66 protein-coding genes, 5 tRNA genes and 1 pseudogene (2 of these 72 only partly in view) are annotated in these 53,956 nt (G+C 41.2%); 46 read left to right on the top strand and 26 right to left on the bottom strand.

Annotation, left to right across the window (positions count from 1 at the left end):
* Positions 1-1,070, bottom strand: the 5' portion of a protein-coding gene (locus GWK48_RS01740; protein ID WP_174629039.1) for a hypothetical protein. It extends 556 nt beyond the left edge of the window; only the first 1,070 of its 1,626 coding nucleotides appear in the window; it begins with the start codon at positions 1,068-1,070; its stop codon lies beyond the left edge, outside the window.
* 192 nt (positions 1,071-1,262) lie between these two features.
* On the opposite strand from GWK48_RS01740, the gene GWK48_RS01735 reads away from it, so the two are divergent.
* Positions 1,263-2,261: a DUF711 family protein gene (locus tag GWK48_RS01735; RefSeq protein WP_174629038.1), complete on the top strand. Its 999-nt coding sequence runs from the start codon at positions 1,263-1,265 to the stop codon at positions 2,259-2,261.
* A gap of 49 nt (positions 2,262-2,310) precedes the next feature.
* Positions 2,311-3,360, top strand: coding sequence for a phosphate signaling complex PhoU family protein (locus GWK48_RS01730; protein WP_174629036.1), 1,050 nt, complete (start codon positions 2,311-2,313; stop codon positions 3,358-3,360).
* Between the two features lie 29 nt (positions 3,361-3,389).
* On the opposite strand, the gene GWK48_RS01725 is transcribed toward GWK48_RS01730, so the two are convergent.
* On the bottom strand, positions 3,390-4,568 hold the full coding sequence (locus tag GWK48_RS01725; protein ID WP_174629034.1) for a nicotinate phosphoribosyltransferase: 1,179 nt from the start codon (positions 4,566-4,568) through the stop codon (positions 3,390-3,392).
* Positions 4,569-4,627: 59 nt separating this feature from the next.
* On the opposite strand from GWK48_RS01725, the gene GWK48_RS01720 reads away from it, so the two are divergent.
* The 17 genes from GWK48_RS01720 to GWK48_RS01640 all read left to right on the top strand — a co-directional run bounded on the left by GWK48_RS01720 (position 4,628) and on the right by GWK48_RS01640 (position 15,260).
* Positions 4,628-5,098 carry a 30S ribosomal protein S19e gene (locus tag GWK48_RS01720; RefSeq protein WP_174629032.1) on the top strand — a complete coding sequence of 157 codons (471 nt, stop codon included), beginning with the start codon at positions 4,628-4,630 and terminating at the stop codon, positions 5,096-5,098.
* A 6-nt stretch (positions 5,099-5,104) separates the two neighbouring features.
* Positions 5,105-5,458 carry a DNA-binding protein gene (locus GWK48_RS01715; RefSeq protein ID WP_174629030.1) on the top strand — a complete coding sequence of 118 codons (354 nt, stop codon included), beginning with the start codon at positions 5,105-5,107 and terminating at the stop codon, positions 5,456-5,458.
* Positions 5,455-5,610: a 50S ribosomal protein L39e gene (locus tag GWK48_RS01710; RefSeq protein ID WP_174629027.1), complete on the top strand. Its 156-nt coding sequence runs from the start codon at positions 5,455-5,457 to the stop codon at positions 5,608-5,610. The genes GWK48_RS01715 and GWK48_RS01710 overlap by 4 nt, the downstream gene beginning before the upstream one ends.
* Positions 5,611-5,612: 2 nt before the next feature.
* Positions 5,613-5,879 carry a 50S ribosomal protein L31e gene (locus GWK48_RS01705; RefSeq protein ID WP_174629025.1) on the top strand — a complete coding sequence of 89 codons (267 nt, stop codon included), beginning with the start codon at positions 5,613-5,615 and terminating at the stop codon, positions 5,877-5,879.
* Positions 5,876-6,547, top strand: coding sequence for a translation initiation factor IF-6 (locus GWK48_RS01700; RefSeq protein WP_174629023.1), 672 nt, complete (start codon positions 5,876-5,878; stop codon positions 6,545-6,547). The genes GWK48_RS01705 and GWK48_RS01700 overlap by 4 nt, the downstream gene beginning before the upstream one ends.
* 1 nt (position 6,548) lies before the next feature.
* Positions 6,549-6,809, top strand: coding sequence for a 50S ribosomal protein L18Ae (rpl18a, locus tag GWK48_RS01695; RefSeq protein WP_174629022.1), 261 nt, complete (start codon positions 6,549-6,551; stop codon positions 6,807-6,809).
* Positions 6,809-7,258, top strand: a complete 450-nt coding sequence (pfdA, locus tag GWK48_RS01690) for a prefoldin subunit alpha (RefSeq protein WP_246263962.1) — start codon at positions 6,809-6,811, stop codon at positions 7,256-7,258. Before rpl18a ends, pfdA begins: the two co-directional genes overlap by 1 nt.
* Positions 7,259-7,506: 248 nt before the next feature.
* Positions 7,507-8,382: a signal recognition particle-docking protein FtsY gene (ftsY, locus tag GWK48_RS01685; protein WP_246263961.1), complete on the top strand. Its 876-nt coding sequence runs from the start codon at positions 7,507-7,509 to the stop codon at positions 8,380-8,382.
* 31 nt (positions 8,383-8,413) lie between these two features.
* A complete protein-coding gene (locus GWK48_RS01680) occupies positions 8,414-8,593 on the top strand; it encodes a preprotein translocase subunit SecE (RefSeq protein ID WP_174629017.1) in 180 nt (59 codons plus the stop codon).
* A 13-nt stretch (positions 8,594-8,606) separates the two neighbouring features.
* Entirely contained in the window at positions 8,607-9,068 is a 462-nt protein-coding gene (locus GWK48_RS01675; protein WP_174629015.1) for a transcription elongation factor Spt5, read from the top strand.
* 10 nt (positions 9,069-9,078) lie between these two features.
* Positions 9,079-9,585 carry a 50S ribosomal protein L11 gene (locus GWK48_RS01670; RefSeq protein WP_174629014.1) on the top strand — a complete coding sequence of 169 codons (507 nt, stop codon included), beginning with the start codon at positions 9,079-9,081 and terminating at the stop codon, positions 9,583-9,585.
* An 11-nt stretch (positions 9,586-9,596) separates the two neighbouring features.
* Positions 9,597-10,253, top strand: coding sequence for a 50S ribosomal protein L1 (locus tag GWK48_RS01665; RefSeq protein WP_174629012.1), 657 nt, complete (start codon positions 9,597-9,599; stop codon positions 10,251-10,253).
* The gene (locus tag GWK48_RS01660; protein ID WP_174629010.1) at positions 10,250-11,251 is read left to right on the top strand and encodes a 50S ribosomal protein L10; all 1,002 of its coding nucleotides are present in this window, start codon (positions 10,250-10,252) and stop codon (positions 11,249-11,251) included. Before GWK48_RS01665 ends, GWK48_RS01660 begins: the two co-directional genes overlap by 4 nt.
* A gap of 43 nt (positions 11,252-11,294) precedes the next feature.
* Positions 11,295-11,603 (top strand): 50S ribosomal protein P1, encoded by a 309-nt coding sequence (gene rpl12p / locus GWK48_RS01655; RefSeq protein ID WP_174629008.1) that lies wholly within the window; start codon positions 11,295-11,297, stop codon positions 11,601-11,603.
* A 50-nt stretch (positions 11,604-11,653) separates the two neighbouring features.
* Positions 11,654-14,368, top strand: a complete 2,715-nt coding sequence (gene alaS, locus GWK48_RS01650; RefSeq protein WP_174632418.1) for an alanine--tRNA ligase — start codon at positions 11,654-11,656, stop codon at positions 14,366-14,368.
* Entirely contained in the window at positions 14,328-14,954 is a 627-nt protein-coding gene (locus GWK48_RS01645) for a DUF434 domain-containing protein (protein ID WP_174629006.1), read from the top strand. The genes alaS and GWK48_RS01645 overlap by 41 nt, the downstream gene beginning before the upstream one ends.
* A 217-nt stretch (positions 14,955-15,171) precedes the next feature.
* Positions 15,172-15,260: transfer RNA gene (locus GWK48_RS01640), tRNA-Arg, on the top strand.
* 220 nt (positions 15,261-15,480) lie between these two features.
* On the opposite strand, the gene GWK48_RS01635 is transcribed toward GWK48_RS01640, so the two are convergent.
* The 5 genes from GWK48_RS01635 to GWK48_RS01615 are packed head-to-tail and all read right to left on the bottom strand — an operon-like array spanning position 15,481 to position 21,704.
* Positions 15,481-16,539: a nucleotidyltransferase family protein gene (locus GWK48_RS01635; RefSeq protein ID WP_174629004.1), complete on the bottom strand. Its 1,059-nt coding sequence runs from the start codon at positions 16,537-16,539 to the stop codon at positions 15,481-15,483.
* Complete coding sequence (gene glmS, locus GWK48_RS01630; protein ID WP_174629002.1) at positions 16,536-18,323, bottom strand: glutamine--fructose-6-phosphate transaminase (isomerizing); 1,788 nt, start codon at positions 18,321-18,323, stop codon at positions 16,536-16,538. Before glmS ends, GWK48_RS01635 begins: the two co-directional genes overlap by 4 nt.
* 15 nt (positions 18,324-18,338) lie before the next feature.
* Complete coding sequence (gene mvk, locus GWK48_RS01625; protein ID WP_174629000.1) at positions 18,339-19,289, bottom strand: mevalonate kinase; 951 nt, start codon at positions 19,287-19,289, stop codon at positions 18,339-18,341.
* On the bottom strand, positions 19,276-20,442 hold the full coding sequence (locus GWK48_RS01620; protein WP_174628998.1) for a threonyl-tRNA synthetase editing domain-containing protein: 1,167 nt from the start codon (positions 20,440-20,442) through the stop codon (positions 19,276-19,278). Before GWK48_RS01620 ends, mvk begins: the two co-directional genes overlap by 14 nt.
* The gene (locus tag GWK48_RS01615; RefSeq protein WP_174628996.1) at positions 20,439-21,704 is read right to left on the bottom strand and encodes an MBL fold metallo-hydrolase; all 1,266 of its coding nucleotides are present in this window, start codon (positions 21,702-21,704) and stop codon (positions 20,439-20,441) included. Before GWK48_RS01615 ends, GWK48_RS01620 begins: the two co-directional genes overlap by 4 nt.
* Positions 21,705-21,763: 59 nt before the next feature.
* On the opposite strand from GWK48_RS01615, the gene GWK48_RS01610 reads away from it, so the two are divergent.
* Positions 21,764-22,111, top strand: coding sequence for a nascent polypeptide-associated complex protein (locus GWK48_RS01610; protein ID WP_174628994.1), 348 nt, complete (start codon positions 21,764-21,766; stop codon positions 22,109-22,111).
* Here the strand turns inward: GWK48_RS01610 and GWK48_RS01605 are convergent.
* Positions 22,077-22,796: a helix-turn-helix domain-containing protein gene (locus GWK48_RS01605; protein WP_174628992.1), complete on the bottom strand. Its 720-nt coding sequence runs from the start codon at positions 22,794-22,796 to the stop codon at positions 22,077-22,079. The genes GWK48_RS01610 and GWK48_RS01605 overlap by 35 nt on opposite strands.
* Before the next feature lie 46 nt (positions 22,797-22,842).
* Between GWK48_RS01605 and GWK48_RS01600 the strand changes: the two genes are divergently transcribed.
* The 3 genes from GWK48_RS01600 (at position 22,843) to GWK48_RS01590 (ending at position 25,554) form a co-directional block, all read left to right on the top strand.
* Positions 22,843-22,918: transfer RNA gene (locus GWK48_RS01600), tRNA-Pro, on the top strand.
* Positions 22,919-23,167: 249 nt separating this feature from the next.
* On the top strand, positions 23,168-24,985 hold the full coding sequence (locus GWK48_RS01595) for a thiamine pyrophosphate-dependent enzyme (RefSeq protein ID WP_425487507.1): 1,818 nt from the start codon (positions 23,168-23,170) through the stop codon (positions 24,983-24,985).
* Positions 24,973-25,554: a 2-oxoacid:acceptor oxidoreductase family protein gene (locus GWK48_RS01590; RefSeq protein ID WP_174628989.1), complete on the top strand. Its 582-nt coding sequence runs from the start codon at positions 24,973-24,975 to the stop codon at positions 25,552-25,554. The genes GWK48_RS01595 and GWK48_RS01590 overlap by 13 nt, the downstream gene beginning before the upstream one ends.
* Positions 25,555-25,593: 39 nt before the next feature.
* Here the strand turns inward: GWK48_RS01590 and GWK48_RS01585 are convergent.
* Positions 25,594-25,683: transfer RNA gene (locus GWK48_RS01585), tRNA-Ala, on the bottom strand.
* Positions 25,684-26,003: 320 nt separating this feature from the next.
* Between GWK48_RS01585 and GWK48_RS01580 the strand changes: the two genes are divergently transcribed.
* Entirely contained in the window at positions 26,004-26,279 is a 276-nt protein-coding gene (locus GWK48_RS01580) for a hypothetical protein (RefSeq protein WP_174628979.1), read from the top strand.
* Between the two features lie 337 nt (positions 26,280-26,616).
* Here GWK48_RS01580 and GWK48_RS01575 read toward each other — a convergent pair whose 3' ends face one another.
* On the bottom strand, positions 26,617-27,153 hold the full coding sequence (locus tag GWK48_RS01575) for a cob(I)yrinic acid a,c-diamide adenosyltransferase (RefSeq protein ID WP_174628977.1): 537 nt from the start codon (positions 27,151-27,153) through the stop codon (positions 26,617-26,619).
* A 220-nt stretch (positions 27,154-27,373) separates the two neighbouring features.
* Here GWK48_RS01575 and GWK48_RS01570 point away from each other — a divergent pair, with 220 nt between their 5' ends.
* Both GWK48_RS01570 and GWK48_RS01565 read left to right on the top strand, forming a co-directional pair.
* Positions 27,374-27,916: a hypothetical protein gene (locus GWK48_RS01570; RefSeq protein WP_174628975.1), complete on the top strand. Its 543-nt coding sequence runs from the start codon at positions 27,374-27,376 to the stop codon at positions 27,914-27,916.
* A 77-nt stretch (positions 27,917-27,993) separates the two neighbouring features.
* Positions 27,994-28,191, top strand: coding sequence for a hypothetical protein (locus tag GWK48_RS01565; RefSeq protein ID WP_174628973.1), 198 nt, complete (start codon positions 27,994-27,996; stop codon positions 28,189-28,191).
* Positions 28,192-28,195: 4 nt separating this feature from the next.
* Here the strand turns inward: GWK48_RS01565 and sucD are convergent, their stop codons facing one another.
* Genes sucD through GWK48_RS01545 form a run of 4 tightly spaced genes read right to left on the bottom strand, consistent with a single transcriptional unit; the run spans position 28,196 to position 31,677 of the window.
* Entirely contained in the window at positions 28,196-29,035 is an 840-nt protein-coding gene (sucD, locus tag GWK48_RS01560) for a succinate--CoA ligase subunit alpha (protein ID WP_281360032.1), read from the bottom strand.
* 17 nt (positions 29,036-29,052) lie between these two features.
* Complete coding sequence (locus GWK48_RS01555; protein ID WP_174628971.1) at positions 29,053-30,063, bottom strand: succinate--CoA ligase subunit beta; 1,011 nt, start codon at positions 30,061-30,063, stop codon at positions 29,053-29,055.
* A 2-nt stretch (positions 30,064-30,065) separates the two neighbouring features.
* On the bottom strand, positions 30,066-30,737 hold the full coding sequence (locus GWK48_RS01550; protein ID WP_246263868.1) for an endonuclease III domain-containing protein: 672 nt from the start codon (positions 30,735-30,737) through the stop codon (positions 30,066-30,068).
* Positions 30,724-31,677 carry a UDP-N-acetylglucosamine--N-acetylmuramyl-(pentapeptide) pyrophosphoryl-undecaprenol N-acetylglucosamine transferase gene (locus GWK48_RS01545; RefSeq protein WP_174628969.1) on the bottom strand — a complete coding sequence of 318 codons (954 nt, stop codon included), beginning with the start codon at positions 31,675-31,677 and terminating at the stop codon, positions 30,724-30,726. Before GWK48_RS01545 ends, GWK48_RS01550 begins: the two co-directional genes overlap by 14 nt.
* 46 nt (positions 31,678-31,723) lie before the next feature.
* On the opposite strand from GWK48_RS01545, the gene thrS reads away from it, so the two are divergent.
* Positions 31,724-33,352: a threonine--tRNA ligase gene (gene thrS, locus GWK48_RS01540; RefSeq protein WP_174628967.1), complete on the top strand. Its 1,629-nt coding sequence runs from the start codon at positions 31,724-31,726 to the stop codon at positions 33,350-33,352.
* Entirely contained in the window at positions 33,349-33,801 is a 453-nt protein-coding gene (locus tag GWK48_RS01535) for a methylated-DNA--[protein]-cysteine S-methyltransferase (RefSeq protein WP_174628965.1), read from the top strand. The genes thrS and GWK48_RS01535 overlap by 4 nt, the downstream gene beginning before the upstream one ends.
* A 2-nt stretch (positions 33,802-33,803) precedes the next feature.
* Here GWK48_RS01535 and GWK48_RS01530 read toward each other — a convergent pair whose 3' ends face one another.
* Entirely contained in the window at positions 33,804-33,995 is a 192-nt protein-coding gene (locus GWK48_RS01530) for a hypothetical protein (protein WP_174628963.1), read from the bottom strand.
* 226 nt (positions 33,996-34,221) lie between these two features.
* Between GWK48_RS01530 and GWK48_RS01525 the strand changes: the two genes are divergently transcribed.
* Positions 34,222-34,308, top strand: a tRNA-Thr gene (locus GWK48_RS01525).
* Positions 34,309-34,310: 2 nt separating this feature from the next.
* On the opposite strand, the gene GWK48_RS01520 is transcribed toward GWK48_RS01525, so the two are convergent.
* The 3 genes from GWK48_RS01520 to GWK48_RS01510 all read right to left on the bottom strand — a co-directional run bounded on the left by GWK48_RS01520 (position 34,311) and on the right by GWK48_RS01510 (position 37,010).
* Complete coding sequence (locus GWK48_RS01520; protein WP_174628961.1) at positions 34,311-34,664, bottom strand: hypothetical protein; 354 nt, start codon at positions 34,662-34,664, stop codon at positions 34,311-34,313.
* A 67-nt stretch (positions 34,665-34,731) separates the two neighbouring features.
* The gene (locus tag GWK48_RS01515; protein WP_174628959.1) at positions 34,732-36,060 is read right to left on the bottom strand and encodes a glycosyltransferase family 4 protein; all 1,329 of its coding nucleotides are present in this window, start codon (positions 36,058-36,060) and stop codon (positions 34,732-34,734) included.
* Between the two features lie 263 nt (positions 36,061-36,323).
* Entirely contained in the window at positions 36,324-37,010 is a 687-nt protein-coding gene (locus GWK48_RS01510) for a nucleotide-binding protein (RefSeq protein ID WP_174628957.1), read from the bottom strand.
* Positions 37,011-37,273: 263 nt separating this feature from the next.
* Between GWK48_RS01510 and GWK48_RS01505 the strand changes: the two are divergent.
* The 3 genes and pseudogenes from GWK48_RS01505 (at position 37,274) to GWK48_RS01495 (ending at position 40,460) form a co-directional block, all read left to right on the top strand.
* Positions 37,274-38,418: pseudogene (locus tag GWK48_RS01505) on the top strand (RNA-guided endonuclease TnpB family protein).
* 96 nt (positions 38,419-38,514) lie between these two features.
* Positions 38,515-39,234 (top strand): purine-nucleoside phosphorylase, encoded by a 720-nt coding sequence (locus GWK48_RS01500; protein WP_174628956.1) that lies wholly within the window; start codon positions 38,515-38,517, stop codon positions 39,232-39,234.
* Positions 39,231-40,460 carry an HD domain-containing protein gene (locus GWK48_RS01495; protein ID WP_174628954.1) on the top strand — a complete coding sequence of 410 codons (1,230 nt, stop codon included), beginning with the start codon at positions 39,231-39,233 and terminating at the stop codon, positions 40,458-40,460. Before GWK48_RS01500 ends, GWK48_RS01495 begins: the two co-directional genes overlap by 4 nt.
* A 5-nt stretch (positions 40,461-40,465) precedes the next feature.
* Here the strand turns inward: GWK48_RS01495 and mvaD are convergent, their stop codons facing one another.
* Together mvaD and GWK48_RS01485 are read right to left on the bottom strand one after the other, a co-directional pair.
* A complete protein-coding gene (mvaD, locus tag GWK48_RS01490; RefSeq protein WP_174628952.1) occupies positions 40,466-41,440 on the bottom strand; it encodes a diphosphomevalonate decarboxylase in 975 nt (324 codons plus the stop codon).
* On the bottom strand, positions 41,430-42,383 hold the full coding sequence (locus tag GWK48_RS01485) for a phosphomevalonate kinase (protein ID WP_174628951.1): 954 nt from the start codon (positions 42,381-42,383) through the stop codon (positions 41,430-41,432). The genes mvaD and GWK48_RS01485 overlap by 11 nt, the downstream gene beginning before the upstream one ends.
* Before the next feature lie 197 nt (positions 42,384-42,580).
* On the opposite strand from GWK48_RS01485, the gene GWK48_RS01480 reads away from it, so the two are divergent.
* The 5 genes from GWK48_RS01480 to GWK48_RS01460 all read left to right on the top strand — a co-directional run bounded on the left by GWK48_RS01480 (position 42,581) and on the right by GWK48_RS01460 (position 45,170).
* On the top strand, positions 42,581-43,195 hold the full coding sequence (locus GWK48_RS01480; protein ID WP_174628949.1) for a hypothetical protein: 615 nt from the start codon (positions 42,581-42,583) through the stop codon (positions 43,193-43,195).
* A gap of 212 nt (positions 43,196-43,407) precedes the next feature.
* Positions 43,408-43,481, top strand: a tRNA-Ala gene (locus GWK48_RS01475).
* 87 nt (positions 43,482-43,568) lie between these two features.
* The gene (locus tag GWK48_RS01470) at positions 43,569-43,994 is read left to right on the top strand and encodes a phosphate-starvation-inducible PsiE family protein (RefSeq protein ID WP_174628947.1); all 426 of its coding nucleotides are present in this window, start codon (positions 43,569-43,571) and stop codon (positions 43,992-43,994) included.
* 334 nt (positions 43,995-44,328) lie between these two features.
* Complete coding sequence (locus GWK48_RS01465) at positions 44,329-44,613, top strand: winged helix-turn-helix domain-containing protein (RefSeq protein WP_174628945.1); 285 nt, start codon at positions 44,329-44,331, stop codon at positions 44,611-44,613.
* Complete coding sequence (locus GWK48_RS01460) at positions 44,613-45,170, top strand: hypothetical protein (RefSeq protein WP_174628943.1); 558 nt, start codon at positions 44,613-44,615, stop codon at positions 45,168-45,170. The genes GWK48_RS01465 and GWK48_RS01460 overlap by 1 nt, the downstream gene beginning before the upstream one ends.
* On the opposite strand, the gene GWK48_RS01455 is transcribed toward GWK48_RS01460, so the two are convergent.
* The gene (locus tag GWK48_RS01455; RefSeq protein WP_246263867.1) at positions 45,134-45,475 is read right to left on the bottom strand and encodes a hypothetical protein; all 342 of its coding nucleotides are present in this window, start codon (positions 45,473-45,475) and stop codon (positions 45,134-45,136) included. The genes GWK48_RS01460 and GWK48_RS01455 overlap by 37 nt on opposite strands.
* Positions 45,444-45,857 carry a glycine cleavage system protein H gene (locus GWK48_RS01450; RefSeq protein WP_174628941.1) on the bottom strand — a complete coding sequence of 138 codons (414 nt, stop codon included), beginning with the start codon at positions 45,855-45,857 and terminating at the stop codon, positions 45,444-45,446. Before GWK48_RS01450 ends, GWK48_RS01455 begins: the two co-directional genes overlap by 32 nt.
* 50 nt (positions 45,858-45,907) lie before the next feature.
* Here GWK48_RS01450 and GWK48_RS01445 point away from each other — a divergent pair, with 50 nt between their 5' ends.
* Positions 45,908-46,399 (top strand): HAD family hydrolase, encoded by a 492-nt coding sequence (locus GWK48_RS01445; protein WP_174628939.1) that lies wholly within the window; start codon positions 45,908-45,910, stop codon positions 46,397-46,399.
* Here the strand turns inward: GWK48_RS01445 and GWK48_RS01440 are convergent.
* Positions 46,394-46,990 (bottom strand): 7-cyano-7-deazaguanine synthase, encoded by a 597-nt coding sequence (locus tag GWK48_RS01440; protein WP_174628937.1) that lies wholly within the window; start codon positions 46,988-46,990, stop codon positions 46,394-46,396. The two genes, GWK48_RS01445 and GWK48_RS01440, sit on opposite strands and share 6 nt — an antisense overlap.
* Before the next feature lie 35 nt (positions 46,991-47,025).
* Between GWK48_RS01440 and GWK48_RS01435 the strand changes: the two genes are divergently transcribed.
* The 3 genes from GWK48_RS01435 to GWK48_RS01425 all read left to right on the top strand — a co-directional run bounded on the left by GWK48_RS01435 (position 47,026) and on the right by GWK48_RS01425 (position 48,377).
* Positions 47,026-47,379, top strand: a complete 354-nt coding sequence (locus tag GWK48_RS01435; protein WP_174628928.1) for a hypothetical protein — start codon at positions 47,026-47,028, stop codon at positions 47,377-47,379.
* A 147-nt stretch (positions 47,380-47,526) separates the two neighbouring features.
* Positions 47,527-47,913: an Lrs14 family HTH-type transcriptional regulator gene (gene lrs14, locus GWK48_RS01430; RefSeq protein ID WP_174628926.1), complete on the top strand. Its 387-nt coding sequence runs from the start codon at positions 47,527-47,529 to the stop codon at positions 47,911-47,913.
* Between the two features lie 206 nt (positions 47,914-48,119).
* Positions 48,120-48,377 carry a sulfurtransferase TusA family protein gene (locus GWK48_RS01425; RefSeq protein WP_174628924.1) on the top strand — a complete coding sequence of 86 codons (258 nt, stop codon included), beginning with the start codon at positions 48,120-48,122 and terminating at the stop codon, positions 48,375-48,377.
* Here the strand turns inward: GWK48_RS01425 and lrs14 (GWK48_RS01420) are convergent.
* From lrs14 (GWK48_RS01420) to GWK48_RS01410, 3 genes are all read right to left on the bottom strand, one after another.
* Complete coding sequence (lrs14, locus tag GWK48_RS01420; RefSeq protein ID WP_174628922.1) at positions 48,363-48,698, bottom strand: Lrs14 family HTH-type transcriptional regulator; 336 nt, start codon at positions 48,696-48,698, stop codon at positions 48,363-48,365. The genes GWK48_RS01425 and lrs14 (GWK48_RS01420) overlap by 15 nt on opposite strands.
* A 61-nt stretch (positions 48,699-48,759) precedes the next feature.
* Entirely contained in the window at positions 48,760-49,188 is a 429-nt protein-coding gene (locus tag GWK48_RS01415) for a CoA-binding protein (RefSeq protein ID WP_174628920.1), read from the bottom strand.
* A 128-nt stretch (positions 49,189-49,316) separates the two neighbouring features.
* Entirely contained in the window at positions 49,317-49,871 is a 555-nt protein-coding gene (locus GWK48_RS01410) for a hypothetical protein (protein WP_174628918.1), read from the bottom strand.
* 161 nt (positions 49,872-50,032) lie between these two features.
* On the opposite strand from GWK48_RS01410, the gene GWK48_RS01405 reads away from it, so the two are divergent.
* The 5 genes in view from GWK48_RS01405 to GWK48_RS01385 are tightly spaced (at most 1 nt apart) and all read left to right on the top strand, a layout consistent with a single transcriptional unit that may run on beyond the window.
* Positions 50,033-51,067, top strand: a complete 1,035-nt coding sequence (locus GWK48_RS01405; RefSeq protein WP_174632411.1) for a lipoate--protein ligase family protein — start codon at positions 50,033-50,035, stop codon at positions 51,065-51,067.
* Positions 51,064-51,963 (top strand): radical SAM protein, encoded by a 900-nt coding sequence (locus GWK48_RS01400; protein WP_174628916.1) that lies wholly within the window; start codon positions 51,064-51,066, stop codon positions 51,961-51,963. The genes GWK48_RS01405 and GWK48_RS01400 overlap by 4 nt, the downstream gene beginning before the upstream one ends.
* Positions 51,960-53,027: a radical SAM protein gene (locus GWK48_RS01395; RefSeq protein WP_174628914.1), complete on the top strand. Its 1,068-nt coding sequence runs from the start codon at positions 51,960-51,962 to the stop codon at positions 53,025-53,027. Before GWK48_RS01400 ends, GWK48_RS01395 begins: the two co-directional genes overlap by 4 nt.
* A 1-nt stretch (position 53,028) precedes the next feature.
* Positions 53,029-53,856, top strand: a complete 828-nt coding sequence (locus GWK48_RS01390) for a DUF8155 domain-containing protein (protein ID WP_174628912.1) — start codon at positions 53,029-53,031, stop codon at positions 53,854-53,856.
* Positions 53,813-53,956 carry the 5' end (the start) of a histone deacetylase family protein gene (locus GWK48_RS01385; protein WP_174628910.1) on the top strand. It continues 879 nt past the right edge of the window, so only the first 144 of its 1,023 coding nucleotides appear in the window; the start codon lies at positions 53,813-53,815; its stop codon lies beyond the right edge, outside the window. The genes GWK48_RS01390 and GWK48_RS01385 overlap by 44 nt, the downstream gene beginning before the upstream one ends.

The raw sequence follows: 53,956 nt of genomic DNA, 5'->3' as shown, positions 1-53,956 counted from the left end.
AGAATGGGTTTTCCGTTGGCTAGAAATTCTATTCCTTTGGGCGTATCTAGGATAGTGAGTGTGATTCCATTGGGGAAAATCTGAGACTCTGCTCTCCCTACATAACCATTTACGTTTACAACGAAGTACCCGATATCAGGATTATCCATTAAATTGCTTGCGCCATATATATTTAAAAATCTATCATAAAAGAGAGTACTATATGAGTAACTGTGGTATTCAATCCAAATGTACTCATTACCTTGAGGAGAAAGTATATTTAAAGAGAGAGGTAGGGAGAAATATCCCATATCCATGTAATTTTCTAGAGGAACAGAACAGAACGTTGCGTACGGCGTCACTGCTGTGAATGTTAAACCCTTTTCCTGCAAGTCCCCCAAGATCCACGTAATTCCGAAAGTTAGCGATGAACCGTTATAGAACGGAAACAGAATTGAGGAGTTGAACAGAGCCCCATATAGAAATTGATGAGAATAGGTATAGCTTAACCCTGTAGATACAGTATTTGTAGGGTCAAAATTTGTAAACTGTGAACTAACGTAACTTTGTAATGAACTTGGGATTTCATCTCCAGCTTGATACTGACCAGGTATATAATAAAATAAATTGCCGTTGTAATCAATTGAATATCCTCCTATCATAGAACCCGGAGGAAGGTTTAAACCAAAATAAGCAGAGTTTGCATCCGATAGCAACTTAATATTAGAAATATTGAAAGATTGTCCGTCACTGGTTACTAGCAAAGCCCACCCAAATCCGCCCAAAACCCCTGATATATCCATCGGTGTCGATGTTATCTTAAGATTTTCCTCCTGAATCTGTCCGTTAGGATAAATGACGTACTTAATGGAAACAGGTCTATTTGAATAAACCTGATCTCCGGGAAGCTCAATTAACGTGCTTGGGGTATTTAATAATTGTTTGGAAACTGTATTCAGTCCGTTAAATGTCTGATTCTCGATATACAGGGTGACGGTTACTGTGGATATGAAGACTATGACAAGAACCAGACTTGCTATTATCCCCGATATACCTTTTTTCCTATTTTTCCCAATGTATATTAGCTTCATCTAAATAACTGAACGCTAATAAGAGTCCGGACTCGATTGAAACTTAAATTCTCTAAGGTCAGAACCAACATGATTAGTGACTGATCTTGACAAGGGAAACACAGCGCTCTCTAGGGCTGAGAGGAGTTAGCAGTATTGAAAGTAGATTTAGGACATTTAATCTCGACATCCAATTTCAAGTGGTCATAAGAAATGAGAATAAGGGCAGTAACGGTTTTCTCTAACTCACTTAATCAAGACACGATCCATCAGCTTCATCAAAAGTTGATGGATATTGATATGGATCTGTTCTCAAGGAGGATAAGCCTTCCACCATCTACTAATGTTAACTTGGGGAGGATACTGGATATACTACCTGACGATAAATCTGTTCTCTTTAGTTTAGGAGGGTTATTTGATCATGACCCAAGAATTGTGGATATACCAGATGTACTCCGAAGTGGAGATAACATCTTTGTTCATATTCTGCTAAGAGATAACCGTAACATGGACAACGCAGTTAAAGTCCTATCTAAGTTGGAGCCTGACGAAGCTTCAAGATTTGCAATACTGTTAAATGAGGAGTTCCTTACAACTCCCTACTACCCTGCCTCATCTGGGGATAACTTTCATTTAGGGTTCGGACTTTCTCTCATTTACGTAAAAGAGGTCTTGGGGAATCTCATGGAAGAGGCTCTTATGGAGGCAAAGCGAAAAGGTCAAGAAATAGAAGAGAAGATAGGACTGAAGTTTTTAGGAATAGATCCATCCGTTTCCCCGTGGATGGAAGAGAGTGTAGGACATCTATTGGAAACAAAGCTAGGCAAGAAAATTTATTCCCCAGGAGTTTTATCTGTAATTAGTAATATGAATAATAATATTATGAGGGCGTCAATTAATACGGATGTAAATGCAATGGGATTTTCTGAGCTCATGATACCAGTAGCAGAGGATAACATATTAAAGGAAAGGGTATTGGAAGGGAGAGTAACGCTCTCCCATCTACTAAATATGAGTTCAGCCTGTTTAGCAGGTTTGGATATGGTTGGAGTAAATTATGAGCAGGGTTTGTACTTTAATATAATAAGCGACCTTATCATCATACAAAGGTTGAAAAAAAGACCATATGGAATAAGAATTATACCTTCCTATGGTGAAGAAAAAATAGACACTAAAAATTTCGGCACTGTTCCAGTAGTCAAAACAATATAGACTAGATTTAAATTACTTTTATATACTCTTGAAGTATATAGAGAGTTATATGGAAGTTAGAAGAGTACAAAAATTTGGGAAATCTACCCTGATGGTTTCCTTACCTGCTGATTGGGTCAAAGAAGTAAGTCTGAGTCCAGGAGAAAGTATTTATCTTGAAGTAGATGAGGACGGCAGTCTAAAGGTCTATCCTCCAAATCTCAAGACCGATAACGCTCCGAAGGAGATGAAGGTTAGGATTTCAGTATCGACTTCTCCAGACCTCGTTACTAGGATCGTTCACAGTCTTTACATACTAGGGTTTGATAGAATATCCATAGAAACAACCAACGGTGTGTTCACAGAGGAACTCTTAAGGAAAATCAAGGAGACTGCGAGGAGCCTTATAGGTCTAGAGATAGTGTCTCAGGATATAACCAGCATACAGATACAGTCCTTCTTGGACCCTACTAAATATAACTTAGGAAGCCTTGTAAACCGACTAACAAACACCTTAAAACAGATGTTGCATTATCTTAATTTGGGTATCAGGGAGGCTAGCAGGACTTTCCTTCAGGAAGTTGTAGAGTTAGAGAAGGAAGTCGATAGGTTGTACTATCTATCCCTTAGACAGCTTTTGCTAGCCCAGGTAAACAGGAGCCTCGCCTATATGATAGGAGTTAAGAGAATACAAATAGTTGGCAATCGTATTTTAGTGAAGGCAGCCGAAGAGGCTGCAGACGAGATCAGTGAAGCCGCCAATGATCTACTCAGTTTGCACCCAGATGACTTAGCTCTTCTTAAAATGTCTTGGGACAAAATGGATATGCTGATAGACCAAACCGCTGTAGTTATAGACCATGTAGTCAAAGTCCTAAGTAAGGAGGACATTAAACTGGTAAATGAGGCATTGGATGAGCTAAGGACTTTAAGGAGAGTGCTCCTCTCCGACGCTCTTCTGCTGGAGGAGAGAATACAAAAGATGAATGCGCCTAAAGTGGCTACAGCGATAAGAACGTTAAACCTGAGATTATATAACGCAATTAGGAGGATGGAGCCAATAGCAGAAATAGCGTTCAATAGAAGTATAGAAGGAATTAAGGAAATAGTTGTTGAATAACTGTAGTTAAGGGAAGCAGGGTATACGGCTTACATTGCTGAGGTTAGCTTCTCATCGTTGGGCAAGTCTTTAAGTTGGGATATCACTCTCTCTCTAATTTCTTGTGGGGAAGGAAGATCCCTAACCAGTTTACCGTGTTCCATAAACTTGTGAAGCAGGGGCTCACATCCCTCCATTTGCTTCCCCCAAGGGACAATAACGTCGTCAAATCTTTTGCAACGAAAGACCTGCTTAGCGCCTGGCCACTTTCCTCTTTTGGTCAGTGGTACCCATTGGTTATTTACCCACTTCTCTACAATGTCCGCACTAAAGTCTACACTCTCAGGGAAAGCCACACTAGTACCTACGCCAAACCCATCTACGTAATCTCTTAGCTCTAAAATCTGAGGCTCGTCCAACCCACCACTAACTATTATCTTCACGTTATGAAACCCGTGAAGGTTTAGGGTCCATCTAACTTCTTGTATAATCTTTCTGAAGTTTCCTCTCCTACTTGAAGGCGTATCCAATCTAATTCCGCTTAATCTTTCTCCTAAAAGTTTTGCAGCTTTAATTGCTTCAGTCCTTTCGTCCTCAAACGTGTCAGCCAGGACAATCCTAGGCACATCTGGTTCTACTCCGGCATCGAATATCTTCCATGCCTCTACGTTATCCCCTACCACTAGCATTAGGGCATGTGGCATGGTTCCAGATGGTTTTACGCCCAATAACTCCTCGCTGAAGGCACCAGATACACCGTCCATCCCACCTATATAAGCAGATCTATCTGTCATAGGTGCTATTGCTGGATGTACAGATCTCAGACCGAAGAATATAACCTGTTTATCAAAGGCCAACCTCTTTATTCTTGCTGCTTTTGTAGCAATACTACTAGAATGTCTTAAGATTCCTAGTAAAGCTGTTTCCAATACTCCAAAGTCCAGGTAGTTGCCCTCTATTGTGATAACAGGCTCTACTTCTTTAAACAGTGTTCCCTCTTCCATCGCATATACGTTCACATCCTTTCCTTCCAATAGGTACAGAGCCTCCTCTAATCCAGCGAAAACTGCCCATTCGTATTCCTTTGGAAGTCCATAAGAGTGAAACTCCATCCTCACCTTTACGTTCGTTATTCCTGCCTTTTCCAGGGCTTTAGATGTCCTTTCAAAATATATGTCGGTAATTTTTCCATCCTTTATTTCCTTGGAAGAAGCTATGTATAACCTCACAGCATGATATTGATGAGGTTAATTTTTAAACTTTCGGTGAGACCTAATATCGAATCGGAATGATTACAGCCAATATGGTACCGCCTGAAACATTGGTGAAAAGATTATCCGAATACATTAAGAGTAACATTAAGGAAGTTCAACCTCCAGAGTGGTCACTAATTACTAAAACTGCTTCATTTAAGGAGAGGATACCCGATGAGCCTGAGATTTGGTGGTATATGAGAGCGGCATCGATATTGAGAAAGTTGTATGTTAGTGGTCCTTTTGGAGTATCTAAGTCAAGAAGAGTCTACGGTGGACTGAAGAGAAGGGGAACCAAGCCGCCCGTTGCTGCTAGGTCTCCTGGTCATTCCACGAGATTACTCTTCCAGCAATTGGAGAAAGCAGGGCTGGTTGCCAAGACGAAAGGAATAAGGAGAGGCAGGACGCTTACCCCAAAGGGGAAGGCTCTATTAGACAAAGTTTCTCACGAAATCTTTATAGAGTTAGCAAACAATAAGTCATCTCTGAAGAAGTATTTGGAGTGATCTGTTATGTCGGAGGATAATTACTCGGATCCGGAACTAGAGGAGTTGTTAAGACGTAGGGCTCAGACGGAAAGTAGGAGAGCTGCTGAAGAGAGGCAAAAGAAGGCCGAGTTGGAGGCTAGAAAGGAGGCGCTTCTCCGTAGCATATTAACCCAAGAAGCTAGACAAAGGCTGAATAATGTAAAGCTCATTAAACCTGAACTTGCGGAGTCAATTGAAAATCAGCTAATTACTTTAGCTCAGAGTGGAAGAATAAGGATCCCTATATCTGATGAGGAATTAAAGCAGATTCTGGCACAGATAGCAGGTCAGACCAAAAGGGATTTCAATATTCAAATTAGGGAGAGGGGCTGGAAATGAGTAGAAGTAAGCCTTCTGGAGTTAAAAGAAGGTTAGCTAGGGCGTTAAAGGAGAACTCGGCGGTTCCAGCATGGGTAATCCTGAAGACCAACGGAAAATTCAGATTCAATCCCAAGAAGAGGAACTGGAGAAGGAATGATCTGAAGGTGTAATTATGAAACAAAAAGATAACTTTGAGCTCGTAATAAACCTGAGGAGCGCGCATAATTCTAAAAGGACAATGAAGTTCAAAAGGGCTATTAATGAGGTTAAAGAAGAAGTAGCGAGGCATTTCGGTGCAAATAAAGTAATCTTGGATCCGTTATTAGTAAGCGCCATTTCCAATAACTCTAAGGATAAGTTGGCTAGAAAAGTAAGAGTTGTTGTCTTAAAAATAGGCGAAAAAACTTTTCTTGTCAGATTAGCAGTGAAGCCTGAATGAATATTCAGAGGTTCAGTGTTTTTGGGACTGATAATATAGGGGTTTACATTTTTACTAATGATAAGTATACAATAATTCCTAAGAACTTAGATAAAGGTTCGAAGGAGATAATCCAGGACAACCTTAAAACTGAACTGATAGAAACTTCTATAGCTGACAGTTATTTGATTGGAGTATTTGTAGCAGGAAACAACCACAGCATTCTTCTTCCGAGAATAGCAAAGGAGAGCGAAATTAAGGTCATAAAGGAGGCGGCTAAGGATATTAACGTAGAGATAGTTGACGTTAGGGCTACGGCTTTAGGTAACGTAATTTTGACCAATGATAGAAGCGCCTTACTATATCCGGAATTTTCAGACGCAGAGGCAAACACTATAAAAAAGGCTCTTGGGGTAGAGGAGGTCAAGAAAGGCACAGTAGCGCAGGTGATAGTGGTGGGTTCGGTTGGAGTATTGACTACCAAGGGCGGCTTAGTGCATATTGAGGCAAGAGAGGACGAGCTTAAACTCTTGAGTTCATTCTTTAAAACCAACTTAGAAGTTGGAACTATTAACTTTGGGAGTGCGTTTATAAGAAGCGGCATGATAGCAAACAGCTATGGTGCCTTGGTTGGAACATCGACTACTGGGCCAGAGATTTTAAGAATCCAGAGAGCTTTTAGTGAATGAGATGACTGAAGTCAAAACTTTCATTATCCGCGGAGAGGCTCTCTTCAATGAGAGCGAGTTTCCAACAAGGCAGAAATTTACAAAATACGTTAGGGCTATTAACGAAGCCCAAGCTAAAGAGCGGGTTTACGCGGAGTTCGGTAGTAAAAATAAAATTAAAAGGAAGAACATTAAATTTGTTGAGATAAAAGAAGTAGACCCTACACATCTCAAAAATAAAAAGATAAAAGAACTCGCAGAGATAGATAGGATAATATTGTGATGAAAATGGCTGAATCCAATCAGGGAAGAATGGTAGTTAGCCTCGAAGATCTTTTGGTGCAAGCGGACTCTCTAAAGAAGGAGATCGATGCATTACAAAAGCTAAGGGATGAAGTGCTCGAGTCTTTAGGGGCTGTGAAGAGCTCAAAGGAAGCATTGAATATTCTTAAGGCGCAGAACAAAGAAATGCTCCTTTCCGTAGATAGGAGAGGATTCGTTATATTGAAAGTTACTGAAATTCCTTCAGATAAAGTGTTGGTTAACTTAGGTCTAGGATATTACGCAGAAATACCCCCTGAGGACGCTTCTAAAATTTTAGACAATAGGGAGGAACAGCTAAACAAGAGCCTACAGGAAATAACTAACAGATTGAATACTGTAGTTAATGCGTACTCTCAAATCGCTGAAATTTTAAACAGGGCACAAGCTCAACAAGCTCAAGGTGAGTAAGCTGTTTCGACAAGTTGAAGAAAGCTTTTTCGTCTTTTACCGAAAAATTATCTAGAAAGGTCGAAACTGAAGGAGACAACGCAAACCAGCTCAATGTAAGGAGAGAAACAGAAGAGAGAGCTTCAGAACAAAGTCAGGTTCCTTCAGAGGCTAAAGCCCAAGACTTCACGGTTGAACAAGGAGAGACTAAAGAAAAGCAAGAGAAGTCTCAAGGTCAACGTTCTCTAGAGGAGACGGAAAGTAAGGAAATAAAGCCAGGTATATTAGGCTTTCTTAGATATAAAGAAATCAAGGAAGATGACATCTTGGACCTTATTGAAGAGCTTAGGGTTGAGCTCCTTGAAGACGACGTCTCGCTGGAAGTAACGGACAAGATATTGGACGATCTGAGGAAGGAGTTGGTAGGCAAAAAAATATCCAGAAAAGAGAATTTGGAGGATTTAGTAAAAAATTCACTAAAAAAATCTTTAAGAGAAATACTGTCTAAAAATTATAGTAACATAGATATTTTTCAAATAAGTAAGGATAAAAAGCCATTCGTTATTGTGTTTTTTGGAGTTAATGGGGTAGGCAAGACCACAACCATAGCCAAGTTCGCCTATTTGCTAAAGAAAAACGGCTTATCTGTAATCATAGCAGCTTCCGATACTTTCAGGGCTGCGGCCCAGGAGCAACTAGCCTATCACGCCTCAAAATTAGAGGTTCCGTTAGTGAGAGGAAAGTACGGGGGTGATCCAGCATCAGTGGCGTTTGATGCTATACAGTCAGCAAAGAGCAGGAACATCGACGTGGTTCTCATAGACACTGCGGGGAGGATGCATACTGATAAGGATTTAACCGAAGAATTGAGGAGAGTTGTGAGGATAGCTAAACCGAACATGAAGATATTAGTTTTGGACTCATTGGCGGGTAACGACGCTTTAGCCCAGGCTGAATATTTTGAAAAAAATATCGGATATGACGCAGTAATTTTAACTAAAGTCGATGCAGACGCGAAGGGTGGGGTGGCACTCTCTTTGGCATATAAGTTAGGTAAACCTGTAATATTCGTTGGGATGGGGCAGGACTATGATAGTTTAATAAAGTTTAATCCAGACTGGTTCGCTGATAGGCTGGTCAGTTAAATTAATAATTTTACGCCTGTAGTTAATAGGCATGAGTCTTGTTGACAGGATAAAGAAGCTCAGGGAAGATTGGAGAAGGATAATAAGCGTATCAAAGAAGCCAGATAGAAGTTCATTCTACTTGAACCTGAGGGTTACCCTGATAGTCCTCTTATTCGTAGGACTACTAGCTTTTCTCGTTCAATTGGCATTTTCCATCCTATTAGGTTAAGGGGATGTAAAAATTGGAAGCTTCTAGAATAAGAAACTTTTACGCGGTGAAAGTCACTGGAGGACAGGAAGTTAGTGTAGCCATAATGTTAGAGGAAAGGATAAAAACCAACAACATAGAGGACGTGTATTCCATAGTGGTGTTACCTTCGCTGAAGGGTTACGTTATTATTGAAAGTACTGGTCCACATATAGTTAAGTTCATAACTAGCGGGATAAGACACGTTAGGGGAGTAGCACCTGGTCTTGTTCCAAAGGACGATATTGTGAAATTTGTATCTAGAAAGCCCACAGGACCAGCAATTAAGATAGGGGATATGGTAGAGGTGATTTCGGGTCCATTTAGAGGAATGCAGGCTCAAGTAATGGAGTACAAGGCTGAACGTGGAGAAGTAGTTTTAAATATACTAGAATCAGCCTTTCCTCTACAGGTCACAATACCTGTAGATCAGGTAAAACCAATAAAGAAAACTTAAGGTGAAATAGATGGCAAAAAAATCGGTTAAAGTAGTGGTAGAGGGGGGAAACGTAAAGCCAGGCCCTCCCCTCGCTCCAACTTTGTCCCAATTGGGACTTAATGTTGGAGAAGTGGTTAAGAAGATAAACGAGGCTACGTCTCAGTTTAAAGGTATGACCGTTCCAGTTACTTTAGACGTTGATACTGACACAAAAAAATATGAGATCTCTGTTGGAGTTCCGACCACTACTTCCCTCCTCCTAAAGAAAGCTGGTGCCAGCGAACCCTCAGGTGACCCAGAACATAAGAAGGTCGGAAATATTTCGATGGATGACGTAATAGAGGTTGCCATATCAAAGAAACCTTCGTTGACTGCCATAGAGCTTAAGGGAGCAGTGAAGTCCATTCTAGGTACTGCGAAAAGTATAGGGCTTACAGTTGATAATAAGGATCCAAAGCTTCTGGTCAGGGAAGTTGAAGAGGGTAAATACGATGATAAAATAAAAGAAATGGAACCCAAGTGGGGTAACGTATAGGTGAAGTCACTATGATAGTGGGAAAAGAGAAAATAGAGGAAGCTGTGAAATTAGCTCTTAGTCAGGAGTATAATCAGAAGAGGCAATTCACTCAAAGTGTAGAGCTGATAATATCCTTTAAGGACGTGGACATGAAGAGGGGCGACATAAAGTTAAGGGATCCCATTGTTTTACCCAAGCCCCCCAGTAAGCCCAGGAACGTGTTAGTTGTGCCCTCGCTTGAGCAACTGGAGTCTGTGAGGAAAGCTGAACCTAACGTCCTTTTAACAAAGGAAGAGTTACAGAAACTTCAAGGAGCTAAGAGATCTATTAAAAAACTAGCTAGTAAGAATCAGTGGTTTCTCATAGCCCAGGACTCAATGTCTTTAGCCGGAAGGATACTAGGCCCAGCTTTAGGTCCTAGAGGTAAATTCCCTACTCCTCTTCCATCTTCAGCGGACGTGGGAGAATATGTCATTAGGTACAAGAGATCAACATTAGTAAAGACCAAGGATCAGCCACATACTCAAACTTTCATCGGTACTGAGGATCAACCAGTAGGCGATCTAGTAGATAACATCTTTGCAGTTTTGAATGGAATAGAGCCTAAGATTAAGGGACCAACATATATCAAAGCTTTATACGTGAAAACAACAATGGGTAAACCAGCCCAGATTAAGATGAAGTGATCCTTATGAGTATAGTAGAAGAAAGGAAAATTCCCAGATGGAAATTAGATGAAGTCAGTGAACTTGAGGAGAAACTGAAGAACTCTAGCACTATCATGATTGCAGACATTCAGGGATTTCCTACAGATAAGCTTCATGAAATAAGGAAAAAGTTAAGAGGTATCGCTGAAATAAAAGTAACTAAAAATACCCTGTTCACCATAGCAGCCAAGAGAGCTGGTATAGATTTAAGTAAAATTGAAGGCTACATCACAGGTAGCAATGCATTTATATTTTCAAATGATAATCCATTTGTAATATCTATATTTCTATCGAAATTTAAATTAAAGAGGTTTCCAGTGCCAGGAGATAAAGCCGACGAGGAGGTTGTAATACCTGCAGGAGATACAGGAATGACTGCAGGACCAATTTTAAGCACATTTGGCAAGCTCAAGGTTCAGACGAAGGTTCAAGATGGTAAGGTTCATGTGGTTAAGGACACTCTAATTGCTAAACCTGGAGATCCGATACCCGCAGAAGCGGCCCCAATTCTCCAAAAGTTAGGGATAATGCCAGTTTATGTCAAGTTGAGACTTAAGGCTGCTTATCATCAAGGTTTACTAATTCCGGTATCAGAGCTGGAGATTAATCTAGATACTTACCGCTCAATGATTAATGAAGCCTTCAGGAACTCTCTGTTCTTAGGTGTCGAAATAGCGTATCCTGTTCCAGAGGTGCTCAAGTTAACATTGAGTAAGGCACATATGAGGGCTTTAGCTTTGGCGGGTGAGGCAGGGTTCTTGACTCCCGACACCGCTAGTGCCGTTCTCTCAAGGGCAGTTTCTAAGGCCTACGCAGTGCTTTCTGCGATAAGTGGAAAGGTAGACCTGGGAGTAGAGGTACCTAAGCAACCTGAGCAGGCTCAAGAGTCCAAGAAAGAGGAGAAGAAAGAAGAAGAGGAGAAGAAAGGACCCAGCGATGAGGAGATCGCCGGAGGTCTCTCCTCCCTCTTCGGATAAATTAGTTTTTTAAAGTGGGTATACACTTCATAGGTGATTAGAAATGGAATACATATACGCAAGTTTGCTTTTGCATGCGGGTAAGAAGGAGATAACAGAAGAAGCAGTAAAGAACATACTCACCGCAGCCGGGATTGATGTAGACGAGGTAAGAGTCAAGGCAGTGGTTGCAGCGCTTAAGGAAGTGAACATCGACGAAGTGCTTAAGAATGCAACTGCAATGCCTGTAGCTGCTGCCCCTGCTGCAGCTCCAGCTCAAGAGTCCAAGAAAGAGGAGAAGAAAGAAGAAGAGGAGAAGAAAGGACCCAGCGATGAGGAGATCGCCGGAGGTCTCTCCTCCCTCTTCGGATAAATTAGTTTTTTAGAAGACGTTTTATTCTTGTGCAGATTTTTATACTCATGATGAAAGGGAACGAAGAAGAGTACAGGTTGAAGATCTTTTTCGACAATAGTTATAAGAGAAGGGAATGTAACGTATGCCATACACCCTTCTGGTCAAAGGACTCAACTAGGGAGAACTGTTCGGATATTCCGTGTTCCGACTACTATTTTCTGGAAATGAAGGGTGCGAATCTAAACTGGTCAGTAAGCGAGGCTAGGAAAAGATTTCTCGATTTCTTCAACAGACACGGTCATGAGATTATACCCCCTAAGCCAGTTTTGGCTAGATGGAGAGAGGACCTGTACTTAACTATAGCAAGTATAGTAGACTTCCAACCCTTTATTACCAGCGGGATCGCTCCGCCCCCTGCTAATCCTCTGGTTATATCACAGCCATGCATAAGAATGGATGACGTTGACAACGTTGGAGTCACATTTGGCAGACATCTAACTACGTTCGAAATGGGAGGGCATCACGCCTTCAATTATCCCGACAAATTCCTCTATTGGAAAGACGAGACTGTCAACTATGCGAAGGAGTTCTTCGTGAACGAAATGAAGATTGATGAGGAGTTATTGAACTTTAAGGAGTCATGGTGGGAAGGAGGAGGAAATGCCGGTCCCTCATTTGAGGTCACAGTGGGCGGTCTAGAGCTTGCCACGTTAGTGTTTATGCAATATGAAATTAAAGGAAACGAATATGTTCCTTTGAAACTTAAAATTGTGGATACAGGATATGGAATTGAAAGATTAGCCTGGTTTACTCAAAGGACACCTACTGCCTTTCATGCAATATATGGAGACCTGGTAGATAGGTTCTTCAATATTCTGGGCGTACCTAAGGTCAGTGATGAGCTTCTTAAAGTGTCCTCCAGATTTGCCGGAAAGATTGACCCTGATGCACCTAGAACTGTTCAAGAGCATAGAGAACATGTAGCCAAGGTTTTAGGGATTAATGTAAAAGAGGTTAATGAGGAGTTAACCAGGGCAGCGAGGGTCTTCCAGGTGTTAGACCACACAAAAACAATAGCTCTCATGTTGGGCGACGGACTTGTTCCATCAAGCGCCGGTGAGGGTTACCTAGGAAGGCTGTTGATAAGGAGGACAATGAAAACTCTTAAGATTTTAGGGGCTGACGTCAGGCTATCAGAACTCATAAAGCTTCAGATAGATTTCTGGGGAAAGGATTTCCCACAGCTCATCAGAAATAGGGACTATATTGTTGATGCGTCGGATACTGAGCAGGAGAAGTTCAATGAAGTTTTAACCAAGATACCATCCGTAGCAAACGCTCTGCAGAAGAGAAAAGAAGTAGGTATTAACGAATTAATTCAGCTCTACGACTCCAACGGTATTCCTCCAGATCTGCTTCAGGAGGAGATGAATAAGAGAGGAGTTCATCTGGAGATCCCGCACAATTTTTACTCCATTGTAGCAAAAAGTCATCAGAGCGCACCGGTGAAGAAAGATAGAGATATCTCTAAGATGCCAGTAGATACTGTTGAAAAAATCAAAAATTTACCAGAAACCGAAAAGTTATTCTATAAAGATCAGTACGCTAGAGAGTTTGATGCAAAGGTTGTAGCTTCGTTAGGGAAATATCTGGTGTTAGATAGAACAACGTTCTATCCAGAGGGCGGTGGACAACTGGGCGATCAGGGCTGGATTACCATAAACGGGGATAGAATTAAAGTATCTGATACGCAGAAAGTGAATGACGTAGTTGTACATATCTTAGAGAGAGAAATTAAAGCTGAGCCTGGAACCAAAGTTCATGGAGAAATAGACTGGATAAGACGTTTTAGACTTATGAGGCATCATACTGGTACCCATGTGATTTTAGCTGCAGCTAAGAAGGTACTGGGGGATCATGTATGGCAGGCCGGGGCTGAGAAGACTCCCGAGAAGGCAAGGTTAGACATTACTCATCATAAGGCCCTTTCCAAAGAAGAGGTCAAAAAGATCGAGGACTTAGCTAACATGATTATTGATGATAGGAGATCAGTAAGACCATTTGAAATAAACAGGACGGAGGCTGAAATGAAGTATGGTGTGTCCATATATGAGGGAGGAGTTCCAAACAGGTCCACAATAAGGTTATTGGAAATAAAGGACTGGGACATTGAAAGTTGTGGGGGTACACATGTCTCAAACACGGCTGAAATAGGTGGAATAAAGATTATTAATGTGGAAAAAATACAAGATGGAATAATCAGGTTAGAGTACGTGGCAGCTGACGTCGCTGCCAACTACGCCAGGGATCTTGAGAACAAGCTTGAGCTAATAGCCACTAAACTGAAGACTTCTGTGCAACAGTTAGACGCTAGGGTAGAGAAGATGATGAATGAGAGGAGAGAGATGGAAGACATTCTGAACGCTTATAGGAAATACATCTTAGATAACATAGAAAGATCAGTAGAGGTTAGAGAGATAGATGGTATTCAGCTTATAGTTCTGCCCTTCTTTGGAGACGAGGAACTAGAAAAAGAATTAATGAAGAAATTGACTGTAAACAGTAATACGGTCGTTATACAATTGAAAAGGATCGACAGCAGGGTTCAGGTGGATGTCGCGACCAGTAATAACATTGACGTTTCAACAATCGTTGAGGAGCTGAGAAAGGCTGGGGCTAAAGGAGGAGGGAAAAAGACTTTTGCTTCAGTTATGCTGGAGGGCAAAGGAAAGGATGATGTAATTGATATCGTGGAGAAGGGAATTAAGGGAGGCGGCTATTGATTACAGGTACCTTTTGGATAGAGGGTACAGTGGGAAGCCCTCCCTCGATATTGTTGTTTCTAGGTATGGTCTTAGTAGGGAGGAAAGATTATTTCTCCTGAGATGCGTTCATAGTAAAAAGGACGTCGAAAGCATTGGAAACAAATTTGGACTGGAAGAGCCCTTAATAGTTGACGGTTACAACATTGGCCTAACACTCCTAAACGCCTTGGAAGGAGATCCAATCTATCTATGTGATGACGGATTTGTTAGAGATCTAAGCTTAGGAAAGAGAAAAAACGACGTTAGAATTCTAACAATTCTAAATCTCTTAGCAGAATATTTAATTTCATTTAGATTAGATTATTGGATCGTGCTTGATTCCCAAATAAGTAGGAGTGGTGAAATAGGATCGAGGTTACGAGAAAATAATATAAACGTAAAAGTCGTGAATAAAGCCGATAAGGAAATAATTACCTTCTCTGGAACCGCAGCTAGCAACGATTTCGTTATTTTAACTAAAGCTAAGAAGGTATTCGACGTTATGGGGATTTTTCTTCTGAAAGAGGTGGAACCAATTAGATTTCCTTTCGATTTATATTTTTAAAGAGCTAGTTTTAATGACGTAATAACAACTACTCTGTTTGTAGTTTGATTAGGATGTCCAGGTGACAAAGGAAGGACAAGTCTCGCCCTTTAGGGCGGGGAGGAGGTCAGAGTAAAATCGTGTAGTATAAAGTGAGTGTTAGCGACAAACGAGTAAGGAGGCTAGAGATCTAACGTCCGAAAATTCTTTAAATAGTTGATATAATAGAGGTTCTTGTGGACCCGTAGCTCAGCCAGGATAGAGCGCCGGCCTCCTAACGAGGCGGAGCAGAGCCGAGGGTCGGGGGTCCGAATCCCCCCGGGTCCGCTACATTCTGATCATCTCTTACAATCTTTATACGAATTGTGGTCTCTGACTAATCTTTGGTTTTAAAGCTAGAGAATGAGTAACTAATAAGTCAATTACTTGTATAATTATTTCCTAAGGTATCACGTATGCATAAAAAGATAACCTTGTAACGTCAAGTTTACGCATACATGAGGAGTAGTCAAACGTGCTTGACTGGTTTCCTGTCCTTTAGAGAAACCTACTTTCGGAAAGATGGACCTATCACCGCCCCATGAGGTACTTCTGAATATGGTGATATTAACGCGCCAAATTTACCTATGCCTCCTCTTTTAACTACAGATGGATAGCTTACAGTGATAACAGAAGCACCGATCTTAGAATCAGGTCCTATAACGCTGTGCGTAAGATATGATTTTGAGCCAACTACGGATCTTGGACCTATCAGGGAGTGGGTAACCTCAGAGTAGGCTCCTATTATTGACCCCTCCTCGATGGAAGAGTAGTCTCTTATTAAGGAAAAGGATCCAATATAGGCATTTTTCCCAATATATGCAGGTCCTTTGATAATAGCGTAGTCTTCTACTACTGCGTCGTCCTCTATGATAACTCCTTTCCCTATAACAGCTGTGCTTGCTATGGATGCCTTATTCGATATGGTTGAAGTTTTAGATCTTAGAAGTTGTTCTATTGCAGTGATGATATCTTCTGGATAACCTATATCCGTCCAAGGACCAGTCCAGACAAAATAATTAGCATTTTTAGCTATAGTATCAAGGTAGGCTAGGAAATCATCAAAAGGTCTTTTAGGTATTATGTAGGCGCCGGCCAGGGCTAAAGTGGAACCTTCCTTCACTACGTGAAGCCCATCATTAATTTTCACTAATCCATACGTATCTAAACCCGAGTTTACTGGGATAGTTGAGAATACAGGAGTTCCACTTCTGTCAAAGCTCTCCATTAGTTCCATGTAGAATTCCTTAGGTGCAATTATGTCCCCGAAAGCTAGTACAAACATTTCATCCATGAGCTCCATTCCGTCTTTTATTGCACCAGAAATTCCTGGAGTTTTTTGCCTGATTGTTTCTATTCTTGCATCTAAGTCCCTGACCGCCTGCACTATTTGATCTTCCTTCTCGTTTACAATAATAACAAAATCCCTTATTCCTGCATCCACCAATCCTTCTATAGGGTACCTAATCACAGGCCTCCCAGCTATGCTGATCGCTTCCTTTTGTTGCTTATAGGTATATGGAGCTAAACCTTCCCCCTTCCCTGCAGCCAATAATAGGGCTTTCATCTAACTGTCACCGTCTTAGCCAGGTTTCTTGGTCTGTCTGGATTTGCCCCTCTTTCCTTTGCAGCATAATAGGCTATAAGTTGTATTGGTGGGGCTAGAGCTAATGGCGAGAGCCTTGGATCCGGAACATCAAGAACTATTTCATTTTGATTATTATTTGTTGAGATTTTACTTCCAGCGCTAATTACATAAGTTTTAGCGTGCCTACTTTCCATCTCCATTACATTGTTGTAAAGTTCATCTGTAAATTCACCATTATTGAGGAAAATAACAGGGAATCCGTTTTCTACCAACGCTATTGGTCCATGTTTGCTCTCTCCCGCTGGGTAAGCTTCAGCGTGGACGTAGGCAATCTCTTTTATTTTCAGAGCACCTTCCATCGCTAATGGAACCCCCAGACCCTTGCCTAGATAATATAGACTGGGCTTTTTAGACAACTCCGACCCGATTATTTTTGTATATCCTATCACCTTAGAAAAACTATTGGCTATTACTGACTCAGCTTCCTTGAGATAGTCTACGCTCTCGTTAAGGAGAAGAGATGAGAGTAGCATCAAGGCTCCAACTTGGGAAGTGAACGTCTTTGTAGCAGCAACCCCAATTTCCGGTCCGGCCCTAGTGTGTAGGGCTATGTCGCTATAGGACGAGATACTATTTCCCAGAGTATTTGTGAGGGATATGATAAATGATCCATTATTTTTATATTTTTTAAGCGCGATAAGTGAGTCCATAGTTTCTCCGCTCTGGCTTATTACAAGGACTGTGTCGTCCTGATTTGTTCTCAAGTTGTTATGTTCCGATGCAATTACCGAGATTGCGTTAAATCCAGCTCTTTGAAGTCTTATTGTGAACAAGAGACCTGCATTATAGCTTGTCCCAGCAGCAACAATGATTACTCGTTTAGCTCTCTCAATAGCTTTTATTGTCTTGTTAAGTAACTCGTTCTCTTTAAGTAGTCCTGTTAGAGTGTCCCTCACCGCACCCCAACTTTCCCTTATTTCTTTCATCATAAATGACTCATATCCTTGAAGTGACGCTGACGTTTTATCAAACTGCTGTACTATCAGCCTAGACTTTAGATTTATCTTTTCCCCAGTAAGTTTTTCCGCGTAAACAGAGTCCGCAGTAATGTACCCAATCTCATCATCCCCTATAGGAATGGTGCGGTTGGTAACTTGAATCATGCTCCAGACATCGCTAGAGATTAAGTTCATTTCATCCCCTAAACCAATGATTAGAGGGTTATTTCTCTTGGAGAAGAATATCCTGTTGTCCCCTTTAATTATGGCTAGGACAGCGTGGTCTCCATGGATATGCTCTATTGCACGTTTGAAAGCTGAAAAGTTATCCATTCCCAGTTTTCTGAAATGTTCAATGAGGTGCGGGATAACCTCAGTATCAGTCTCGCTCTTGAAATTATGCCCTTTTGAAATTAAATCCTCTCTTAACTCCAAAAAATTAAGGATAGTGCCATTATGTATCACAGCAATCTCTCCGTTACAGTCAGAGTGGGGGTGAGCGTTCGTGTCATTTGGTTCTCCATGAGTTGCCCATCTGGTATGCCCTAAGAAAACATTTCCTTTCATAGTCAGAGGACTCTTTATTCTTTCAAATTGTTCTACATTACCAACTGATTTCCTTATCTCTAGGTGAGAGCTATCCATGGAAGCCATTCCAACGCTATCGTAACCCCTATACTCCAAGCTCTTCAATGCCTCAAGCGTCATCTTCGCCAGCGCTGCGTCCTTTAGGTTAATGGAAACTATGCCAATGATACCACACATAGTTTCAGTTATTTCTCAGTTACTTATTTCCTTTATCACTACACCATTTTTGTTTAGTTCAGAGTCGACGAGTCTGAACCCCCTAGATTCTAAAAGGAGTTCAGCTTTAGGTGATTTTATACAGATCACTGATCCGCCACCTCCACCTCCGCTCATCTTACATCCCTGCAAACCAATGGTTCTAGCAGAGGAAACCACTTCGTCCAATGATGGCGAGGTTACCCCTAAAGACATAAGGAGCCCGTGGTTTATGAACATCATTTGCCCCAGAAGTTCAACGTCATGTCTCAGTATGGCTTCCCGCGCGTCCTCAACAACTTCCCCTATAAGTTTCATAATTTTTTCAAACTGGCGATTTTTATCCTTTATTGCCTTTACCCTCTTTAAAATTTCGGCAGTTGATAAGGTTCGTCTAATATACCCTCCTGTAATGCCAATGTTGCCGTCCAACCTTTCAACTCCTTCAGAGTTTTTAGGGAAGTACAGGATCCCCCCCAGAGAGACCGTATAGGTATCCATCCTACTCCCAATTCCTTGAACTTTTCTTTCAATAGCCCTAGATATTTTAGCAATCTCCATATTACTGAGAGAGTCGCCCAGGAATCGGGAGTACGCTGCTACTATTCCTACTATTACAGCGGCGCTGGTACCCAACCCAACTGAGGGGTCTACCGTTGACTCAATGGTTATCTGCGCTGGTACCTTTCTCTCAAAATAGTTTAATGTCTCCATTATATATGAGAGCTCCCTATAGGCTTGCTCGCTCTCTATATGCATGCTGCTGAGGTCCACCTTGATGTTACCTATCTTGAGCGAACTCGATGAAACCGTAGTTTTATCGCTTTCCGTCACCCTTACTCTCATGTGTTCAGATATAGCCATCGCTATAGCTGGCTCTCCATAGACCACTGCATGCTCTCCAAATAGGGTTAGTTTCAACGGAACCAAGGCTTCAACGCTTCTCATCTTGGAGTCTCCTCTTCAAACTAATGGGGACGTTTTGGGGTAAAAGCAAATCATCCATCCCCTTGATCATTTTCTCTATATCTTCTAATTTCATGGGCTTCTGCTCTGAAGTCTCCCTGATTCTCACCGTAAGACTTCCGGTCTTTATTTCCCTTTCCCCAGCTATAGCAACCAGAGGAATCCAATCCATACCAGCCCTTCTAATCTTTGCCCCAAGACCATCGTCTAAATCATCTATCTGAACCCTTATACCCTTGTCCCTCAACCAACTAGCCATTTTTTTAACCTCATCGTTCTGGACAATTTGGAGTATTCTTACGTGTATTGGGGAAAGCCAAACCGGGAGGGTTGGGGTAGATGAGATTTTCTTTGAATTTAGCAGTATAAAATATAATATATTCCCTAAGTTTATTCTAATTTTTTCTTTTTCCTTTGTCCATATTCTATATCTATTTGTGGAATCTTCGAATTCCATAGGGTAGTTTAGAGAACTTTCCCCTACGTACACTAACTCCATTAAGGGATCCTCAGCGATGCATGGTATAGTTTTCCCGTTATTTTTTACAAACTTAACGCCCAAATATCCAGGAAGGACATCGTCATTACTGTATATTATTCCCTGTGCTCCTAGGTCTCTCTTTAACCTCTCAAGCATGGCTATTTTCATGAACGTTGATTCAGGGGAATTGGGAAAACCGAATTTCAGACATATTTCAATATCCTTGCTCTTCTGGTACTCCACACCTTTGGTTATCCTCCTAGATAGTTCGCTTAGCGGATGTCCGTAGCAACTTATATCAAAGGACTTATACCAGCCAAACGGTGCCTTATATACTTCCTTCCTCCTTTGGTTGAGACCATTATACAAGGAATTAAGGATGGAAATTGCTGTGTTAGGATCTGCTAGATTGGAGGACAGATGGGCGTAAGGATAGATCACTATCGATGAAGGTTTAGTTCTATCCGCTACGTCAATAACATTGTCAACCGCCTTGCTTACTATCTCGTCGTCATCTCCCTTCTCTACTGTGGTAAATACAACTAATACGTTTTGTAGTTCAGTAGAACGTGGAATGGGTTCTTCAGCTACTTCTGTGGCCCTCTCCTTCACCTCGAAGGAGAATTTTGAGCCATGTATGAAGAGTAAGATCATATGGTTATTTCTTGACCATTTTTGGGTACTAAAACTTCAACTCCCAAATTCTGCTTTACATACTCGGAGAAAGCCTGGGCGCTGTCTGGAGAAGCGTGGACAACTATCAACTTTTCAAGTGATTCAGACGTTTTCACTATGTCCAGGAGTTGATTTTTACCAGCATGACTGGAAAAATCAAACATCTGCAATCTAGCCTTCAACAACGGTGACGTGTCATCAAATTTGCCCATCTCCAGTAGTTTCCTTCCTGGAGTGTTCTCAGCTTGATAACTTACTAGGAAAATCGCGTTTTTGGAGTTATCAGACACTTTCTTGAAGTAATACACAGCAGGGCCTCCTTTCAGCATTCCTGCACTAGCTACTATGACTCCATTTGTTCTCCAGGCTTTCCTCCTGTCTTCCCATCCCTTCACGTAAGTAAACTCATCATAAGCTTTCTTAAGGGCCTCCTTGTTATTTATGTACTGGCTGTTATCTATCATTATTTCCATTATCGTTCTTGAGAGACCGTCATAATAAACCGGATAGGGGATGTTCCTCTCTGCAAATATTGAAAGGATTTCCTGGCTTCTAGATAAACTAAAGGCAGGGACTAAGACAGTTCCCCCTCCTTCTAGGACCTCCATTACGGAACTAAAGAACTCATCTTCAACGCTCTTCCTTGACGGATGGTTAAACTTCCCATAGGTAGCCTCTGTTATGATGACCTTGGACTTTCTCATTACCTCTATTTCAGCTGGTTTGACAAGTTTAGCCATGGTAACGTTAATATCCCCTGTGTAGGAAATATCACCCTTCTCTGTCTTAACGACGGTTATTGCGCTTCCTGGTATATGTCCTGCACTTGAGGTAGATATCGCGAAGGAGCCTACCTCAAGTTCCTCCCCATAGTTGAACGTCTTGAAATTATCCATGGTTTTCTTTACTTCAACCCACTCGAATGGGATCTTAGGTCCAGATAACTTAATGAAATCTTTCAACATTAATTCCGTTATATATTTCGTAATTCCAGTTCCAAAGACAGGCTTAGTTGAGGAAATTTGATATATTGGTAAAGCACCAATGTGGTCCAAATGGGCATGGGAAACTATAAACCCCTTAACCTTAGAAGGTATCTCCTGTAGTGGAAAATTTGGTTCGTCCTTTTGATTGAAATTTACACCGTAATCTAAAATTACGCTCTCATTACTGTTAGCTATCTCTATTCCAGCTCTACCAACCTCGTTGCCGCCGCCTAGAATTCTTACAGAATACTCCATATCTGTTTATGTTATCTTACCGCAAATATTAAGTTTGAGTTATAACACAATATATCCAAATGAAGGTTAATCCCAAGGATCTTAAGAAATTGGAAAGAATGGGTGTTAAAACTCAGAATATCGAGGCACAGAGAGTAATTATTGAAACAGACAAGGAGAGGATAGTCATCGAGTCTCCAATGGTGACTAAAGCGAACGTTATGGGACAGGAAGTTATAACCATAATGGGAGGGGAAACCAGGACTGAAAGCAAGGTGGAGGCAAAACCTCAAATTAATGAAGATGATGTTAGATTCGTGATGGAACAGACGGGCAAACCTGAGAACGCTGTGAGGGAGGCCCTTCTGAAGGCAAACGGAGATATAGCGAAGGCTATTTTGAGTCTGACCGAAGCACAAGGTTCTTAAGACCTTTTAAAAGCTCATCCTCAGATGTTTTAGTGGACACGACGACATTAATGTTTTCTTTATTCGCAATCACCACTGCTAATGGATCTATTTTAGCTGGTCTATGGAGGACAACCAGTTTAGGTCTTATGGGGGCTATTTTGAGGGCAATCATGGGAGATCTACCGCTAGAAACTTTGGTGAATACAAGTATCCTGTTAAATACGACTGAGAGAAACTGGTAGAACTCCATTCCACTTAGGGCCGTTATAGCCTTTATGCTGTCAGTGACCACGTAGCCGTAAACTTGAATGTTGGTAAGGTCTGCCATAATGGGAATTCCATCTACAGCTAGAATAACGTCCTCAAGAGTCACTGGCATCACGAAATCGGCCATGTCCACTATGAATGGAAAGGTTAAGGAGAAGATCTTCCCCAGCTCATTTATAATCTTGTAACCTCTTCTAGAATCTGCCTCTATCAAGGCTTCGACGAATCTTTTCACAGCAATGCTTCCAGGTTGTCTCCTATTCCTTTCGTAATCTGCTACAACAGATTGTGACACTCCTAAGATTCTCGCAACCTCTGATTGAGAAACTCCGAAAGTTTCCCTCCATTTTCTCATGGAAATCCCAGGGTTATCGTTCCAGACTATGTCCCCTGCTATTCTCTTAGCAATATTGTCTATGACATATTCTGTTGTCATTGAAAACTTTTATAAACGTAAAGATTATAAGTTAATTCTAAGCTAAGGGCCCGTAGTCTAGCTTGGACTAGGATGCGACGTTCGGGTCGTCGAGGTCCCGGGTTCAAATCCCGGCGGGCCCATGTCATGATACTATTTACAAAATGAGGAAAGCCTCGCAGGGCGTGGAGGAAGTCAGTTTCACATTGTGTAGATTTCAGTTATATTCTTTTACTAGAAACAGAGTAAAAATATTAATCGTTTGATAAAGTCTATAAATTCCTTAGTGATTTATAACAATGTAACTAGACAGATTTATAATAACAATACATTTATGTCAGTTTTCTATATTTGCACTTATTAATTTTGTTGGAAAGTTTATCATGATAAAAATGTTGGTTCAGAGACCTCGGCTCATTTTGGGAAACGAAGCCATAGCATACGGTGCTTTGGCATCAGGAGTTTCAGTTGCGGCAGGTTATCCAGGTACACCATCTACAGAAATCATAGAGACCTTAATGAAGTTTAAGGACGTTTACGCAGAGTGGAGCTCGAATGAAAAGATAGCCTTTGAGACCGCTTACGGATCAGCGATCATGGGAGCTAGGTCATTAGTAACTATGAAACATGTGGGAATGAACGTAGCTTCTGATTCCATTATGTCATCATCATATACAGGAGTTTCAGGGGCTCTAGTAATAGTGTCGGCTGGAGATCCAGGTATGTGGTCATCCCAAAGTGAGCAGGACATTAGGCATTACGGACTGATGGGTCTCATACCTATTATAGAACCCTTTGATCCCCAATCCGCTCATGACCTAACAATGAGGGCTTTTGAGATAAGCTCAAAGGTTGGGCATCCAGTCATACTTTCAACAAATACGAGAATAAGTCACGTAAGATCTTCCGTAAAGATAGCACCATTCTCTGATCCAATTCGAGGAAAATTGAACAAAAACCCATTTAAGTACTCCTTGGTGCCTGAGGTTGCCAAAAAGGATAGGGAAGAACAGCTTGAAAGATGGAATAAAATAAAGGAAGAGGTTTCCGACATGATTATAACAGAGGGGAGTGGCGAAAAAGTAGTGGTTGGGGTAGGTATCTCTTACTCATATGTGAAAGAGTTAGTACAACTTTTGAATCCTCACAACGTAAAAGTAATCGGAGTTACAAGTTCTGTACCTGTCCCTGAAAGTATATTAAAGGAGCTAGAGGGAGCAGATGAAGTTCTAGTTATAGAGGAGTTGGATCCTATTGTGGAAAACCAGATCAAGGAAATGGTAGTGGACAACGGTTTGCATTTGAAGATTATGGGCAAACGCTTAACTGGTAGGGTAGGTGAAATGGATATGGATAGAGTAGCTAGGGCTCTGTCAGAGTTCCTCAATATTGAGGTGAAGAGAGAAGTATCTTCTGAGAGATCGTTGGAGATACCCTCTAGACCTCCTGCTATGTGTTCAGGTTGTCCTCACAGATCCAGTTTCTTCTTCCTAAAAAGGGGAATATCTCTTGGTGGGCTGAAAGAAACCTTTTACTCTGGAGATATAGGATGCTATTCCTTGGGGCTTTTACCACCATTTAACGAACAGGACAGCTTAATTTCAATGGGTAGCAGCATGGGAGTTGCAAATGGAGTGTACAGAGCTACTAGCATAATTCCCATTGCAATTATAGGCGATTCTACATTCTTCCACTCCGGTCTAGCAGGTGTGGCCAACGCTGTTTTCAATAACCTCCCAGTCCTAATCCTAGTCCTAGACAATAGATCTACTGCCATGACAGGCCAGCAGCCTAGTCCTTCTACAGCCATAGACATATTAGATGCAGCAAAGGGCTTAGGAGTAAAGTATGTAGATGTAGGTGATCCTTTCTCTCCGGACTTTTCCAAAAAGATCGCGAAGGCAGTGGACTGGGTTAAGAAAAACAATGGCCCCGCGTTAGTAGTTGCAAAGAGAGCGTGTGCTCTGGTGGCTATTGATAAAGTTAAGCCAACTCAATTAGCTGTAGTGGATATGCGAAAGTGCACTGGGTGTACCATATGTTACGACCACTTTACATGTCCAGCAATACTAAAAAGAGAGGACAAGAAGGCCTTTATCAATCCCACTGAGTGTATTGGCTGTGGAGCATGTGTTCCTGTTTGTCCATTTAATGCAATATCTCTCCAAGGAGAGAAGCCTGAAGGGTGGGACGAGGCATGGACAGGTTAAACATTCTTATTGCGGGGATAGGAGGTCAGGGGGTAGTGACAGCAGGTAAAATTCTAGCAGAAGCTTTCCATGAAAAAGGACTTACCGTGTTTGAGTCTGAAACTCATGGGCTCTCACAGCGAGGGGGTGCTGTTACCACTCACGTTAGGGTAGGCAATGTGAATGTTCCCCTTATTCCTAAGGGAGGGGCAGACATTTTAATAGCAATGGACGGTATTGAAGCTTTAAGAAATGCTTCCTATCTCTCAACAGATGCGAAAGTATTTCTTAACGAGTCGGTTAAATTACCATCCTTACCCAACGTGAAACCAGTCTCTATATCATATGTCTTGGAAAACCTTAGACCATGGAGGACTTACACATTAGACTGTGAACAGATTGTGAGGGACGGATATAGATGCAACACAGTAATCTTAGGTCTGGTTTATGAAATATCATTAAGAAAATATCTGGATATAAATGATTTCATAAAGGTACTGAGAGGTCCTACTAACGTCAAATCCTTTATGCTAGGAGTCCAGCGTGGGAAGTACTACGAAAGCTTGGCAGCAATGGACAGATTGGTCTAAAGAAACTAGGATGTTAATTTCATTTAAAAATAATTGAAATGGACCGGCCGGGATTTGAACCCGGGGACCTCTCGGTTTCCTGCTACTCTGTTGCAAGCCGAGCGCTCTTCCAGGCTGAGCTACCGGCCCACTTATACAATGATTTTAGGCAATGGGTAAAAAACGTTGTTGGATCCTCTGTGGTAATCAATTATCTATCAGGAATCCCAAGACCCATGTTAAATGGGTTTTTAAAATTTTCCTCGATTCTGTCAACTATTAAAAAGGGAGAAGATAGAGAGACCATTCCTCTCTACCTTTTACAATAAGCCTTTATCTAACCTGGTTTTTATATTTATTTAAAGAGTCTATTTGGAGTACTCCGTAACACCACTATGGAATTGGAAGGAAGTAGCCATGGTCTCCCCTCCCCAATATGAATATTTGTAACTTTAGCATAACCTCAATCAATGGTAAAGCTAGTCAACTGGAAAAGGGCTACAAGTGTAGAGAGAAAACTTGAGATTGCCAGGATAATAAGGACAACTGATGTGGATGTAATACTAATCCCTCTGGAGGACAGAAGAGTAGTTGAATATATCAAGTCTACAGATCTAGACACAATGAAGCCGTTAATTATAAGGCTCGAGAGAAGAATAAAATTGGCTAAGGAGTTACGACGACTGGAAGGTGAGGGTTTTAAAGTCAAGGTTGTTATCCCTGATCTGACCTCTTCCCAGCGCTAGGAGCAGTTAGGTCTCGGGCGTTAATTCACTTTTTGGGAGTTCCTCGTTAGAACTGAGAAAAAGGAGAGAGGTTCCTTAATCTATTAAACTTCTCTGTTCCCAGATTCAGAACGTTGAGTGCCTCGCTAACGTCACTGTGAAGTTAGTGACCCAAAGGACGGTTGGCTATAAATCCAAGACTTCCTTCCAACAGCTTTAACGTAATGGAAGTCACAGAACCTAGAGGCGTTACACTCTGCTATTAAGTACGTGTTTGTGCAATACTTATGGAACTTATACATGACAGACTCGATGAATTAGCTTTAAAATCGAATATTCAAGGTAAAGAATACTTTCACTATCTCTGATTAGCCTTTCCTTTCCAAATTATGTTAGGATTCCCTGTCTTTTTGTTTACCCATAACCCCATAACAAAGAGCAAGGAAGATAACCTGTTCAGATAAGTTACGTGCACGTCCTTACTAAGACTTGATTTGTAAAGTTTGACTAGGCTTCTCTCAGCTCTTCTAGAAGTTGCTCGAGCAAGGTGTAAAAACGATGATGCAAGATGCCCACCTGGGAGAATAAAATTTCTCAGCGTCTCGATCTGATTCCCATAAATTTGAATTAATGATTCTAATTTTGAGATTTTATCCTTATTGAAGTTCATATTGAAACCTGCTATCTCAGAAGATATCTCAAAGATGTCGTTCTGAAGGTCCTCCATTATAGTCGTTATATCAGGGAATAAGGAAGAGACGACTCCCAAAAGCGAATTTAGTTCGTCTAGATTACCTAAGGCTTCGATTAATTCGTCGTCTTTCCAAACCTCACCTACTGATGGTACTTTAGTTTTCCCTTTATCACCAGAACCTGTATACCATGGAGCTGACATAAACCCGCTTGGATCAGTTTTGCGTCAATTAAATATTATATCTTTCTAGGACTATGACCTAAAGCACCCTTGAAATTCAAGGTTATTGTGTAAGGGAAAGCTATACATACTTGAGGTCTGGGTTTCCATCTGATGACTCTTCACAAGAAAACCCTTTTCATGGTTATAATGGTAAGCATTGTCTCATAGAGTTAAAATTAGCAGTCTCGTAAAGGATACTATGATTGGGGATGAAAAGGTTAAATTAACTAGGGTAAATGACGCAATAGCTTTCAACGGGGTTGAGGAGGCGTTTTCGATAGACGGTCTTCATGTCTCCCCGGTTATTGATGGAGTTATCTACTTTTATCTCGAGCCCAACGAACTCAAATTTTCCTTGATTCAGGAGGATTTCGTAAGTATGCTAATGTCATTAAAGTCAGAAAAGGTTACCCCGACCACCAAGTCCTTTGAGATATCCCAGATAGGGCTAGTCTATAAAATTACTTTTGATTTAGTTGAAATAGTAAATGTCGCAGACTGGTCTCTCCAAACAATGTTCACACTTGTCAATGGGGAGAGACTTAAACTTACTATTGGACCTACGTGCGAGTATAACGATTGTGTCTATTTTGCAATATTCCCGCTAAATAGTTTAATTTATTATCTAAAAGTTAGGTTCATGGACGCTGCTTTTGAGTCATTCATCTGGAGGATTACTTCAAATGCACTCAAGAACGAACTTATTTTTAATACATTAAAGAAAACGTTTAGATTATTCTAGTTGTACTTTTACTCATATCATAGCTGAACGAATAGTCTAGGAAAAAGTTTTAAAAAATAGCAGTTTACTATTATCTCATGAAAGAGAGAGAAGTGGAAGCGAAAAGGCTCGTGGGCAAGAAGCAAGTTAGGGGTAAGGTGTATGAGTACGAATATTACACGTTACCTCTAAATCTTTACATACCTAAATCAATGGTTGAAAAATTTGGGAAAAAATACACTCTACAGGTCGATGAGGATACCGGAACAATTACTATTAAACCAAGAAATGGCTAAAAATTTATTTTCTAACTATTTTCTCGACCATCTCTCTTATCTCATAGGGAGTTTTCGCCACAGGAATTCCTGCGCTTTTGAAAGCCTCTGTTTTGCTCTCGAAGGTACCCAAGCCCATGTATACCACTGCTCCAGCATGTCCCATTCTTTTCTCCTTGGGAGCAGTTAGACCAGCAATATACGCTACAATGGGTTTTCGAATCTTCCCTTCCTTTTTCAGTTTGGCAACCTTCTCCTCCATAACCCCTCCTATTTCCCCTATAATTACCATTGCTTCAGTTTCACTATCTTCATCGAATTTCATCGTCACCTCATCTAGTGGAGTACCAAGAATCGGATCTCCACCCACACCAATTACTGTGGACTGGCCGAAGGAATTTAGCAGGTATGAAACCTCGTAGGTGAGAGTACCTGACCTAGAAACTATTCCGACCTTACCTTTTTTGAAGTACTTCGATGGTAATATCCCCAGTAAGGCTTCTCCTGGAACTATGAGACCGGGGCAGTTTGGACCAATAATCCTGGTACCCCTGGCTTTGGCATATCTAACGAATTTGGCCACGTCAACTACAGGAATGTGTTCCGTTATAACCACTACAAGCTTTATTCCCCCGTCAACAGCCTCATACACTGCCTCGCTGGCGAATTTTGCAGGTACGAATATTATGGAGGCATCAATTTCGTGCTCCTTTACAGCTTCAGCAACTGTGTCGTAAACCGGAACTCCGCTGACTTCCGTGCCTCCCTTTCCTGGAGAAACTCCAGCAACGATCTTTGTTCCGTAGTTTAGCATCATTTTAGTGTGGAAACTCCCTTCCTTCCCTGTAATTCCTTGTACTAAAATTTTAGAATTCGAATCGATTAACGTAGGGCATCACCTATAGCAGATAGAGCATCCTCATATACCTTGATCCCGTGCGACTCCAATATTTTTTTGCCTTCCTCCTCATTGGTTCCTGTTAACCTGACGAAAATTGGTTTATTGATCTTTGAGTACGCTTCAACTATACCCTTTGCTACCTCGTCGCATCTAGTAATTCCTCCAAAAATATTAATAATTATTCTTCTAACCTTTGGGTTGCTACCAACTCTAGTTACAGCATGCACAATTTCCTGAGTATTAGCTCCCCCTCCCACATCTAGGAAATCAGCAGGATTCCCTCCCTTTAATTTGACCAAGTCCATTGTGGCCATGGTAAGCCCTGCACCGTTTCCTATTATTCCTATATCTCCATCCAGTTCTACATATGACTCCGTAACTGGTTTCTCTCTCTGTAGTTCCTTTAGAAGGTCTTCGTGTCTGTATAGGGAGTTATCGTCGAGTATAACTTTAGAGTCCAAAGCCAAAGGTCCCTTGTCAGTAATAGCCAGAGGATTAATCTCAGCTAACTCGGCGTCGTACTCTAAAACCATCTTAACCAACCCTTTAACTATGTTCTCTAAACCCCTATATCCAACGAACTTCTCTATCAGTTCTATATCATACTTTAAAACTGGTCTGTCTATCGGGATTACAAAGGTCTTAACGTCCTTGCTTTCCTCGATATTTATTCCACCAAACGGTGAGGCTATTACCATTGGACTTCCGGTCTCCCGATCCATCATGACCGAGAGATATATTTCTCGGGCGTGAGGAATAAACTCCTCTATAAGGAAAATGTTTACTCCGTTTTTGGACATTTCCAGGATAGTGTTATATGAATCTTCGGTTACCTTAACCAATCCCCTCTTTCCTCTTCCTCCTTCGAGCAATTGGGCTTTAACCACCACCTTTCCTTGTTCCCTAATCGGTTCCTTTGTTATCTTACCTTTAGGAACTGGTATTCCAACCATCGAAAAGAGACGTTTCCCTTCGTATTCATATAACTTCATGGCTATCTATAATTATATTTGCATACATGTTTAAGAAAGCATCTATTGCACTTAGGTTCATTTTGAAAACAAAAAGCTTTTCCGATCCCACCAAAACTTGCATGTAAAATCTTAAACTTAAGAACATCTCTTCCTATACCGTTTTCCACTATTTTAGGAACCTCTCTCTTCCTAATTTCCTCTCCGGTAACTCTACTCATAACCCTCCTCGAGTATTCAGTGGCAGGAAATACGGGTTGATGTCCAGCAAAAAGTAAGATGGAATCTGCAGTCTCTTCTCCTACACCTTCTTGCGATAAAATCAAGGCCCTGTTTTCTATTTTTAAGAGATTTTCTAAGCCATTATTTTCTTTAATAAATCTTGAAAATTTTAAAATTCTTTGAGTTTTAGTCTTGTAAAAGTTTATAGATTTCAGGAAAGGTTCCAACGTTCTTGCATCCAGGTCAGCTATAACCTCTAACTTCGCTAATCCTTTCTGCTCTAGAAGATTTATGACCTTTTTTACTGACTCCCACTTGGTCATCTGTACGAGAAACGCTGAGAGCACTATCTTATCGGCCGAGTCAAATCCGTCCCACCAGGCGAAAGAGAAGGGTTCTGAAATTACCCATCCAGTGTCCTTGAGTATGTCCCTGTGTTCATATGCCAAAGATATTATTTTATTCAATAGCACTTATGATCACCTTGACTAGCTTCTCAGTTCCAATTTCATGGGATGTGGGTTTTCTAGCTTCTTTAATGGCCTCTAAAATTTCCCTATCATTACTCCATGTCGATGGATCGTCCAGAAAAGTAGCACCAATAATTTTCGAGTAAATCCTCACATCTTCATACGTTGCCGCACGGGTTAAGGCTTTGTTGAAGACTATAATTGTCGGCTTACCGTAAAGTACTGCAGACTCCATAGCTGTCTTACCCTGGTGGGTTATCACGAGGGAAGAACTGGCAATAAATTGTTCTATATTTGGGTCAAAACTGAAAGCTAACCTCGCCCTTCCTCTGTAGATCGAAGGGTCAATCTTCCCTGTCTGGATCACGACATTATCTAAACCTAGGGTCACAATTTTATCGAATAGGGATTTGAAACCTTCCGTCCCTGCAGTAACGAAAATATAACCGTCGTTCTTAGGTTCATATTTTCTCCTCTGCAGAATAGGTCCGGTGACTATCCCTTTTCGATATAGAGCAGACTGTTCCTTCCAGTGTAGGAATACGCCTCTTGAAAGCTTGGAAAGTAAGTAGGTAGTTCTCCCTTTGGTGACTATCCTATCTTGACTCTCTATAACGTACAGTGTGGTACCCTTTAAGTACTGAACAAGTGATGGTATATAGGAGTGATTTGAACCGGTTGCTAGAGTGACTTTGTACTTAGGGATAGAAAGGGATTGGGACAAAGCCCTTAATCCCTTTGAGAAAAGCGATAAGCTGGATCCTAGGGGTTCCCTTGGCTTACTAACCTCGTATATTCTGTTAGCGAAAGGCTGAAGTAACAACCTTGAGTTGCTGTCATTTTCAGGTATGATAAAATCCGCCTTAAATGGCAGATATTCTGCAACAGCTCTTGCAAAGCCTGTATGACCTCCCCCGCTCGCTATGATCAGTAGTTTGTTCATGGAGTAAGTATAAGATTTTTACCCTTATAGACTATTAAAGGTTGAAATGGAATCGTACAAGGGATTGTGGCTGAAAGGAGCCATTCTCATGGCTATTAACATGAGCAAAGCAGGTCTTAAGCCTGTGGAGGTTGGTTTGGGGGAGAGAGATTTTTATGTTGATGTAGAATCCGATTCTACTATCACTTTAGACCAAGCTGAGAAATACGCTAGATGGGATAATAGCACATATGTTGTATCCAACCATAAGGTGCTCTTGGACGGAACAGAGATCTCTATTAAGGACGACGTAAACCCTTCAGGTGATCCAAGGTTCTTCAAGGTTTTGAACGTATCGACACATCACCCGAGCGCTGAAATTCAGTTAATAAGAATTAGGGCTGTAGCTTTCGAAACTGAACAACAGCTCCAGGACTACTTAGAATGGCTAGAGAAGGCATCCGAAATAGATCATAGAATAATTGGCGAAAGGATGGATCTCTTTAGCTTTCATGACGAGTCCGGTCCAGGTCTTGTACTCTTTCACCCCAAAGGGCAACTCATTCGTAACGAAATGATAAACTTTATGAGGGAAATAAACTCTTCCATGGGTTATCAGGAAGTCTACACTTCTCACGTTTTTAGGACAGTACTATGGAAAATCAGCGGACATTATGACACTTACAGAGATAAGATGTTGATCTTCCATAAGGAGGAAGATGAGCTTGGAATAAAGCCAATGAACTGCCCCGCCCACATCCTAATCTATAAGTCCAGAATTAGAAGTTACAAGGACCTTCCGCTAAGGTTTTCCGAATTTGGAAACGTGTACAGATGGGAGAAAAAGGGCGAGCTTTACGGACTCCTCAGGACTAGAGGGTTTACTCAGGACGACGGTCATATTTTCCTGAGGGAGGATCAGTTAAAGGACGAAGTCAAGACTCTAGTTACCAAGACCTTAGAAGTTCTGGATAGATTTGGATTTAGAGGCGACGATGTTAAGATAAATCTAAGCACTAGACCGGACGAAAGTATAGGGAGTGACGAACAATGGGAGAAGGCTACCTCATCGCTTTTGAGGGTATTAAAAGAATTGAACGTTCCCTTCGTGGTTAAGGAAAAGGAAGGAGCTTTCTATGGTCCCAAAATCGACTTCGATATCAGGGATAGTTTGAATAGGTGGTGGCAATTATCTACTATCCAGGTAGATTTCAATCTTCCGGAAAGATTTAAACTGGAATATATAGATGAAGACGGTTCCAAAAAGAGGCCAGTTATAGTACATAGGGCTATTTACGGATCCCTTGATAGAATGATAGCCATACTCTTGGAGCATTTCCGAGGTAAGTTACCCTCATGGCTGTCCCCGGTTCAAGTTAGAGTTCTTCCAATAAACGAAGAAGTACATGAATATGCTAAGAACGTTGAAAGCTCACTTAAGGCAAAGGGGATCAGAGTAGAGTTGGAACCTAGCGGTGAGACTTTATCTAAAAGAGTTAAAAGGGCATACGATGATGGAGTTCCCTACATATTAATAGCAGGGAAAAAGGAAGCCTCTGAAGGAAAAGTGACGGTCAGGGCAAGAGGGAACTTGGAAGCTAGAAATATCCAACTAGAGAGGTTTATTGATGCTCTGATTTCCGAAATATCAGAGAGGAACTCAGAGCTTACCGCCATAAAGAGGATACAACAATGATAGTTTATGGGATCTATGAGAGTCCTATTGGTCCCATTACTGTCGCATCTGAGGATAATGTAATAACCATGTTAGATTTTTGTAATTGTACAGAGAAAAATTTTATAAGAAATGAGGAATTCAAAGACCTTTTTGAAAGACTAGATAGTTATTTCAGAGGAAATAGGGTAGAATTTTACGATATCCCTGTTAAATATCCAATGAACCCCTTTAGAGCGAGAGTTTTCAAGGAGATAAGAAAATTGCGTTGGGGTGAAATTAAAACCTACGGCATGATAGCTGAGAGATTGGGAACTTCCCCAAGAGCGATAGGCATGGCCTTATCCAAAAATGATATCCTGCTATTGATCCCCTGCCACAGGGTGGTCGCCGAGAATGGCATAGGAGGATACTCCAGGGGAATTCTAATAAAAAGAAAGCTCCTTGAGCTGGAAGGGATAAAACTATAAGCTCAATCTAGGGCCAGTATCTCTTCTTCGTCCTCAATATAATACCAACTCTTCAGTGCCCCCTTTAGTCCCTTGTCCTTTATGTCGTTAAATAGGCGCTGGGAGTGGGACATCGCTATTTCTTTACAGTCATCGGGTAACCTGGAGATTAGCTCATTGACTATCTTTCTCAGTATATCTAAATTTTCTTCCATATTTGGAAACGTTATTTATATTTAATAGGGAGTTGGTTGAAACTAATGGGGCAGGTTCTTTCATTCTTTTTAGGGATAATATAAATTAAACGTAGTCTAGGTGCAGGCGATAAAGGAACAACAAACCTCGCCCTTTAGGGCGGGGAGGAGGTCAGTAAATACAGATGAGTTAACCTAAGATATCCTCAGGGTTAAACTTTTGAACTTCCCTTTTTTACATTACTATGCCGCGGTAGCTCAGCCTGGCTGGAGCGCTGCCCTGGTAGTTCACCCGGGCAGGCAGAGGCCCCGGGTTCAAATCCCGGCCGCGGCTCCTCACATGTAAGTTTGGGGTTTTCGTGAAAGTGGCTTGTTGACTATCATGTTCTGAATTATGAGGTTCCTATCACTTAGTTTTTTCAACAGGTAGATTGAAAGGATTCTCAGTTTTCGTTTCCTCAAGTCGTCCATTTCTTTCTTTATTGCCAAAAGGTCTCTTTGAGTTTCTTCATCATCCCTTACTAGAGTGTCATCTTTATCCAATTCCATTAACAACTTTTCAAGTTCTGAGACTATCCTGAGCAGTTCTTCATCTTCATTATCCTTTGCTAAACTAACAAGTCTCTTGCTTGCTCTCGTCACGTTATCGTTGTTTAGATCGTTTACTACATCAATAAGAACGTCGAACATAAATAAATTATATGAATGGTAAACTAAAATACCTTTCGTTAACGTTATTTCATTTTTCAATTTTCGTTCAATGTATATCACCTTTCTGGGGATAGTCCTTCATAGCTTCTTCCAGCGCAGCCTTCACTCTTTCCGTAGCCGTTCCAACGGAGCATTGTTTTAATGTCTCGTAACCCAGTGAACCTAGCTTCTCTCCATTTTTAACTGCATCAATTAGTGCAAGCGACATCTTTTCGTGGTCGTCTGATGGAAAAGTGTATCCATTAACGTTATTTATCACGAGCTCGCTTACGCCAGCTCCAAGACTTACAACTACGGGTTTCTTAAAATTCCACCCCTCACAAACAGTTAGGCCGAACCCTTCTGTCCTAGAAGTCAAGGTAACTACGTCGCTCCTCTGATATAACGCTGAAAGTTCCTCATCAGACACGTAGCCTGTAAATATAACCCTATCCTCGATATGGAGTTCCTTAACCAGATTCTTTAATTTCCTAGCCCAGACGCTTGCTTTATCATGTCCCAACGATTTGCTAGTGAAACTCCCATTTCCAGCTATAACGAGTTTGAAATTGGTTGTCTTTATAGCTTTTATGGCCACATCTTGGCTCTTTATGGGATCCATCCTACCTACTAAAAGGATCACCTTATCGTCATCCTTTATTCCGAACTTGTCTGAAACCTTATTTATTTCGTTCTTATTAGCAGTTTTATAATTGTCAGGATCTATGAAAGGATATATTTGTCTCACTTTCACTTTTACTCCAGATCTAGCTAGCCCCTCTAAATCTCTTTTAGTGCTGACTATTACTAAGTCAAATCCCTCAAAGGATCTTATTAGAAACTCTCTTACCCTTGTACCTAACTTTTCTGGAATATATGGAATGTGATACCACAAAACTGTGGGTGCTGAAGGCCCTATAATACCTCCCACTAGTAATTGTTGAAAGTCGTTAATGAAATAGACATCTGTATCTGCATAAAATTCTAGAAGTTTAGTAGCGGAGATCCAATTATATGTGGTATAAGCAATGTATTCAGGTCCTACGATGTTATATCTCTGCAGGTCATGAGCCTCGTTGTAAAGACCCTCTTTAAACTTGGTGTAGTTTGATAAAACATGTGGAGGTAAATCTACAAAATGCACCTCTATATCGTCTAAAATGGCTTGGGGAGGATAACCTGGGCCTAGAGCTACCCACCTCACTTTCTTCATATTGCTGTTCTTAATGTAAGATATCATCATCCTGGATACTCCGCCCACCGACACGTAGTAATCTTGCTCACTTAACGTCCTGAGATCAAGAGGAATAGGAACTTCGCCATACTTTTCCAGGATGTCTCTATAAGTTAAGTTGAAGCGAACTGGCGGAGTTTGACTATTTATTGCTATATTCATGAAACTAGATATAGGACGCTCTGGTATATAACGGCAAATAAACCTTTCATTCAAGATAATTTAGACCTATCCATAATACCTCATTTATGATAAAGAACGGCGGACCTCACCCTTTGGGGAGAGGAGGTCAGAGATTCTGACGGTATTCAATATCTGTCCTCCTTCTTGTCAGGTTTGCAGTTCTTCTATCAATTAGTCTTAGCGTCGTTTCTCTCATCTTTTTAGTCCCTACACTTGAAGACAATTCTCTCAGGTTAGGATTACTATCTTCTCATGCTTTCTATGTCCTTTGCTATATTTTCTATTTCTTTGGGAACCTCGGTGTTCCAAAATCCATTGAAGGACAGTTCTCTGTAGAACGGAATTTCAACTATTCCAAAAAGCGGCTTCACGTCTACTTTGAGGTTACTCTCATCTCTTACCATGTTAATTACAAAATGAGTTAACTTCCCTACGCAACTCTCATCTAGATCCATAAGTAGAGAAATATAAGCTTCAATCAGTTTTCTAGTAGAATTAATTACAAAATTCTGAGAATTACTGACCGCAATGAAGTTGGTTGGAACAACTCCGTTAATTTTCTTTGTAAAAGTGTAGAAGAGGAAAAGTTCATCTGATATGGCCCTTTCGTAAATATGAACTCCATAGTCTACAAGGATGAACTCCTCGTCTGATATAATATCATTGTATATGTCTTGAAATTTACCTATATTGACATATGGAGTTAAATATTGATTTAATGAAAGAATCTTAAGGTTACCTCTCTCAACTAAATAATCATGCTCCAACTGTAAGCTCCCTCTGATTTCGTTGATATTACTTATTGTCCTAGATGTACTGGCGTCTACGATAGTTACAGGATAATTCTTTGATAGCACTCTCGCTATATCGTACACCAAAGTAGACTTACCAACTCCTCCCTTTGCGCCTATTACCGCAAGCCGAATCATTACACTAAAACTGATTTTTGCTTAGATAGAAATTTTTTGGAGTATTATCTATATGTTACCAATTTTAATAAACCCTAACCATTTAGTCTTATGTTGTGATGAGTCTCAGCTAAGAAATCAGTCCTTAATCAATGAAAGAAGCTCCATGAGTTATCTTTAATGGCATAAGGATAAATTCTAGCTCATAAGTTACAAAGTAGGGAAAGCCTCGCCCTTCAGGGCGGGGATGAGGGTACATAAACCTCCTTTTCATACCTGTATTTATGGGCAGGAGGGCTAAAAAGGGTGGGAACGAAATCAGAGCTACAGTCTCTATGAAGGTTTCCCCCACCGCCCCTCTGCTCAACCTTGTCTCAAACTATGAAAAAGGTCTACGTTTCGTTTTAGAGTGGTTGAGAGAGAACAGACCAAAAAAGTTGTTGAAAGAGACACACGACGGTACATACGAGACTCTAAGGCAGAAGTTCAACCTACCCTCCAAGTTAGCTGTAGACTGCTATAGGGACGCCATAGCAAAGTACAAGTCTTGGTTAAACAACCCTAAACGCGGTAAGTATCCTACTGTACGTAGCGTCTCTGTCTGGTTAACCCCAGTACAGTCATACTTCATTGATTTCGATAAGATGAGTGTGAGGATAGCGGGAGTTGGTGAAGTACCAATAGAAGGCTACCCAAGGAACTTGTCTTTCTATAAGGACTGGGAGTTAAGGGAGGCTAGATTAGTATTAAGGGATGGTAAGGCATTTCTAAAGGTCTCATTTTTGAAGGAATCGAAAGAGCCTGAAGCTAGTGATGGGATTGCCGTAGATATTAACATGGCTGAAGTGGTTGTAGGTAAAGACGATAGACAGTACGTCAGGATCCCGACCAGACTAGATGACGCCCATTACTACAAGTCATTAGCTGAGGATCTACAGAAGAAGTATGAAAAGAGGTGGAAAGAGAACGACAGGATCCTCAACAGGGTTAGGTCTTATCACAGGAAGGCTAGGGACGTCTTGGAGGACTCCGCAAAAAAGGTGGGTAAATGGATTGCAGAGGTAGCTGAGTCTTTCAACGTCTCAGCCATCTTCTTAGAGGACTTGAACAACCTCATAAAGAATGTGAAGAAGTTACCCTCTGAGTTCAGAGATAGACTTTATCTCATGCAGTACCGTAGGCTTCAATATTGGATTGAATGGCAAGCTAAGAAACATGGGTTAAAGGTAATGTATGTTGACCCTCATTATTCCTCTACTAAATGCCCAAAGTGCGGGAGTAAGATGGAGGAAGTAGTGCACAGATATTTTCGTTGTCCCTGCGGTTATGAGAACGACCGTGACGTAATTGCAGTCATGAACTTGTATGGGAGGGGTTCTCTGAGCCTCTCGACTGCCCCCACATGAGAGATGTAGCTCCGAATCGATGAGGGGATCCCTCGCCATTTATGGCTGGGAGGAAGCCAGAATGATATTAATCCTAATAGAAATAGATCTTAAAAATTTTAACGCATTTTTCAAACGGCATGAATCCGGTTCATATTCTTGCGAAAAAGGGGGAAGTGGCAGAGAACGTGTTAGTTGTAGGAGACCCAGGAAGAGCTCGGCTCATTTCATCCTTCCTAGATTCTCCACAACTTGTTAATGAAAACAGAGGTTTCCTAGTCTACACAGGTTTCTACAAAGGAAGTAGAATAAGTGTGGCGACTCACGGTATAGGAGGTCCTTCAATGGCAATTGTATTTGAGGAACTCCACATGCTAGGAGCTAAAAACTTTGTGAGGTTAGGCACAGTAGGGGCTTTGGTTCCAGAGGTGAAACTAGGTGAATACATCGTCCCATCTGGCGCTTCATATAACCCAGGGGGTCTGATTTTCCAATATATAGGCGATCTCACGTCTTCATCTGCATCTCCAGACTTCAATTTAACGCAGAAGCTCGTATCTTCCCTGGGCTCCAGTAATTTGAGGTTTCATGTAGGAAATGTGTTTAGTAGCGACGCGTTTTACGCCGAAGATAAAAATTTCGTAGAGAAGTGGTCCTCAAGAGGAAATATAGGAGTGGAGATGGAATGCGCAACACTGTTTTTCCTTAGTAAGTTGAGGAAAACTAAGGCTGCAGCTGTCTTAGTGGTTAGTGATAATTTAGCTACCGGAGGCGATTGGATAAGTAAAGATGAACTGGAAAGAAGCGTAAAGGAAGCTGCAAAATTAATTTTAACTGTACTTTCGGAAATTAAAGAATGAAGCTTATTAGAGACCCAATCCACGGTTATATCGAGATACCTGACAGATTGCTTCCAGTAGTATCAAATCCTATTTTTCAGAGATTGAGACACATAAAACAGACCGCACTAGCTTACATGGTTTATCCTGGGATGAACCACACAAGGTTTGAACATTGTTTAGGTGTTATGCATCTATCTATCGATTTTTTAAAATTTATTAAAAGTAATTCCAAATTGGATCTAGACGACGAGTTTATAGAGTTAATTGCTACAACTGCCATGCTTCATGACGTAGGACATCTCCCCTTTTCCCACACCTTTGAGAACGCGCTTCTAGTTGCAAAAGAAATTTATGGAGCAAACGTCTTTGAAAAAGGAAAAAGGACACATGTCGAGTATGGAATCAAGGTAATAACTGAGGGAATTTCAGCTGAGCTGGAAAGGATATTCAAGAACGTTGATGATCCAATAGGTTTCATCACTCGAGTACTAAGTGAAACGCCCTCTAACAGGGTTGAGAAGCTGGCAACTCTAATAATATCAAACTTTATTGACGCAGATAGAAGTGACTACCTTCTGAGAGACTCCTACTATGCTGGAGTGGGATATGGAAAATTTGATATTGAGAGGCTTAAAAGATTATTATACTTTGATAACGAAAAATTAGCAGTATTGGATAAGGCTTTGCCAATAGTGGAACAGTTTCTCTTGGCTAGGATGTACATGTTTCAAAACGTATATTTTCATAGCGTGGTTGGCCTGTATAATGCCATACTCTCTCAAGCGATAGCTCACCTAATCGTCAACGACGTTATATCTATGCCTGAGAACTTGGATAAATTCCTAACTTTTGATGATAATCTGATCTTTTCAAAAATTCATCATGTGAGGAGCGAATTGAGAGACGCGATATTGTATAGAAAGGGTTTCAAGAGAGTCAAGATAGAGCCTAGCAATGAATGTATAGACATTTTGGAGTCAATGAAGGGTGAGATCTACGAGGACGTTAGGTCCTCAGGTGGTCTTTTCGTTTTTCATGAGTTCAACGACGTGCCATACAGGGAGAGAAGAGATGAAGCGGTTCATATTTTAACCAGTAGAGGCGTAGAGACCTTAGGAAGCAAGTCTTCACTAGTTGGCTCCCTGAGTGAAATCAAGAAGATAGTGGTTGGATATCACACCTCTGTCCAGTCCTTAGGAGAGAAATATGAGAAAATAATTAGTGGCTGCGTAAAGGGAAGATAGAGTGCTTACTTTAAAACCCTAGGCCCGTCGCTTATTTTCGACACTATCACCTTTTTAGCCCCCAAGTCCTGCAAAAAGTTTACAACGTCACTCGCATTGTTTTCAAGGACTAAGATGTGAGGATTAGGTCCAGCATCGAAGGTATATGCTGCCTTTCCATATTCATAGACCCACCTCATTACTTGCAGAGATTTATCATTTAGGTAGAAAAACGGGGGCCAGGAGTCCAGTATCACTGCATGCATGCTGTTGCTATGCCTCATGGTTAAGTTAAAGAATCTCTCTTGGTCTTTTTTCCTGATTGCGTCCACTACCTCCTCGAACGTTCTCTGTATGAAGTCTAACCTGCATTTCATAAGGGAAGAACTGAGCGCAGAGCTCTCCATACCTGTCCTAGATGAGACTTTCTTCTTCTCTTCAGAGAAAATGGCAATCACATCCACTAACTCGGGCCAATGATTAGATGGAACTATCTCCTCGCAGAAGGAGTCTTCTCCGCTGTCTAGCACACCCGCATTCCACTTAACGAAACCACCAAACAAGCTTCTGCATGCACTACCTGAACCTATCCTAGCTATCTTGGACAGTTCCTTAGTATTGAGGTTAAGTCCCAAGGCCTCATTGGAAGCGAGCGTAATGGAAGCTATTCCAGCAGCAGATGAGGCCAGTCCAGCTGAACTAGGGAAGTTAGTCATGGATTCTACTTTAGCGAAAATTCTTCTCCCTACCATAGATCTAAAGACTTCCAGTACTCTTCCTGCATAGTCTTTAACCTCTCGATGCTCTAGCTTCAGGTTGTTGATCCAGACCTCATCATCCCTTAGGCTCTCATCGAAAATAACCCTAGATCTTACCCAGACTTCATTCAGTGAGATGGAGAGTGAAGGATTTAACGGGAGGTTCAACTCCCTATTTCTCTTACCCCAATATTTCACGATTGCTATGTTTGAAGGAGCTATGGCTTCGGCTTCAGTTTTCAAGTCTTAACCCCTCATCTTCATTGACCTCTATGACTTTGATGCCCTCTTTCATCCAGGCCCTCTTAACGTTTTCTAGTTCATATCCTAGGGATAAAATCAAATCTCCGCCACCAGCCCCAGGCATAAGGGATATTATAGCCCCATTCCTTTCTGCCAAACCCATGATCCTTCTATCTTCCTCTGTCTCCAACTTCACCCCCACGACACCTTCCGAAAGCAGGTTTAACAAATTCCTTGACAGTCTTACGTGAGGAATCGCCGCCTCTATTTTACCTAACTTCAGCAACCTTATTGCCATATCATTATTTAGTTCTATTTCATGGATTATCTCTTTGAATTCGGCGTTATCCTTAGCTTCTTCGAATTTTTTTACCAAATTAACAGTATTTGCACTCCTACCTGTGAAACCCAACAACATTTTCACTCTACGGGGCAGTCTCAATGGCTCCAATTGGGAGTCCACCCTGTTTATATCTCTGTATCTTCTATACACCACGCTCCCGTACACCGCAGCTGCTATATCAAATCCACTTCCTATACCCCTCTGTCTTACATAGTTGGCTTTCTGTGAAAGTCTATACACTAGATCTTTGTCCAAAGAGTTGTTTATCAAACCTAAGACGCATCCCATTAGCGCTACTGTAGCAGCCGATGAACTTCCCAAGCCAGTTTTTTTCCCATCAATCTGAAAAGCGTCGTCGTTGGTTAGAACTACTTTCATTTTAGGCAGATCGTAAGATGTTCTCAAGGTTTCCAATACGCTATCTATTAGCTCGTTCTGACCTTCACTAAATTTACCAAAAGTGGTAACAAATTCCATTTCCTGTGCTTTGGCACATTCACACGTTACTCTTTTGTCTATGGCAATAACGTGGGAAATTCCCCCAAAAACGACCGAGTAGCTACCAATCCATAGTACTTTGCCTGGAGCACTTACCTTCAACCAACTTCACCACATAGGTTCTTCAGGTGGGTATAACATTTGGAATAATAGAAGTTTCCGAGCCTCCCACGCGCCTAAAGGGCGAGGTTTGTCCTCCCTTTGTCGTGTAACTCCAGAGGAATTAGCCCAAGTTTAGCTCTGGAGAGCTAATGAGGACTGCGAAGGTAATTTATTGTAGATGAAACATAAAGTCCCTAATGGAATTCCTCTCCAAAAAGCAGAGAACGGTTCTATTGACTATAGCAAAGGAAGGCTATGCAGGGATTACAGCAGATCAACTTTTGGCTAATCTCTCCTCGTTCATGAGCAGGGACACAATAGTAAAAACTCTGGAGGAGTTATATTTTTCTCAGTATATCATTACAGTCAGAGATAGTAATGAAGTAAGATATATTGCAAATAAAAACATAAGAAATGCAATGATTTCGTTAGAGTTACAGAAGTTTAGAATTTCAAAGTTCCTAGAATCATTGAAAAACTTTAATCTAAATCAACAATCTTCGGAGAACATGCAGAAGTTGGATGAGTTGCGCAAGCTAATTGATAATGGGTTGAAGAGTATCTCTCTCGGTTACATTCAACTCTTAGATCAGTCTCCAGAGTTCACCATACCAGAGTTCAGTGAGATCATTGAAGTTCTCTCAAGGGAGGTGCTTGGGAAACTGGTAACCCTAGTGGACAGAGAATCTTCTAATGAAGAGATACAAAAGGTAATAGAGCTAATAGGTAAGTATAGGGGTGAAAAAGAAGCCGAAACCCTGGCGAGCCTGATAACCCGTGGAGTTCAAAAATCCTCCGACAAATCAACGTAAATATATCGAGAGATTTTTGGCGAGCGAGAGCTGGATCCTCATGAGACCTATCACTATTCAAGTATCGGCTTAACAAAGTTTTTATTATGTGAGTCCAGTTTCTTATTTCTCTCCGCGCAACATTCTTTTGGTTTTATCTTCCGGAAGTCTCTCCTAGGGATAGAGGTTCTACCAACGATAAAGCTATAATGTTTTCTCCAATAATTCTTTGGGGGCCGGTAGCTCAGCCTGGAAGAGTGCCTGGTTCGCACCCAGGAGGTCCCGGGTTCAAATCCCGGCCGGTCCATTCTACACCTACGGAATCGATCGCAAACGGGCAAGATAAGGTTTTACGATGCTTATTAAAGTTAGAAAACAACTCGTATGAACAGTTATGAAGTTTATTAGTAGCTCAATAATATTTAAAATAGTTTCAATAATAGTTCAAATTTTATTGTTGCTAGGTCTAGGCTTTACAATTTTAAGCACAATTATACAAATGATCTCATCTCTGCAAGGCGGTCTTTTTCTTATAGCATCAATAATTTTAGAAAATGTGCTCCTTATCATTGTTTTCCTGGAAGTATATCTAAGTGCACTGGATTTCTTCAGGGGTAAAGGAAGAAGTGTAATCTATGTTATAGACGCGATGATATCATTTGTGTCCAGAGAGATCATTATTGAGATCTTGACATCCTCCGTAAATCCTTTAAATCTTTTGACTTTGGGTGGTCTCATAATAGCTGGTGCCTCAGCCAGGTACATTCTATCCTCAAGGAAGAGGAAACCAGTAAGATTTAGGAAGAATAAGAAGATATAAATAAAATTATTTCTAATGGGATCGCAATTTATCCCTCCCCAATAAGTTCAGTAAATCCATAAGGGAGTAGAAAGGAATTCCCCAGCATACAACTTAATGTGTAGTGAAGTTATCTTTCTTAAAGCCTTGCTCACGTTCTTCTGTTTATAAACGAAAAAGAGAACCTTGCCCTTTATGGCGCGGAAGGTGTCAGACTGAGTTATTAACAAGAACTTTATGTGAATCAACTATAATTTTATATCTAAGGATTTTTCTGAATAAAGGACTTCAATAGCATCAGAATAAACACGGCACTGGAAATATTTAAATAGACCTGTAAAGTTATATTTCACATATGAGGACGAAAAGGACATCTATGGAGATAGTGGCGGATATTTTGGAGGTTCTAGACAGCGGTACTGGAAGCAAGTCTTCAGTAATGAAGAATGCCAATTTAAGCGAAAATTTGACAGAAAAATATTTACATATCCTTATGGAAAAGGATCTAGTAAAGTTTGAAAAAGGAGTTTATACCCTTACGGAAAAGGGGAGACATGTTCTGCAAAACTTCAGAGAGATAAGGAGGCTCGAGTTAAGACTAGATGAACTTTTAAATGCAACATTGACTGAGCTTTCATAATGGCATATACTTTTCAGCAGGTTGGGCAACTGTTTTCAGTGATTATACTAATAGAGCTCGTCATAGTCTACTATGGGCTAGAGCGCTTGATTGGAAGGTTAAAGCTGAACTCAGGAAAGATCGAGGATTTGTTACTTCTTCACGTTTTTAAAAAGATAGTGGGTTTCGTCTCGGAGAACGATGTTGTGCAACAGAGTCTACTGGGTGCAATAAGCGGTCTCAGTGATCGAGAACTCCTGAATTATCTCAGAGATAAAGTTGGAGAAATGAAGGGACAGTTGACTGATATAAACGATAGTATCCAAAAGTATGAGAGCGTAAAGAGGTTTATATCCAGAATACTCTCACTTTCAGTTCAGGTTAGAGTAATGGCAGTAATCTCATTAGTAGGTATTTCTTTAACGTTTTTCTTGACCCGAGAACTTCTACTGGTAGTTCTGGGTGTAACGTACGGGATTGAACTTGTTGCGCTGTACTATAGCTTCTTCTCTATATTTCTGTATTATAAGATATTAAGAAATTATTCCGATGTTTTAAAGTCCATAGAGAGCCTATAAGCTTCCAATGAGGCTAACAGATCTAGTATTTTCCTCATATAAACCTTAACGAAATAAAAGATCTTGTAGTCCCTGAAAACGTTGTCGTTTTCATAAAGGAGAGAAACGTAATTTTCGGGGTCATATCTCCTTATCATTAGCCTGTTGCCGTCTATAGTTACTTCAGTGGGACACTCCTTCTTTGAGACTATTAAGACCTCGTTACCTTTTATTCCAGCAAGCATCACATCCCATTTTCCTACGTAGTCAACTACCTGAAGCACTATTTCCTTATCACTTAGCAACTCTACTGGCCTCCCTTTCAAACTCAGATCTAACTTGTTCCAATGGTTTAAACGCCTCTCTTTCCATTTCTTCCACTTTTATCCTGACTATCCAAGTATCGTAAGGTTTCTCGTTTACTTTTCCTGGATTGTCCAAGGCCTCTTGGTTCACCTCAACTATCTCCCCCTTAATAGGAAATCTAAATTTTCCGACCCATTTTGCGCTTTCTAAGGTAAAGACGGGAGTTCTTGGCCCTATCTTTTCTCCCACATTTTTTGCGGTTACTTGAAATATCTTTCCGGTCATATATTGACCGAGATCAGTTATGCCTAACGTAACGTATTGCCCTTCAACCTTTGCCCAGACGTGTTTTTCAGAATCGTATAATAATTCCTCCGGAAAGGAGAAACCTTTAATTTCCATATGAGCTGAAGGTAATCAATACTTATAAATTTTAATTTATTAAAAAACTCATGCAGTACGCCGTATGGCTTGATGGGGTTATCTTGGACGTCTACACTTCGGAGGCGCTCTACTCCATATACAAGGGGGATAGCGTTCCTGTTCCTTTATCAATAGAAGTCCATCACGACTGGCCTGAATTCTACTCTAAGCTCAAGGGGAGAGGAGATCTATTTATTTTGTCGCCCTACCCTAAGGAAGTCACAGAGAACGTTATCGCTAAAATCGGATTAGACGAAAGCTACGTATATAACGAGAACAAGACCAAACCCTCAAAGGAGCCTATGGAAATTCTTTTTAGAAAATTTAGTCTTGATCCGCTGAAGTTGATTCTAATCGGTTCAAGTCCTTTAGATCTGCTATCAGTTCGTTTCTTCGACTCCAGGATAAAGGTAGCCTGCGTAAAAAGAAAGGAGGATTGTTCCAGGTACAGCCCGTTTCTGCAGACTAAGAACCTCAATGAGATGTATAACTCTCTAAAGAGATTAAACTATATTCTATGAAAGATAGCGTGTTTTATCTGGAATTCTCGCCTCTTGAAACGCAAGTTTTCTCGCCTCGCATTGGGAGCATTTCCCACAATGCGTCTTATGACCTAGAATGCACGAGTAAGTTTCAAATGGATTCATTCCATGGGAAATCCCTACTTTGAGCACAAGGGCCTTAGAAAATCCAAGGAATGGAAATACCAATCTAGTATTTAACGTATCTGCTAACCTTCTCATTAGATTCAAGACCTGAGGTTTATTGGACTCATACTTACACTCCTCGCTAACTGTAAAGACGTAAACTGACGAGTATCCCTTCTCAGAGGCGTAAACTATGGCTAAGGGCAATAGAACAGCGTTCCTATGTCTGATGGGTTCGTGGAGTTGGAAAACTTCATTCCGTCTAAACATTTTACCCATTTCTTTGAGGTCAACCTCTATAAGCCTCTTCCCTAGCCTTCTACAGTGTAATTTCACGAACTTACTTTGTTCCATGTAAGCTCTCTGACCGTAATTTACGTGCAGGCAATCGTACTCCACGTGTTTAAATCTATACATCCCACTTGTGGAATCCAGACCGCCTGACACTAGAAACAAAGACTTCATCGTCATTTAAAACAAGTTGATTTAAAATAAGTTATATGGAAAGCTCGGAAAACCAAGCAAAAAAGCTAGCCGCAACTTACGCCAGATGGTTGAGGAACCCTGAAGAGGCTCTTTTTGGTAGTAAAGGAAGAGGCGTTGTATTACAAATGTATGATGCAGTCAAGAGAGCTAAGTCAAAGGACGAAATCATGGGAATATTGGACCTTTCTAAGTATGAAATGAGTAAGGCAACCTTTAACGATATGACCAGATTCATAAACGAGTTGAGATCTAAAATTTCCCAGATGCCTGATAACGAAGCAGTAAGCTTTACTGTTGAAGTGTTTAGGTACTTTCAAATTTCGCTTGCGACCAAGATGGAAGATATGAAAAGAGGTCTATGGGGTTAATTGACTCCCTCGAGGCTGTAAAGTACGAGGCTTTCCTCGCTTTGTAATACTTGTTTCCATTTTACTTACAATTATAAGGAGATACATTTTTTCTAAAATAAGCAAAGATTTATATATACGTTTTTACCACATATTATGTGAGTTAGAATGGAAGTACAAAAATTAAAAGCAAGACTTCCTTCTGGAAGAGAAGTAGGGCTAGTAGAAGCTCTAACTTTCTGCTACGACGTCTCAGACACAGATTTTCAGATACTTAAGGCTCTAATAAACCTGGGACCTAAGACCGAGGATGACCTAGCGGCAGTACTGAAGCTAAGCAAGGCGTCGGTCAACAGATCGGTTAACAAGCTAATATCCATAGGCTTTGTTGAGAGGTTCAAGGATCAAGGCTCAAAAGGCGGAAGACCAAGGTACATATATAAGGCAGTTGATGCTGAGTTCTTAACGGACAAGATTTCCAAAGACTTCGAATACTGCGCAAAACTATTCGGTGGCTTAACTCCCAATGAGCTCAAGAGCTTCCAGAAGCCTTAGAACACTTAAATCTAAATCTTTCAGGCTCTCTCATAAAAGTTAGCTGGCATATTTCTGTATCAAAGTAATATACAGTTTCTTCATATTTTTGAAGGTATGGTGTACACTCTGCCTCAAATAGTCTGTTGCATACAGGACATACTACTTTCATGACAGGCTGATAATTCCAAAAAACCTTTTTTAGCTTTTTGTAAGTCTATCCTTTTATGGAAGAATTAAATCTTGTAGATTTAGAATGCCCCGAACCTTTTATGAAAGTTGCTGCCAGACTAATGAAAATGAAGCAAGGTAAACTGAAAGTTACATTTAGAGATCCTAAGTGTGATGATATGATAATGGAAGCTGTGAAACTAATGGATTGCAAGGTTCTAGAACACACGTCAAACAATGGCACTTTCACCATTGTTCTTGAGAAATCTTCCTCTGCGGACGAAAAGAAAATCCAAGAACTAGGAGGATGCTGATAGTATCTTTTCCGCACATCTCTTCAAGTCAGACTTCACTCTATCCCTAAAGTCTTCCGAGACAACGTACAGGAACTTAGGTCTTCCAATCTTTTTTCCATCCACTTTTATCCTCATAACTAATCCCAGTTCAATTAGCTTCTTCATGCTATTTTCCACCGTGGTTTTACTTAGGTTCATCATATTTCCAAGCTCAACTGACGTTTTGGGTTCACCAATCTCAATTAGCTTAAAGAGGCACTCTACATCCGTATCGCTCATCTTGTAGCAACATCTAATGCTCTCCTTTTTGTCCTTAAGAGTATCAAAGACTTCCATCATGAGTAATTTATATAGTATCCTCGTTAAAAACTTTTTCTATTTTTTAGACTTCAGAGCTAAACTAACTACCATCAAACAATCTCACATATTCTTTGTACATACATCTGTCCTGAATTACCATCAGACCTTCAGCTCTAGCCTTTTCGGCTGCTTGATCGTCCCTTATTCCTTCCTGTAACCACAGAGCTTTAACATCACCTCTATCGTTCTTCCTCTTTAGAACCTCATTGACTATCATTGGTACGTCCCTAGAAGGTCTGAAAACTTGGACAACCTCTACATCCTCAGGCACTGCACCCAGGGACGGATATACCTTTCTTCCCAGAACTTCTGTCATGGTGGGATTAACTGGATATACCACGTAGCCGTGCTCGATCAGGAATTTGGGTACTCTATGGGAAGGTTTCTCAGGGTCTTTAGAGAAACCTATTGTCGCGATTTTCTTGAAATTAGTTAAAATATATCTTATTAGTTCTTCTTCACTTTCCATGGATTAAGGGAGGAAGTTAAAAATTATAAACCTTTAATCAAAGCGTAATGAAAGGTTACGACAGAGTTTATGACCTGCGACTCGAGTTCATGATAAAACTCACAAGATCATCTAATTATAGATGAAAATCATCTAATCATAGATGATAAGAAGTATACAATTGTAACTACTCCGACAACTAGATTTATCGTTCGGTTAAACCTTACAGGGATATATGCATTAATCATTCCTATGGAAATAATTGAAATACTGGTGACGAAACCGAACCATAGAATCAAACTTGAACCTAAAACAACAGAACCAGTCTTAATTGCTAGAACTATTGTAATTAACTTGGAAGGAGTCACATTGAACATGCCCTGGACGAGCCCTCCGCTTTTTGGTTCTATCTCTATCTCCTTTCCTGTAACCGCAGACATCACAAGGATAGATCCAAAGATGATTCCAATTAGGTTAGCGAGAAATTGAGCGAAAGGGATCAAAAGAGCGTAATATGTAAGCACAATAGATAGGGGAATTGATATGACGAGGAAGCCGACTGAATGGAATAATGCGAGCTGAACGAGCTTTCTTTTTCCTTTTACCATCCTAGCTGCTGAGATGTGGTCAGGTTCCAATCCGTGACTTATGGAGAGTAGGGTGATTGTAATGAAGTAGTCAAAGAACTGCTGGTCTATGGACATTGTTAAACATTTTCGAGATCTACTTTATGCTCTGTTGACACTTTTAGCCTCAGTCCTTCCTACTTTCCAGTCAGATTCAAAATAATCTTAATGTAATAAAATACTTATAATAAGTTTTTTGAAGAAAATCTTTATATATAGTTAAAGGTTGTATTAACATGATGCCGGAATTTAGGTTTCTCGTGGAGCGAGGTCCTCAGCATCGCATCTTAGCTGGGGAGGAGGCTCTATTGGAGTCCGTTGCTGAAGGTTCATCTCCTCTTCTGAGATTTGTTATTTTTGAACCCACGGCCGTGCTTTTGGGGTATCATCAACTGGCTGAACAAGAGATAAACTTGGAAAGGGTAAAGGAGAAGGGCTGGGACGTTGGACGAAGACCCACAGGTGGTGGGACAATTATAATGGGCCCATGGCAACTGGGGTGGGAAATTTACGCCGAGTCCTCCTTGCTAGGGGGATCAGTGGAGTCCGCAATAAGGAGTTCAGCGGAAGGAGTTATAGACGCTCTTTCTAGGCTTGGTATAAAGTCGAACTTTAGACCCAAGAACGATGTTGAGATTAACGGAAAGAAGATCTCTGGTATAGGTGCGTTCTCAGTCGGGAAGTACATGTCAGTTACTGGAACAATTTTAGTAGATTTCAATGTGGACGACATGGTGGAAACCCTGAAACTGAGCACGGAGAAAATGAAGGACAAAGTATCTAAGGATTTCAGGGAAAGGATAACCTGGCTTAACAGGGAGCTCCAACAACCTGTCAGTATGGAGGAAGTCATTGAGGTTTCCAAAAAGGGATTCCAGGAGTCCCTGAAGGTAAATCTGAAGGAAGGGGCATACAGTGAGAGAGAGCTAAATTACATAAAGGAACTAGAGCTTAAATACAGTTCCAGGGAGTGGATATTCGGTCTTAGGAAGCCCCTAGAGGGAGATAACGTGAGAGAGGGGGAAATTAAGCTACCCGGTGGGCTTTTTAGAGTGCAAGTTAAGATGGCAGGAAAGGGGCTCATAGAGTCTGTGCTGATAACTGGAGACTTCTTTGTGGAACCAAGGAGGAGCATCTATGACCTCGAGGCTAGGCTAAAATGGAGTAGAGTAGAGGATCTCAGAAGGGAGGTAACGGACTGGTTTAATAGCGTTAAGATTGTGGGAGTTGACAAGGAAAACTTCATACAATTTATGGAGGGGTTAGTCAAATGAAACCTATTTACTTCTACGCCCCATCCCTTAAAAAGTACGAAACAGATTTCATTAGCTCCGATGAGGGTTGGAAAGCGGTATCGGTCACCGGGACTTCTTGTGCCTTCAATTGTAAACATTGTGAGACGAGGGTTTTGGAGGGGATGGAGGACGGGTCCACGAAGGAAAAATTTGAAAGGATCCTAGAAAGAGCTAGTAAATCAGGTCAGAAAGGGATCATCCTCTCCGGTGGATCTACGCCTAGAGGAGAGGTCCCTGTTTGGAAGTACACTGAGGTATTAAAGAGATATCAGAATCTAACTGTGATAGCCCACACTGGGGTTGTAAAGAGTAGGGAAATAGCTAAGAGGTTTAAGGATAGTGGTGTAAAAATAGGTCTGCTGGATATGGTCGGTGATGAAGAGACCATTAGGGAGGTTCTAGGTCAACCGTTTACCGTTGAGGATTACCTTAACTCCTTTAGGTTCCTTAAACAAGAGGGTATAAAGGTAGCACCCCATGTGATTGTTGGTTTAAGTAAGAGGGGCGTTGAGGGGGATATTCACGCTTTGAACCTCTTAAGGGAGGTAAGTCCAGATGCTGTAATAATAGTTGGTCTAATGCCTCTGGTCGGTACAGCATATAAGTCCTGGAAAGAGCCCTCCCCGGAGGAACTTGGTAAAGTCTTGATGACAGCCAGGGAGCTCTTCTCCGTGCCTGTCATGTTGGGATGCGCTAGACCAAGAGGTAGATCTTACCTAGCTGTGGAGAAGCTTGCGGTGGATCAGGGTGTGGATGGGATGGCTTTCCCCTCCCAGGAAACCATAGAGTATGCTAAGGGGAGGAGAGACGTGGTGTTAAGCCACGCCTGTTGCGGTAACGTAATCCATGACTTTCTGTTACGGGTGTCCGTATGACTATAAGACTAAATGATCCAAAACCACTAAGTAGCCCTGACTGGGTCAGGCTCAGTTTCGGGGCTGATATGGTACTAGGTTTTTCTCCTGGAAAATTTCTCAAGGGAGCATTAAATACTACGATTAACCTTCTCCAATACTATCCTGATGGGTGCAAGGCAAACTGTATATACTGTGGTCAAGCCAGGGAGGTAAGTCAAGGACCCGAATGTAAGACTCTGATAAGAGTAGAATGGCCATTGAGGCCTCTAGATACGGTTCTGGAAAGAATAAAGGAGAGGCAGGGAGATCCTGACTATGGGCTACAGAGGATATGCGTAGGTCAGTTAGCTCATCCCAGGGCATCACCGGACGCTATAGAAATAACAAGGAGAATAAGGGAGAAGGGAATCGAGCTTCAGATATCTGAGCTAGTTACTGCAACTTATACCAAAAAGGACGATATGAGAAAGATGAAGGAGGCTGGGGCTAATATGATAGATGTGGCCATAGACGCAGCCAGTAAGGAGGTCTTTGACTCAGTGAGGGGAAAACCAGTCAGAAGTATGCACAGATGGGATAGGTATGTAGAGGCTATTGATGAGGCCGTAGAAGTGTTCGGAAAGAAAAATGCTGGAATTCATCTAATAATAGGTCTCGGAGAGACCGAACAGGAGGCAGTCAATCTAATGTTGTACGCCCACTCCAGAGGGGCGAAGATCAGTCTCTTCGCCTTTTACCCAGAGGAGACCACTCCCATGGAGAACAAAAAACCTGTTCCAGTGCACGTCTACAGAAGGATGCAGTTGTCTAGGTGGTTAATAGAGAACGATCTGGTGAGGGCGGAGGACTTTGTCTTCAATGAGAGTGGGGAACTCTTGGATATCAACTTGCAGAGAGACTTGACGGTAAATGAACTCTCTGGAGCTTTCCTGACCAGCGGTTGCCCCGGTTGCAATAGGCCTTACTCGAACGAGAGACCGGGAGATAGGCTTAGGAATATTCCGTGGTATCCGTCAGAAAAACAAACCGTAAGTGCCCTGAAGGCATCTAGACTACCTCTGGCCAAGAGGTTCCTGAAGTAGGATGAACTTCGAGCCAGGTACGTTAGTAAGTTTTTTCACTAGTGGCTTCTCATCTCATGTTAAAGCAAAGGCTATAGACGTAGGTTATCCTAGCTCTGAGGAATTTGTATCCTTTTTGTCTGGTGAGATTTTATCTGTGGAGAAGTTCAACGTTGGGAGACCAAACGTCTTTGCGACTGTAAACTACGATTATAAAGTTATTCTGAAGAGCAAGAATAGGTACATCAAAATACTTCACGTTGAGCCTTACCTGTCTCCCGGTGAGCAAGTAAAGAGGGGAGACGTGCTAGGAAGGTTAATTTCCTCTCCTTACACTGGTGGTGATTTCAAGCATGCCCACGTGGAGGGTCTGCCCTTATCCTTTCCTAAGGTCACTCGGTACCAGGAAAGTGGAGCAGGTGTGGTTGTGAATAGGACAGAGTCATTCTTTGACGTAAAGCTTACTAGATATACAGAAGCTGGGGATATCAGAGGTTTAGGGTGTTGTGGAGGAATATTAAATGCCAGTTTACCCTACGCGGGATACGGTGGACTGATAGGGGTAGAGGTTAAAGGAAATATAAATTTACTTGGTAAAAGATACTTCACTAAGGTAAAGAAGAGCGTTACCCTCATTGAAAGCAGAAGAGGTCTTCTCAAGAACTGGGATTACGGACCTGCGTTCAAAGTTATGAGGAACGAACCGATTGACGGACCCCCTCTCCTGGAAAGCGTTCTATCATTTAAGGGAGAGCCTATGGTAAGGCTGTTTATGAAAACTGATGCGAAGGAGGGAGACGAAATTGATGTATGGTCAACCATTGGGAATTATCTGGCACGAAAGGTTTAGGGAGATCTCGTTCTCGCATCCGATGATAAGGGACATTTCCAAAAAGAGGATTTCTGAGTTTCGTGAAAGGGTATCATCTTTGACTAACGTAATGTTTATC

This window comes from Metallosphaera tengchongensis (genome assembly GCF_013343295.1).
GTDB classification, from domain to species: Archaea; Thermoproteota; Thermoprotei_A; order Sulfolobales; family Sulfolobaceae; genus Metallosphaera; species Metallosphaera tengchongensis.
Note: the sequence above shows the minus strand (reverse complement) of the source record. Positions and strands in the feature narration are given on the sequence as shown.

What these genes read in the sequence shown, in the direction of transcription:
- GWK48_RS01735 (WP_174629038.1), top strand. Translation starts at nt 1,263, where the DNA reads ATGAGAATAAGGGCAGTAACGGTTTTCTCTAACTCACTTAATCAAGAC.
- GWK48_RS01730 (WP_174629036.1), top strand. Translation starts at nt 2,311, where the DNA reads ATGGAAGTTAGAAGAGTACAAAAATTTGGGAAATCTACCCTGATGGTT.
- GWK48_RS01720 (WP_174629032.1), top strand. Translation starts at nt 4,628, where the DNA reads ATGATTACAGCCAATATGGTACCGCCTGAAACATTGGTGAAAAGATTA.
- GWK48_RS01715 (WP_174629030.1), top strand. Translation starts at nt 5,105, where the DNA reads ATGTCGGAGGATAATTACTCGGATCCGGAACTAGAGGAGTTGTTAAGA.
- GWK48_RS01710 (WP_174629027.1), top strand. Translation starts at nt 5,455, where the DNA reads ATGAGTAGAAGTAAGCCTTCTGGAGTTAAAAGAAGGTTAGCTAGGGCG.
- GWK48_RS01705 (WP_174629025.1), top strand. Translation starts at nt 5,613, where the DNA reads ATGAAACAAAAAGATAACTTTGAGCTCGTAATAAACCTGAGGAGCGCG.
- GWK48_RS01700 (WP_174629023.1), top strand. Translation starts at nt 5,876, where the DNA reads ATGAATATTCAGAGGTTCAGTGTTTTTGGGACTGATAATATAGGGGTT.
- rpl18a (WP_174629022.1), top strand. Translation starts at nt 6,549, where the DNA reads ATGACTGAAGTCAAAACTTTCATTATCCGCGGAGAGGCTCTCTTCAAT.
- pfdA (WP_246263962.1), top strand. Translation starts at nt 6,809, where the DNA reads ATGAAAATGGCTGAATCCAATCAGGGAAGAATGGTAGTTAGCCTCGAA.
- GWK48_RS01680 (WP_174629017.1), top strand. Translation starts at nt 8,414, where the DNA reads ATGAGTCTTGTTGACAGGATAAAGAAGCTCAGGGAAGATTGGAGAAGG.
- GWK48_RS01670 (WP_174629014.1), top strand. Translation starts at nt 9,079, where the DNA reads ATGGCAAAAAAATCGGTTAAAGTAGTGGTAGAGGGGGGAAACGTAAAG.
- GWK48_RS01665 (WP_174629012.1), top strand. Translation starts at nt 9,597, where the DNA reads ATGATAGTGGGAAAAGAGAAAATAGAGGAAGCTGTGAAATTAGCTCTT.
- rpl12p (WP_174629008.1), top strand. Translation starts at nt 11,295, where the DNA reads ATGGAATACATATACGCAAGTTTGCTTTTGCATGCGGGTAAGAAGGAG.
- alaS (WP_174632418.1), top strand. Translation starts at nt 11,654, where the DNA reads ATGAAAGGGAACGAAGAAGAGTACAGGTTGAAGATCTTTTTCGACAAT.
- GWK48_RS01635 (WP_174629004.1), bottom strand. Translation starts at nt 16,539, where the DNA reads ATGAAAGCCCTATTATTGGCTGCAGGGAAGGGGGAAGGTTTAGCTCCA.
- glmS (WP_174629002.1), bottom strand. Translation starts at nt 18,323, where the DNA reads ATGTGTGGTATCATTGGCATAGTTTCCATTAACCTAAAGGACGCAGCG.
- mvk (WP_174629000.1), bottom strand. Translation starts at nt 19,289, where the DNA reads ATGAGAAGCGTTGAAGCCTTGGTTCCGTTGAAACTAACCCTATTTGGA.
- GWK48_RS01620 (WP_174628998.1), bottom strand. Translation starts at nt 20,442, where the DNA reads ATGATCTTACTCTTCATACATGGCTCAAAATTCTCCTTCGAGGTGAAG.
- GWK48_RS01615 (WP_174628996.1), bottom strand. Translation starts at nt 21,704, where the DNA reads ATGGAGTATTCTGTAAGAATTCTAGGCGGCGGCAACGAGGTTGGTAGA.
- GWK48_RS01610 (WP_174628994.1), top strand. Translation starts at nt 21,764, where the DNA reads ATGAAGGTTAATCCCAAGGATCTTAAGAAATTGGAAAGAATGGGTGTT.
- GWK48_RS01605 (WP_174628992.1), bottom strand. Translation starts at nt 22,796, where the DNA reads ATGACAACAGAATATGTCATAGACAATATTGCTAAGAGAATAGCAGGG.
- GWK48_RS01595 (WP_425487507.1), top strand. Translation starts at nt 23,168, where the DNA reads ATGTTGGTTCAGAGACCTCGGCTCATTTTGGGAAACGAAGCCATAGCA.
- GWK48_RS01590 (WP_174628989.1), top strand. Translation starts at nt 24,973, where the DNA reads ATGGACAGGTTAAACATTCTTATTGCGGGGATAGGAGGTCAGGGGGTA.
- GWK48_RS01580 (WP_174628979.1), top strand. Translation starts at nt 26,004, where the DNA reads ATGGTAAAGCTAGTCAACTGGAAAAGGGCTACAAGTGTAGAGAGAAAA.
- GWK48_RS01575 (WP_174628977.1), bottom strand. Translation starts at nt 27,153, where the DNA reads ATGTCAGCTCCATGGTATACAGGTTCTGGTGATAAAGGGAAAACTAAA.
- GWK48_RS01570 (WP_174628975.1), top strand. Translation starts at nt 27,374, where the DNA reads ATGATTGGGGATGAAAAGGTTAAATTAACTAGGGTAAATGACGCAATA.
- GWK48_RS01565 (WP_174628973.1), top strand. Translation starts at nt 27,994, where the DNA reads ATGAAAGAGAGAGAAGTGGAAGCGAAAAGGCTCGTGGGCAAGAAGCAA.
- GWK48_RS01555 (WP_174628971.1), bottom strand. Translation starts at nt 30,063, where the DNA reads ATGAAGTTATATGAATACGAAGGGAAACGTCTCTTTTCGATGGTTGGA.
- GWK48_RS01545 (WP_174628969.1), bottom strand. Translation starts at nt 31,677, where the DNA reads ATGAACAAACTACTGATCATAGCGAGCGGGGGAGGTCATACAGGCTTT.
- thrS (WP_174628967.1), top strand. Translation starts at nt 31,724, where the DNA reads ATGGAATCGTACAAGGGATTGTGGCTGAAAGGAGCCATTCTCATGGCT.
- GWK48_RS01535 (WP_174628965.1), top strand. Translation starts at nt 33,349, where the DNA reads ATGATAGTTTATGGGATCTATGAGAGTCCTATTGGTCCCATTACTGTC.
- GWK48_RS01530 (WP_174628963.1), bottom strand. Translation starts at nt 33,995, where the DNA reads ATGGAAGAAAATTTAGATATACTGAGAAAGATAGTCAATGAGCTAATC.
- GWK48_RS01520 (WP_174628961.1), bottom strand. Translation starts at nt 34,664, where the DNA reads ATGTTCGACGTTCTTATTGATGTAGTAAACGATCTAAACAACGATAAC.
- GWK48_RS01515 (WP_174628959.1), bottom strand. Translation starts at nt 36,060, where the DNA reads ATGAATATAGCAATAAATAGTCAAACTCCGCCAGTTCGCTTCAACTTA.
- GWK48_RS01510 (WP_174628957.1), bottom strand. Translation starts at nt 37,010, where the DNA reads ATGATTCGGCTTGCGGTAATAGGCGCAAAGGGAGGAGTTGGTAAGTCT.
- GWK48_RS01500 (WP_174628956.1), top strand. Translation starts at nt 38,515, where the DNA reads ATGAATCCGGTTCATATTCTTGCGAAAAAGGGGGAAGTGGCAGAGAAC.
- GWK48_RS01495 (WP_174628954.1), top strand. Translation starts at nt 39,231, where the DNA reads ATGAAGCTTATTAGAGACCCAATCCACGGTTATATCGAGATACCTGAC.
- GWK48_RS01480 (WP_174628949.1), top strand. Translation starts at nt 42,581, where the DNA reads ATGGAATTCCTCTCCAAAAAGCAGAGAACGGTTCTATTGACTATAGCA.
- GWK48_RS01470 (WP_174628947.1), top strand. Translation starts at nt 43,569, where the DNA reads ATGAAGTTTATTAGTAGCTCAATAATATTTAAAATAGTTTCAATAATA.
- GWK48_RS01465 (WP_174628945.1), top strand. Translation starts at nt 44,329, where the DNA reads ATGAGGACGAAAAGGACATCTATGGAGATAGTGGCGGATATTTTGGAG.
- GWK48_RS01460 (WP_174628943.1), top strand. Translation starts at nt 44,613, where the DNA reads ATGGCATATACTTTTCAGCAGGTTGGGCAACTGTTTTCAGTGATTATA.
- GWK48_RS01450 (WP_174628941.1), bottom strand. Translation starts at nt 45,857, where the DNA reads ATGGAAATTAAAGGTTTCTCCTTTCCGGAGGAATTATTATACGATTCT.
- GWK48_RS01445 (WP_174628939.1), top strand. Translation starts at nt 45,908, where the DNA reads ATGCAGTACGCCGTATGGCTTGATGGGGTTATCTTGGACGTCTACACT.
- GWK48_RS01440 (WP_174628937.1), bottom strand. Translation starts at nt 46,990, where the DNA reads ATGAAGTCTTTGTTTCTAGTGTCAGGCGGTCTGGATTCCACAAGTGGG.
- GWK48_RS01435 (WP_174628928.1), top strand. Translation starts at nt 47,026, where the DNA reads ATGGAAAGCTCGGAAAACCAAGCAAAAAAGCTAGCCGCAACTTACGCC.
- lrs14 (WP_174628926.1), top strand. Translation starts at nt 47,527, where the DNA reads ATGGAAGTACAAAAATTAAAAGCAAGACTTCCTTCTGGAAGAGAAGTA.
- GWK48_RS01425 (WP_174628924.1), top strand. Translation starts at nt 48,120, where the DNA reads ATGGAAGAATTAAATCTTGTAGATTTAGAATGCCCCGAACCTTTTATG.
- lrs14 (WP_174628922.1), bottom strand. Translation starts at nt 48,698, where the DNA reads ATGATGGAAGTCTTTGATACTCTTAAGGACAAAAAGGAGAGCATTAGA.
- GWK48_RS01415 (WP_174628920.1), bottom strand. Translation starts at nt 49,188, where the DNA reads ATGGAAAGTGAAGAAGAACTAATAAGATATATTTTAACTAATTTCAAG.
- GWK48_RS01410 (WP_174628918.1), bottom strand. Translation starts at nt 49,871, where the DNA reads ATGTCCATAGACCAGCAGTTCTTTGACTACTTCATTACAATCACCCTA.
- GWK48_RS01405 (WP_174632411.1), top strand. Translation starts at nt 50,033, where the DNA reads ATGCCGGAATTTAGGTTTCTCGTGGAGCGAGGTCCTCAGCATCGCATC.
- GWK48_RS01400 (WP_174628916.1), top strand. Translation starts at nt 51,064, where the DNA reads ATGAAACCTATTTACTTCTACGCCCCATCCCTTAAAAAGTACGAAACA.
- GWK48_RS01395 (WP_174628914.1), top strand. Translation starts at nt 51,960, where the DNA reads ATGACTATAAGACTAAATGATCCAAAACCACTAAGTAGCCCTGACTGG.
- GWK48_RS01390 (WP_174628912.1), top strand. Translation starts at nt 53,029, where the DNA reads ATGAACTTCGAGCCAGGTACGTTAGTAAGTTTTTTCACTAGTGGCTTC.